A 57671-nucleotide genomic window follows, 5' to 3' on the forward strand; every position below is an offset into this window, starting at 1 on the left:
AGCCCACTGCATTGATAACGGCCCCATGGAGGGCTTCTGGGGAATACTGAAGCGCGAGATGTACTATGGCCGGAAATTCACCAGTAGAATGGAATTTATACATGCAATCCGCAGCTATATCCACTACTACAACTTTGACCGATTACAACGAAAGCTGGGCGTTATGACACCTTATGAATACCACGAACACTACAGCGCTGCATAAGAAAAACAGCTCATCCAAACGGATGAGCTGTAAAGGAACTCTTTATATTGTTTGATTGTCCTATTGACGGGGAGCACACCAAAGTGCGGTCCTTTATTGATTAGCTCTTTTAATACATCGGTTATTTAACTTTTTGCTTCGTATTCCTCCGGTGCGCCCTCAGGGCACTCCGGTTCTCTTGTTCATTCCTTCTTTTCGGTTCACCTTAACAAGGGCAGGCTGCCGGTCAGTTTGTTCACCTTTTTCTTGGGGCCATACATGCAGACGCCCAAGTAAAACAGCTCTTCCGCCGATAACTGGGACAAACTCCGCATATATTGGTCATAATTGAGACAGCGTTGCGCCGCTTCGCTAAAATCAATTGCCGCTACTTCTGCAAAAGCCGGTTCAAACATAGTTTCGCGAATTTCTTTTACCTGCTCCCGGCTTGCACTCAGGATGGGAATGGTTTGCGCCGTAATGCCCAAATGCAAGTTTCCATCAGCATCGACAATGTCGCCGCCGACAATATCCTCCTGGTAGATTTTGCTGAGGCTGATACCCAGCACCGCCGCTGTATTGGCCACTAGGCCCAGGGGCAAATCTCGATTGATTACCATGACAAGTTTCACGTTATCGCTCCTCTTTTTTCTTTTATCCTAACGTGAAATCACCGCCTTGTATTGTAAAATATTGAGATCAAATGCCTTTTTGGTATTTTTCCGGCGTAATACCGGTATAGCTTTTAAAGGCTTTACTGAAATGACTCTGATCGTAAAATCCCGCCTCCTGAGCCACCTCCGCCGGTTCTTTGCGGTTACCCAATTCTCGTTTGGCAAAATTAATGCGCAGCACCATCTGATACATGTGCGGCGGGATCTTGAAAGCTTCTTTAAATAGCCGCAGCAAGTGAAACTTATTCAAGCCTGAAACCGCCCCCAGCTCTTCCAAGGTAACCTTTGCCGCAAAATGGCTTTGTAAATACTCTTTGGCTTGCTTCAAGCGCGGCCGTTCCTCGCCAGACCGTTCCAGCCAGATTTTTTTATCGCCTTGCTGGAATTCGTCAAATAAATCGATCAGCACTGCTTCTTTGGCCAGCGGCGTCTCCGTCCCCTGCAATCGCTGCAGCCGCCGTTCCAAACGTTGCACCGCTCTAGACGAAACCGGCTTCAATAGCGGCTGCGTCCATATAGTTCCTGGCCGTTCCGCCGCCAGCGCTTGTACCCAAGCTGCCGCTACAAACAACATGCGATAATTCCATGTTCCCGACTCCACAGGCTTACAAGCGTGCATGCACCCCGTAGGCAATAACAGCATCGTCTGCGGCGCAATAGTCTCATGACCGCCTTCACACCAAAAAGAACTTCCCCCGGCAACGACAAGGCCTAGCGAATATTCCTCATGGGCGTGCTTTTTGTAAGCAATACCGTATTCCTGGCACAACTTCAGCTCAAAAAAAGGCAGCGCCTCATCCCGATAGAATCCAATACCTGTCATGCTTTACGCCTCTTTCCGCAGCCTGCTCTTCCTTACACTAAGTCTTATTTACGTAAAATTCGGCAAATGTTGTCTCCCAACGCCAAATTCAGTACTTCCCGGCTAGGCGCTACCTGTTCTAGGATATGCCGTGCCACGGCCGGCGTAGAATAAGGGGCATCCGAAGCAAACAGCACGCGTTCTGGCAGTTCCCTCATAGCATACATCGGCGCCATTGTAGTGTATGATGCCGATAAATCCAGATATACCTGCGGCATATTCTTGACCGCTTGCAGTATTTCCAGCCAATTCAGCCCGCCTAAATGCCCCACAATCAAGGGAACTTCCGGAAATCCCGTCGCCATTGTCAGCAGCGTTTTGATGTCCTGGGCCTGCAAAGGAAAAAAAGCATGCACCCATAACGGCAAGCCGCCCGCTTCGCGGGAAGCTTGAAAAACCGGCTCCAACAACGCAACTTGCCCAGTTCCAGGCGTCAATTCCCCAATCCCGCAAAAACCGCGCCTGACAATCTGCGACTCCACCCACTCAAAACTCTCTCGCGCCCCCAGCCCCAAAGGCATGGAACCGAAGCCCCAATACCGATTGGGGTGGATCTTTACCACTTCTTCCAAGGCAAGCAACGATTGCTTCCTAGCTTCTTGTGAATCGCCTTGCCCCTCCAGCATCTGATAAAGAGTCTTTAGTTCCGCCTCCAGTTCTCTCAACGTCTCCGCCTTCTCCGGGTGCACCCGCGAAGTAAATAATACGGTCCGGTCTACGCCGGCCTCAAGCATCAGTTCATGCTGCCGCTCTTGGGGAAGCATGAGATGTGCGTGACTGTCAACAACCACTGCTACCACTCCTTATGCTTACCGAGCGCCAGCGAAGTTTTCGAACTGGCTGAGCCGCTCCTGCAAGCGAGAGCGCAGAGTTTGCAAGGTCTGTATCTGCCGCTCAATTTCAACCAATTTTCCCTGATACAGCTGGTAAGCTTCTTTACATAGAGGGCGGTTCGTTGCGGCTTCTTGGGGACATTCCAGCACCATCGCAATTTCTTCCGTAGAAAGTCCTAATCCCAGATACAGCTGAATCGTCTTCACTTTGCCGACATCTAACTCCGTATAATCTCGATAGCCATTTTCTAAGCGTTGCGGCGCCAGCAATCTCTTGCCCTCGTAATGACGCAAAGAGCGTATGCTTGCGCCAGTTCTGCGCGACAGTTCTCGAATTAACACAGAAGTCACGTCCCTTCCCTCAATAAAAGCTTACACCCTGACACTAGCGTGATAGTCAAGAAGGATTTTTCAGCACATGCAAAAGAGCTGCGGAAAACTTTTTATAAGTTTTCCGCAGCTTTTATCGTTTAATCTTGCGACATAGGAAGGGAACGATGGGCCAGCCCCACCGCAACCTCATTAAGATGCAGCACCCCGACGCCCAAATAGACAGCCACGCACACATGCTCCCCATAGCGGGCTACGCCGATTTTGCCGCCTACATTGAGTCCTACGGCCTTAGGCGTAATCTGCTCCAGCGCCGCATGCGTCGCCCCAGCTACCGCGCCTTCCCCCACATGACTGGCTTCAATCAAGCCCTGTCGCTGCGCCGCCACTACGGCGCGTTCGATCATCTTTTTTACGGAACTCAAGTACTCGCCGCCAAAATCGACGGCTACAGCCAGAATACCACGGTTTTGCAGCCGCTGCCGCATAGCCTGCTCTTCCTGCCGATCCGTACTAATAGCCATAGCTAAAGCAGCTCGGCCAACATCAAGACTGGTAAGTTCCATTCGATTCTTCCTCCTGCAGGACCACCGTCCGAATCGGCTGCTTGTCCACTATAGCCACAATAAAGAAGGTTACGAGGCAAACCAGCCACTCCATGTATATGGGATGCGCAAAAATCTGTACGGCAGGAAAGGCCTGCCAGACAAACAACGTCACAATGCCTGCCAAGGTCGTATAAAACGCCGAATTTTTCCGGCATAAGCCGGGAGCGAACATGGTGAAGAGAAAGATCAGCGTAAACGCCGTGGTCAGACTGAGGCCAATCAGCATCGTTTTAACGATGCCCACGGCATTAAAAGCAAACCAGAGGGTAACCGCCCCCAAGCCCAAAATAGCATAGCGATTTAAAAGGGTATATTTCTTATCGCTTACATTCGGATTGATAAAGCGTTTATAGATATCCTGAGAGAACAGCGTTCCCGCCGCCAGCAGAATATGACAAGCTGTTGCTACATCCGCAGCCCAAAGGGCCGCCAAAGTCAAGCCGGAAACCACTGGATCCAAGCTCATAATCATATAAGGCAGAGCCAAGGTCGCCTTCATTTCCGGATGCGCCGCCCGGGCGGCCACGCCCATGATCGCACAGGCAAAACCTATGGGGAACATTAGCAAAGCGCCCCAAAGAAAGCCCTTTTTCGCCGCTGCGCCGTCTTTGGCCGCACAGGCCACCTGCACCGGTCCTTGAGCGGTAATGGCCTGCGTCATCATCACCACGAACCAGCCAATCACCGTAGCCAAACCCAAACCGCCTACAGGACCGAACCAATCAACTCCCGGCGGCAGCGAAGCCGCAATAGCGCCAATGCCACCTTGATTATTAACAATGGTAATCGTACTGATTAAGACGCCGATATAAATCAGAGAAACACTGAGAATGTTGGACAAACCAGACGACCACAGCCCGCCCAGAATGGTCGTCCCGATAAAGACCGCCGCACTGGTAACCATGCCGCCTTGAAAGGAAAAAATATCCGGCAGCAGCGAAGACAAAATCGCGCCGCCCGCCAAATACTGCAGCGAAGTAATTACCAATTGAATGGTCAACATGCCCAACACCGCGATAACCCGGCCTTTTTTATCGTAATACCGCTCAAACAGTTCGGGAACCGTAGTGCAGTGAAGTTCCCGATATTTTTTAGCCGCTACAAACGCCATCATCACAGCGCCGGCCGCCCAGGCGCCATTGTACCAGCCAGCGGCAATGCCCGATTGGAACGCATTCTCCGCCACGCCGATGGTCGCCGCCGCGCCAATGGCCGTACCTGCAATATTCGCCGCCACCAAAGGCGTCGTCAGCTTGCGTCCGGCAAACAAAAAGCCGCTGCTGTTGCCAGCCCGCCGCTTTACGTAAATACTAATAGCAAATAAAACACAAATATACAGTACTATGATCCAAAATTGAATTGTCATCCTACCCATCCTACCTTTCTACACGTTCAACTACTTACTATTCTTGCTGAAGTTTCTCCGCAAGTTCCCTTAGTGAACTTGCCAGAACCTTCCCTACCGACGCTGCCGCACAGCGTCACTACACTACTCAATTATGATAGCAGTGCCGGGTTTGCTCTGTCAACCGCCAAACCCGGCACGAACACGACTTTACCTAGCTACTCCTGCTGTCCGGACAGCTTAGCGACTACGGCATCGCCCACTTCCTGGGTTTTGCCGCTGCCGCCCAAGTCCGGCGTTAAGCAAGCCTTCTCCTGGAGCACATTCTCAATCGCCTGCAGCACGCGCCGCCCCCACTTTTCATGACCAAAAAAGTCCAGCATCTGGCTGACAGACCAAATGGACGCCAGAGGATTGGCAATGCTGCGGCCGGCAATATCCGGCGCAGAGCCGTGAATAGGCTCGAACATAGACGGATAAGTCCGCTCCGGATTTAGATTGGCTCCTGCCGCCAGGCCCATGCCGCCGGTAATGGCAGCGCCCAGATCGGTCAAAATATCGCCGAACAAATTGGACGTCACAACGATCTGAAAACGGCCCGGGTCTTTGACAAAAAACATGCTGGCCGCATCAACCAAGTACGAATAGGTTTTTACCTCCGGATACTCTTTGCCCACTTCCGCGAAAACCTGATCCCAAAAAACCATGGAATAATTCAAGGCGTTGCCCTTACTGATACTGGTAAGGGTCTTGCCGGTCTTGCGAGCCAATTCATAAGCATAGCGAATCACGCGTTCCGTTCCTTTGCGTGAGAACACGCCGGTCTGCAGCACCACTTCCTCTGGTTTGCCCTTGAACAACCAGTCGCCAGCGCCAGCGTATTCGCCCTCGCTGTTTTCACGCACCACCAGCATATCGATTTCGCCAGCCTTGACCCCGGCCAGCGGACACGGCGCTCCTTGCAAAAGCTGTATGGGGCGCAAATTAATATACTGGTCAAAGCCCTTGCGAATTTTGAGCAGCAGATCCCAAAGCGAAATATGATCAGGAACGCCAGGAAAGCCCACAGCGCCAAGATAAATAGCGTCAAAACTTTTTAAGCGTTCCATCCCGTCTTCATCCATCATTTTTCCGTGCTTCAAGTAATATTCACAGCCCCAGGGGAAGGTTTCAAATTCAAAAGAAAAGGTCCCGTCCATCGCCGCCACGGCTTGGAGCACCTTAATTCCTTCCGCCAAAACCTCCGGTCCGACGCCATCTCCGGGAATCACCGCAATCTTATAAGTTGTCATACTGCTCACTCCTTCTTTACTTCCGGCGCAACTGTTATCTTAAACCGTGTTACAAGCCAAATAAATGTGCAACAAGTCCGGGCAGTTGCTTAAACGACTGCACCTCAAAACTACCGCACATTTCACTGCCATCACAGCCCCGTTTGAACTGTATCGTCTTCATACCCGCCCGCATAGCCGGAATAAGATTTTTCTGGCGGTCATCAATAAAAATGCTGTTTTCCGGTCGGCACTGCAGACGCCGCAATAGTAAATCATAAATAGCCTGATCCGGCTTACGCAGACCTACGTCTCCGCTGATGACGATTTCCTCAAAATATGGGTCTAAATCAAATTTTCTGCGTAAATAAGCCGACCATTCGCTGACATCGTTGGATAACAACGCCAAATGGTATTGCTGCTGCAGTTTCTGCGCCACCATCAAAAAATCCTCATCCAACGTCAACTGTTTTTCCAAATAGTCTTGCTCAATCTGCGGATAGTAATTTCCCAAACCTAATGTTTTCCAAAAATCACAAGAAGATATTTTCCCCAAGCTGGCTTCCAAATAGACCTGGTTAATTTCATTGCTACTAAGTGACGGGGCAAATTTCTGGATATATGGAACCAGCAACTCATTGGTATCGTCTCCAACAGTAAAGATGACTCCCATGACGTCAAAAACAAGCCATTCTCTCATTGCTTCCGCCTCCTTAGCTTATTCTATTACTCTTGCAGATGGAAAATTCCTTCCTATGCCGCCGAGAAAACTCTGCGAAAGTCAGAGAACGAAGATCGAATAAACGTCGCGCGGAAATCTTATCTCAAATATAGTTATGCCACCGTTTATACCATATAGTCTCTTCAAAACCCCTTTCGCGACTTTCGTGTGTTTCGCGGTTCGTTTTACAAATCCTAGTATATAAAAAAAGAAAACTGCCTCCCGAATTTTCGGGAGGCAGTTTGAACCCTACTCTATTTGCGCCAAGTAAGCTTGCGCGTCAATTTTACAACGACTACATAAAGCACGGGGATCAAGAATACCCCTAGCATGGTCGCCGCCAGCATGCCGCCGACAACGGCCGTACCCATGGCGTTTCTGGCGCCAGCGCCAGCTCCGGTTGCAATCATCAACGGTACGCAACCCAAGATGAACGCCAGCGACGTCATCAAGATTGGCCGCAAGCGCAGTTTCGCCGCTTCAATCGCCGCTTCTACCGGATCAACGCCCTTATCCACGCGCACCTTAGCAAATTCGACAATCAAAATCGCATTCTTAGCCGCCAAGCCAATCAGCATGACTAAACCGATCTGCATATAGATACTATTTTCCAGGCTGCGCGCCCACTGGAACAAGCCCGATCCAAAAATCGCCGTAGGCACCGAAAGCAGTACCGCAAAAGGAACGCTCCAGCTTTCGTACAACGCCGCCAAACACAGGAAGGCAAACAGGATGGCCGCTCCAAAGACATAGACAGCGCGTCCGCCGGACAGTTTTTCGTCGCGGCTTTGGTCCGCCCATTCATAACTGTACGTATTGGGCAAGGTCGCCGTAGCCACTTCCTCCAGCGCTGTCATTGCTTGACCGCTGCTGTAACCCGGCGCAGGACTAGCGCCAATTTGAATGGCCCGGTTGCCATTAAAACGCTTAATCGCCGTGGGACCGCTGATAGGCACCGGTTTGACCAAGGTAGCCAACGGCACCATAGCGTTCGTATTGCTACGCACAAAGAAATATCGAATATCATTGGCATCAGAACGATACTGCGGTTCCGCCTGCATAACTACTTTCCAAGTACGACCAAAACGAGTAAAGTCATTAACCTGCAAGCCGCCTAAGAAAGCTTGCAGCGTATTGAATACATCGTCTACCTTGACGCCCAGTTTCTCCGCTTTTTCCCGGTCGACTTCATAACGGAATGCCGGCGTATCGCTACGGAATGTAGAATATACGCCCGTCAATTCTGGACGTTTACGCGCCTCGCCAAGGAACTTTTTCGAAACATCCGCCATTTCCTCTACATTGCCGCCGCCACGATCCTGCAGCATAAAGGTCATGGCGCCAGTAGAACCGCCGCCCGGCAATGCCGGTGCATTGAACGCCATAACCGTCGCCTCTGGAATACGTGCGGTTTTCATGTACACCTGTCGAATGATGTTATCTACATATAATTCTTTACCAGGACGATCACCCCAGGTATCCAACGCTACAACCAACAAGCCAGCGTTCGGTTTCAAGGCTCCCGCCAAGATATCGTAACCGGTAATCACCAAAGTATCTCTTACGCCGGGGATTCCTTTTACAACATCCGCCACTTGGTTACCAACCTGCCGGGTTCGATTCATTGAAGCCGCTTCCGGCAAGCTTATAGTTGCTAGGAAATATCCCTGATCTTCATTCGGCACAAAAGTCGTCGGCAACATTTTAAAGAAAGTTACCGCCAAAACGACGATGACTAACAACCCTGCCAGACAAAGCTTGCTGCCTCGAATAAATTTACGTACCGTTTTCCCATAACGCCCAGTCATAGCGTCAAACTTTTCGTTGAACGCCTCAAAAAACCGCCCTAAACGCCCTTCGTGAGCATTGGGATCATGTGGCTTAAGGAGAAGCGAACACAAGGCTGGCGTCAACGTCAAAGCCACTAACGCCGAAAGCCCCATAGAAACCGCAATGGTCAAAGCAAACTGCTTATACAGTACGCCCGCCGTTCCTCCAAAGAAAGCAACCGGTATAAATACCGAAGCCAGCACAAAAGCAATAGCCACAACCGGACCTGATACCTCTTCCATCGCTCGATAGGCTGCGTCTTTCGGCGTCATACCGTTATAGCGCATATGATGCTCTACTGATTCCACCACAACGATGGCATCGTCAACAACCAGGCCAATCGCCAGTACCATAGCAAACATCGTTAGCGTATTAATATTAAAGCCAAGAAGAATAAACGCACCGAAGGTACCAATCAAGGATACCGGCACTGCCAACATCGGAATGAGAGTAGCTCGCCAGCTTTGCAAAAAGATAAACACGATCAGCAAAACAAGCAGCAATGCTTCTACAAAGGTCTTAACTACTTCGATCATTGATTCATCGATAAAACGAGTATTATCCGAAACGATATGATATTCCAAATCGGTCGGGAAGCGTTTGGAGTTGGTCTCCAAAACTTTCTTAACTTCAGTAACTGTATCCAGCGCATTCGCATCCGGAGTTAATTGAATCGCCAAGGTCACTGAATCCCGCTGATTCAAATCACTAGTAAAGTGATAATCTTTCGCCGCCAGCTCCACGCGAGCCACATCACTGACTCGCACAAAGGAGCCGTCTGGCTTAGCTCGGACAATAATATTAGAGAACTGGCTTTCTTCTTGTAATTGTCCCTGTACTCTTGCTGAATACTGGAATTCCTGCCCTTTCGGCGAAGGAAGCTGGCCAATCGTACCGGCTGGCGCCTGCACGTTTTGCTCCTTAATAGCATCGCCCACATCGTCAGCGGTAATGCCAAGGCGGGCCATCTTATCCGGCTGCAGCCAAACGCGCATGCCAAATTCAGGACCGTATTCATTAACATTGCCCACGCCTTTGACGCGTTTCAGGTCATCCACCAAGTAAATATTCGCGTAGTTTTTCAAAAACAAGGAATCATAAGTATTTTTGGGCGACCATAAGGACAGCCACATAACGGTGTCCGGCGATTGCTTTTGCACCGTAATACCAGAACTCTGCACCGCCGCAGGAATCTTGGCGTTTGCCTGAGATACCCTGTTTTGCACCTGAACTGTAGCCATGTCGGGGTTAACACCCAACTCAAATTTTACATTTAAAGAATATTGGCCGTTATCATCGCTGGTCGACCGCATGTCAACCATGTTTTCTACGCCATTGACCTGCTGCTCAATGGCTTGACCCACAGCCTGTTCCACTACTTCCGCATTCGCGCCGACATAACTGGCGCTAACATTAACGACTGGCGCCGTGATCTGCGGATACTGCGCGATCGGCAGCTGTGTAATGGAAACAAGTCCGGCAATCGTAATGAAAATCGATAGAACGATAGCAAATACCGGCCTATCAATAAAGAACTTGGCCATCAAGCCACCTCCTTATTTCTGATTCGCGTCAGCCAAGTCCGCTAGAGTAATGGTTTGCACGTCCACCGGCGTACCTGGTTGTGCTTTTTGGAATCCTTCAACAACCACGATGTCCTGCTCGGTCAAGCCTTCATCTACCATCCAAAGTTTCTGTCCGATACGCGCCCCCATCTTCACAGGGCGCATTTCTGCTTTACCCTCTGCGTTTACAACAGTCAAGAAGGTTTTCCCTAATATTTCCTGCACAGCCCGTTGCGGCACAAGTAAGGCTCCTGGACGTGTTTCCGCAACCGCAACTACCCGCGCAAACATACCAGGCACCAACATACGATCAGGGTTAGCGAACAAGGCTTTAATGGTTAGCGCTCCGGTATCCGAGCCCAAGGCGCGGTCAATTTGATCCACAGTTCCTTCCAGCGGATACTCGCCTCCATCGCTTAGGATCAGGCGCAGCTTGCGTTCCGTTGTTGCAGCGCCTCCGCCCATGCGGATAAATTTCAAGTAATCGTTTTCACTAACACTAAAGCGAACCCGCACCGGATCGGTAGAGGAAATCGTAGCCAGCACCGTTGAGCCAGCCGTAGCATAGTTGCCGATACTTAAATCCTTCGTATCAATACGTCCGTCGAAAGGGGCCACAATCGTTGTATCGTTCACATCGTTATTGGCTTTTTGCAAAAGAGCCCGCTGCGCATCCACTTGAGCCGCCGCTTGACGTTCTTCCGCTACTGCATTATCCAATACCTGCTGAGCAATCGCCTGTTGTTCAGCCAGTTGCTCGTACCGGGCAACATCACGCCGCGTCCGGCTCAAAGCAGCTTGCGCCTGAGCCAACTGCGCCTGTACATTCAGGGAGTTCGCCTCATACTGTCGCCGATCAATGACAAACAAGGGCTGGCCGCGATATACAGTGGTGCCGCCATCCACTAACTTCTCAATAATATTGCCGCTTACCTGCGCCTTAATCTGTACCTCTTGCTTGGCTTCCACTTCCCCTACGAACTCATAGGAAACCGGCGTATCTTGCTTAATAACCTTCATGGCCTTCACAGCCACAGCCTGCCCTGCTGGCGCCTGCTGCTTGCCGTTGCACCCTGCCAACAGCAAGCCGCTCAATAAAAGAGCCATAGCGCAAGCCAATCTTTTCTTTCCAGTGGAATTACCCCATGGTTTAAATAGCATAGATAAATGCCTCCGTTTCTTTACACTCAATATAGTTATGTAAACACAATATACTATTACTTTTCAGGGATTACATATTAATAAACTACTTATTCTTTACTTGCTAAAAAATACCTTTAAGAAAGCATTGTTTTTTTTGGACCAATTAGTCAGTTTAAGCATTATACAGTATATCTTCTTTTTAGCAAACAAACAATCTATTTTTTATAGAGAATAAAACTTTCATCATTCCCCTTATCCTAGCTTCCAGTTCTTATAATCAGCCAGATTATCGCCAATATTATTTTTTTGAAAATTCAACATTTTTTCGCTATCGCTGTGTTTTTCTGCAGGAAATATTCTCCAAGCAAGGAACTATTTAAATAATCTAGTCATTCCTACTATGCTTATTCGTCGCCTTATGTCCTATACTTACAGCAAACCCATCACAGACAGTTATGATAAATAAAAGCGAGGAGGTAATGAGCATGCTTGAAGGCTTATGGTCAGTTGAATTCGAAGCAGCTACAGGCTATGTCGGAGCAGGAGTCGTGGTCTTTGAAACAAGAAAGGTTTTCGGCGGCAGCGATAATTATTACTATCTCGGTAACTATAACGCTGCGAGAGACGGAAAAATAACAATTGAAACGGAAATCATCCATTACTCTGGAGACAAAACATCCCTCTTCGGAAATCTTGATCGCTATCATGCAATTTGGGAAGGTTATTTATCCGGAGAAACTTCCATTTTCAAAGGACACTTACAGAATGATCCTCTTGTTCAAGTTAATATTAGACTCATCAAACGAGCCGAACTTCCTTAATATGCCTGCTACCCTACTATGTTTTAAAGGAGGAATCGTTGATGGCATGGATTTATTTGGTTATTGCTGGATTGTTCGAGATCGGCTGGCCTCTCGGTTTAAAAATGGCGCAAACCATGGAAGGAAAACAATTTACAGGCATTGCCATCGCAGTAATCGCAATGGGCCTTAGCGGTTTTTTCCTATTTTCGGCGCAAAAGGACATTCCCATGGGCACAGCTTATGCCGTCTGGACCGGCATAGGGGCTGCAGGTACATTTATATTGGGGATTATATTATATAATGATCCCATCGGAATTTTACGGATCGCATCCGTACTTCTAATCATCGCCGGCGTCATCGGTTTGAAATTAGCACATTAAACCTTCGTTTCTTTATGACCGATACTGACACTCTCAAACTAGCGTACACTCGCCAATAATAAACAGGCTTGCAGCCTATTCGACTGCAAGCCTGTTCGATTTCCATTTTCCTATTAGCAGCGTCCGGCTATGCGAGGCGCTTCCAGTCTCGCTGCCACAGGGCAGTCTTTCCCCAAAAGCGGCCGTACATATTCCAGAAACGCGGGAGTAATGTCATTGCCGGCTTCATTAATAAAGGGATCCGGCATATAACGAGTCTTACCTGCCAACTCAACTAATGGAGTCAAGCGATACGCCGTTGCATAATCACCCACCCGGTGAATAGTCACGGAGCCATTCATTTCCTGCCCAAATGCAGCAAACTGAACCGCTTTCTCCCCGGCTTCCCGCGCTTCCGCTGCATCTACCGGCGAAACACACCCCAAGAAGGAGCGTTGCAAGTAACCGAAGGTGTCACAACGCACGCGCGAAATACCCAGTCCTTCTTTAAGCTTTTTCGACAAGCAGTCCCCTAGCGCACCAGTTCCGGACAGCGTAGCATTACCGTGAGCGTCACGTTCCACCTCGTCAACCAAGCTTAACAGCAGCGGTTGCCCGGATGCGTCACAAATCCCCTCCGATACAGCCACTACGCAAAACCCGTATTGCTCATGTACGCGCCGTACATCCGCTAAGAAAGACTCTAATGAAAACGAGCGTTCCGGCAGATATACCAAATGCGGACCATCACCTTCATAGCGCCGAGCCGCAGCCGCAGCCGCTGTCAAAAATCCAGCATGCCGCCCCATGACAATACCGACATATACGCCGCCCAATGCTCTCATGTCCAGCGTCAAGCCCGCGAAGGCCTGTGCTACAAAGCGAGCTGCCGAGGCATAACCAGGAGTATGATCGGTAACAAGCAAATCGTTGTCAATCGTCTTGGGCACGTGAATGGCTTTGAGCGGATACTTTTCTCGCGCCGCCTCTTCACTAATAATTAACAGCGCGTCCGAAGAATCATTGCCCCCTATATAGAAGAAATAACGAATGTCATGGGCTTTCATAACAGCAAACATCTTCTTGCAAAAATCAGCTTTGGGCTTTACCCGAGTAGAACCCAATGCAGCAGAAGGAGTTGCCGCCACCGCTTCCAAATTGGCCTCCGTTACCTGTGTCAGATCGACAAATTCTTCTTTTGCCACACCTTCCACTCCATGGAGCGCTCCATAAATCCGGCTTCCCGGACTTAAGCGCCGCACTTCCCGAACAATACCGGCCAAACTTTGGTTGATTACCGCCGTCGGTCCGCCCCCCTGCGCAATCAACACATTGCCCTTCATCGTCATAACCTCACTCCTTTTACTCTATACTCTGAAGACTATACCAGCCTAGCCGCCGCAAGACAAGCGGCGGTTTCTCTCTTCTATCTTTCCAGACCATTTCAACAGTTTATTTGTCTCTCCTCAAAAACTCCCCTACGACGCAAGTAACATTTTTCACGGTCAACTCTTGCTAAAACATCATTTTTGTACTACATTGATGAAGTCAGGTTTTCACTTGTTCTTTTTGTTCAAAATTTAAAATAAAAGGAGAGAAACAATATGGATACACGCAATGGTATGTTCGGTGAATTTGGAGGCCAATACGTACCCGAGTTTTTGCTGCCCGCGTTAGAAGAAGTAGCTGTCGCCTATGAAAAGATCCGCCAAACGGAGTCGTTCCAAGCGGAATTTGCCAAATATCTGCGCCAATATGTCGGCCGCCCCTCTTTATTGTATGCTGCAGAAAACCTTTCGCGCCATCTCGGCGGCGCCACGATCTATCTCAAACGCGAAGACCTGAACCATACAGGTTCTCACAAAATTAACAACGCCATTGGCCAGGCTCTCCTGGCCCGGAGCATGGGCAAAAAACATGTAATCGCCGAAACCGGCGCCGGGCAACACGGCGTCGCTACCGCTACCGTTGCCGCCTTATTCGGCTTGAAATGCACCGTGTTCATGGGCGAAGAAGATGTATCCCGGCAGGAATTAAACGTGTTTCGCATGCGCGCCCTCGGCGCGGAAGTCGTTTCCGTCACTCGTGGCACGCGCACCCTTAAGGACGCTGTCGATGCGGCACTGGAATACTGGGTGGAACATCTAACAGACACTTTCTATCTTTTAGGCTCCGCCGTCGGTCCGCATCCATATCCCTTGATGGTTCGCGACTTTCAGGAAATCATCGGCCGCGAAGCTCGCCAGCAAATGCTGGAAACCGCAGGGCGCCTGCCAGACAGCATCGTCGCCTGCGTCGGCGGCGGCAGCAACGCCATCGGTCTTTTTGCCGCTTTCTTAGAAGACCCATCCGTAAAAATCTATGGCGCTGAAGCCGCAGGCAAAGGCGTAAACACGCCCGACCACGCCGCCACGCTCACCCTAGGCCGCCCCGGCGTCCTGCACGGTTTCCGCAGCTATGTCCTGCAAGACGAAAAAGACGAAGTTCTGCCGGTCTATTCCATTTCCGCCGGCCTAGATTATCCCGGCGTCGGACCCGAACACGCCCATCTTAAAGATATCGGCCGCGTCAACTACCAGGCTGTCACCGACCAGGAAGCGCTGGACGCTTTCTTCCTCCTGAGCCGCACCGAAGGCATCATTCCCGCCCTGGAAAGTTCTCATGCCCTGGCTTTAGCCTGCAAGCTCGCTAAAGAATACGGCCCCGAGCACCTGCTCCTCGTCAATCTCTCCGGCCGCGGCGACAAAGACGCCGCCCAGGTAGCCGCCATCACAGGGATGTAAGATATAAAAGCCAACAGGAGTAAAGGGAGTAGAGTGAGGGTGCAACTGAGGATTACGAGTTTTGAAAAGAAAATATAATTTAAACCAATAGGAGGAGCTGCTGATTTACTGAGCACTCTGCCACACTGAGCAATTTTTTTGTTTGGCCAGAAAAGGGGACCGAGGGAATAGCGGCGCTATTTCGAGGTTTCCTTTTCACAGTCAGGCGGAAAAAGAGCCAGCGTGGCATGGGCTCATAAGTCAGCAGTTCCTTAGCGAAGGAAGCGCCAGGCCGTCTCGGAAACGATGATGTCCTGGCGCGATATTTTTTTCAGGTCAAAAAGGTTAACAAGCTCCTGCGGCTGCGCTTCTTCCAACGTAGGCAACAAACCGGCCAGCCACGCCAATAGTCCAATAATCTTCTCCGCTCTTACGCCGCGTTCTCGCAAGACGGCCACAGCCAAAGCGCCATGTCGTTTAGACAGCCGCACTCCCTTTTCATCCACTAAAAGAGGCACATGCGAGAACAAGGGCGCAGCATAGCCCAACAGGCGATATAAATACAGCTGTCTCGGCGTAGAAGCCAGCAAATCCGCGCCGCGCAGTACATGGGTAATACCCATTAGCGCATCATCTACCACGACTGCTAACTGATAAGCATGAACGCCATCAGAACGGCGAACGACAAAGTCGCCGCACTCTTGTCGTAAATTTTGCCGCACTAAGCCATATACGCCATCTTCAAAAACAATCTCTTCTTCTGGTACTTTCAGCCGTAATGAAGGCTTCCTGGTAAGCTTGCTTCCCGCAACACCACCCGCACAAGTTCCTTGATAAATTCGCTCGCCGTCTTCGCCGTGCGGGGCGGACGCCGCCAGCTCCGCTCGGGTACAATAACAAGGATAAATCAATTCCTGCCGCCGCAGCCTCTGCAGCGCTTCCTCGTACAAACCACGCCGTTTATCCTGCTCATAAGGTCCATAGGCGCCGCCCAAATCGCCGCCTTCCTCCCAATCAAGTCCCAGCCAACGCAAATCCTTCTCTAAGCCCTCCACATACTCTGCTCTGGAACGATCAGGGTCCAAATCTTCCATACGCAGCACCAATTGGCCTTTTCCGGCTCGCACTTGCAGCCAAGCCAGCAGCGCCGTCCAGGCATTGCCCAAATGCATCTGACCTGTAGGACTTGGGGCAAAACGCCCTCTCATTGTTTTTGACAAAACTACTTCTCTCCATCCCCTATCATTTATTGAAGAAAAAGATTCGCGCCAGCCTCATTGCAATCCTGCCGCTTGGCAAGAAAAACCGCTGCGCAAGCTTTGGACGCAGAAACCAAAGCAGCCTCAAGAAGTACATATTTCTTTTCGCAAGGAACAACAACGCGATTTAGCATCGACCACCGGACACTTTGTTGCGTTTTACCGCTTATTTTATGCATTTTTGTTTCAAAGCAGCCATTTTACTCTTGACGCGCAAATAAACCCATGGTATTCTCTTTATAAATTAAATAGTTGTTTTACCGCTTATCAAGAGAGGCTGAGGGACTGGCCCGATGACGCCCGGCAACCGGCAGAATTATGCAGTGGTGCCAATTCCAGCAGGCTAGCCGCCTGGGAGATAAGAGGAGGGCATTTGTTTGCACCCCTTTTCTCTCCAGAGAAGAGGATTTTTTATTTTGCGGAAGTTGACAGGAGGTGCCGTCATGGAACAAAAGGAATTTATTTTTTCACCCGAACAAGCCCATGGTCAGGAAGAGCAGGTGTTGGTGTTTTTAAGTGACGGCTCGGTTGTTACCTGCACTAGCCGCAGCGGCGACAGCTCGTTTCTTCCAACAAGCCGAACCTAATAGAAACCATACTTTTTAACTTCATATGTAAGTTCTCTTATCAAGAGAGGCTGAGGGACTGGCCCGATGACGCCCGGCAACCGGCAGGAAACTGCATTGGTGCCAATTCCAGCAGGCAGCTTGCCTGAAAGATGAGAGACGCACGGCAGGCCCGTTCGTCTCGGGGCCTGTTTTTTTTATTTTCCGGAGGTGACCTTCATGAATCCAAGTACGCCAAAGCCTCCTTGTGAGCCGACCTCGCAGGAAGAAGAAATTGTTATCGTCATCCGCGGCGGCAGTATTGTTAGTTTTACAAAGCGCTTAATCGAAAAAAAATAGTATAACAAGGAGTGACTACCATGCATATTTCTTCACAGCTTGTTCAAATCGGCTGCAAAGCCGATCCCCGTACCGGTGCGTTGAGCACCCCAATTTATCAAACCGCGTCTTTTCGCCACCCTGCTTTGGGAGAAAGCACTGGCTATGATTACACTCGCAGCGGCAACCCGACAAGGCAAGCTCTCGAAGAAGGACTAGCTCGCCTTGAAGGAGGCGCTGGCGCCTGTGCTTTCTCTTCCGGTTTGGCAGCAATTACCACGCTTTTAATGCTCTACAAAAATGGGGACCATTTGATTGTCGTCGAGGACTGTTACGGCGGCACTTACCGCCTTTTCGAGCAAGTACTGTCCCGCTTTGGCTTGACTGCCTCCTATGTTGACGCTACCACCCTAGACGCCATCAGGCAAGCCCTTCGCCCTGAAACCAAAGCCGTCTTCATTGAAACTCCTACCAACCCCCTCTTGCGCATTGTTGATTTGCGGGCCTTGGCTTCGTTTTGCCAAAATAACAGCCTTCAGCTTATTGTGGATAATACTTTTTTGACACCCTACTTCCAGCGTCCCTTGGAACTTGGCGCCGACCTTGTCGTACATAGCGGTACCAAATACCTTGCAGGACACAACGACTTACTGTGCGGCGTTATCGTCGCCAAAGAACCAGAGCTCGCCGAAAAAGTAAGATTTCTGCAAAATGCTACTGGCGCCATTCTCAGCCCCAGCGACAGCTGGCTCCTCATACGCAGTTTAAAAACGTTAGCGCTGCGCATGGAAAAACACAACGCCAACGCCCTTGCCATTTCCCGCTGGCTGCTGGAACACCCCAAAGTCAGCCGCGTGTTCTACCCCGGCCTGCCGCTGCACAACGGCCATACCATCCATGAAAGCCAGGCCAGCGGCTACGGCGGCATGGTGTCCTTTGAAGTAACTGACCCGACACTGGTACCCCAAATATTAGCCAATGTCCAGCTCATCCAATTTGCCGAAAGCCTGGGAGGCGTTGAAACGCTGATTACCTTCCCTGCCGTACAAACCCATGCAGACATTCCCGCCGCCGACCGCGAACGCTTAGGCATCTCTGACCGCCTGCTTCGCCTGTCCGTCGGCATCGAAGACGCTAACGATCTCATCGCCGACTTAGGTCATGCCTTAGGGGAGCGAACAAGAGAATCGGAGTAACTTGAGGGTACGATAGAGGACTACAAAGAACTATAAAACAAAGGCGCCGCTGCTTTCATGAGCACGCCGCTAAACCAAGGAGTTTTTTCGCCAGACGAGAAAGAAAACGCAGGCATAGCGGCGCTATACCGAGGCTTTCTGACAATGTCCGGCGGAAAAAGAACCGGTTTAGCGTGAGATGCGAGTAAAGCAACGTCGCTATAAGGAGGACTTCTTATGCATGATTTTTCCACCCGCTTGCTGGCCCCAGGTCTGCCAGCTAACGAACGTTTAGGGGCCAGCAGCGTCCCTGTATTTCAAACTTCCACCTTCGACCAGCGTTATGAAGAAAACGCCCCTTTTGAATACTCCCGCAGCGGCAATCCCACACGACAAGCGCTGGAAACCGTAGCCGCCGACCTAGAAGGAGGCAGCCGAGCTTTTGCTTTCGCTTCCGGCATCGCCGCCGTCAGCGCCTCGCTGCTACTCTTTTCTCAAGGCGACCACATCTTAGCAGCCAGAGATATCTACGGCGGCACGCACCGCGTGTTGACCCGTCTCTGCCCGCGTTGGGGTATTGAGCACTCCTTCATCGACCCTAATGACCATGCACAGTTGGAAGCGTCTTTGCGCCCCACTACCAAAGCTCTTTATTTAGAAACCCCTTCCAATCCGCTGCTGGCGATCACCGACCTGAAGGCCGCCTGCGCCTGGGCTAAAAAGCACGAGCTGCTGGTTATCGTCGACAACACCTTTATGACCCCATTCCTGCAGCGACCGTTAGAGCTGGGCGCCGATATTGTCGTCCACTCGGCTACTAAATTCATCGCCGGTCACAGCGATGTTATCGCAGGCCTGGTTATTGTCAAAGACAAGGCGCTGGCCAAAGACATCTACCTCTTACAAAATGGTCTCGGCGCCGTACTGGGACCGCAGGACAGTTGGCTGACTTTGCGCGGCCTGCGCACGCTGCAAGTTCGCCTGGAAGCCGCGCAAAAATCAGCCGCCTATATCGCTGCTGAGCTGCAGCAATGGTCGGAAGTAAAAGCCGTCTATTATCCCGGCTTACTCAATCATCCCGGCCGCAGCATTCACGAAGGACAATCCGCTGGCCCTGGCGCTGTGCTTTCTTTTGATTTAGTGAACTTCAAATTGACTCAGCGCCTCTTAGGGCAAGTAACGCTCCCCGCCGTTGCCGTCAGTCTTGGCGGCGTAGAGAGCATCCTCTCCCATCCGGCTACCATGTCCCACGCTGCCATTCCCGCAGCAGAACGGCAAAAGTTGGGCATTGCTGATTCTCTTGTACGCCTGTCCGTAGGCTTGGAAAACCCGGATGATCTACTGCAAGATTTACGCCAGGCCCTCCAAGCACGCTAGCCAAACCATTATACATTCAGTTCAACACGCTGCAGCAGTTGCTGCAAAAATAGATTTACATGTCAATTCTCCCTTTTCCACTAGAGAAACAAATAAAAAGGCCGGCAACCAGGCGTCTTACGCTCTGATTGCCGGCCTTCCTCTTTCGGATCCGCTTTTTAGCATCTCACCATACTATCTAGTTTAACACTAACATCATTCTAAGGGTTTCAGGCTTCCACTCCGCCCCGGCTCCCCCAAGTTCCTTGCAAGCCATGAATAGCAACCAATCCTAACTCCGGTTCCCGATCCAAATCCAGATAAACGCCCGCCGGTAGTTCAATCAACGGGCGCGGGCTCAAGGAATGGGGGAATTGACGAATCACGCCTTCCCTTCCATCATTCAACACGACCGTTGCTCCTAAAAGCAAATCTTTAAGACGATCTGCCATTTTCATGCAAACAGCCGGATTAAAACGTTCAAACATGCCTTGCAGCAATTCTTCCAACGCCTCCAGCGGTGAATGGGCTTCACGGTAAGGTCGAGGCGAAACCATAGCGTCATATACATCCGCCACCGCAACCAACTGAGCCAAAGGCGAAATTTCATCGCCCTTCAGCCCTTCCGGATAACCAGTGCCGTCAAGACGTTCATGATGATGCAACGCCGCCCGACAAACCCGATCCGGCACGCTAATTCCTAATAATAATTGGTAGCTGTGAAACGGATGGCAATGCATGACATGCTTTTCATGCGCCAAAAGCACATCATGCTTCTCTAAAATGTGCTCCGGCACTCGGCTTTTCCCCATATCGTGAAGCAATCCAGCCATTACGGCGTCACGCACCATCGTTTCGTCCAAGTTTTGCCACAACGCCAATAAACCGCATAAGAGTCCTACATTTAAACTATGATGCAAAAAAGACTCCCGCCCCTGTCCAGACATACTTAAAAGTGAAAAAATGTCGGGTTGGTGCAAAACCACCATCGTCTCTTCCGCCAACACGTTCAACTGCTCTTTTTCCACCAACCCGCCATAGCGCAACTGCTGAAATACGCCTTCCATCCTCCCCAGCAAGCTTTGGTAGGTTTCACGGAACAACGTTTGCATGGCGAAATTCGGGTCATTTGCAGCTGGAACATAAACCACCAGCGCCACTTCTCCTCGCAAGCGCAATAGTTCTAAAATCCGCTCCGTTACGATCGCCCCTTCGGCCAAAAAAGCGGTTTTCTCACCTTCTAGGCAGATTGGCTCCGCCACAGCCATTCCCGGCTGCACTTCTTGCAAAGAAAGTCGGATTTTTTTCCTTTCCGCCATACTATTCCCTCCAAATTATGGTTTCTTTCAAAGATAATTCCAAGCTATCATAGCCACACAAAGGCGTCAATACGGATTTTAGCCTCAATTTTGAACCATTTCCTCACCATGTTCACTTTATCAAAAAAAGTGTCTTTTTATCAAAATTCGACATTGCAATTTTAAGGTTAACTGCTAAAATGAAATTAAAAGAAACAAAACCAGGAGGGTTCTATGACTACTTCCATCGGTTCTCAAATTAAAGAACTTCGCCGCCGCCGCGGCCTCACCCTGCGAGAGGTAGCCCAAAAAACAGGCCTGTCTACAGGTTTCCTCTCCCAACTAGAGCGAGATCTCACCGACATCGCCGTAGACTCTCTGCGCAAAATCGCTATAGCTCTCGATGTAGAACCCAGCCTTTTTTTCAGCAGCCCCCCTCTTGGAAAAAAACGCTTGTTGCGCAGCTACGAGCGACAAACTGCACAAATCGAACCAGGCCGCTTCATCCATTACCATCTCACAAATCAAGCCGAGCCAAAATCCATGCTGCCTCGCCTTGTAGAACTTCTTCCATTGAACAAGGAAGAAAGTCTTCTTCCCTACAGCCACGACGGAGAAGAGTTCATTTATGTCTTAGAAGGCGTGCTGACTCTTATTCTTGACGGTGAACGCCAAGAGCTTTGCCCCGGCGATTCCGCCCACTACCCTTCCTCCTTGTCCCACAACTGGGGCAACCTCACCAACAAATGCGTCCGCTTCCTCGTTGTCAGCCACCCGAATCCACATTAGGATCCTCGGCAGAACCCTGCTATTCCTGCATTTTCTTCCGCGTCTGATAAAAAAACCCTCGCTTTGTCGGAGCGTTCATTAAATCGGTATCTCCTTAATTAAAAGCGACCAACAACCGGAGGTTTCTATGCTGCTATTTCAAATTCAACGCTTCTGCATCCACGACGGTCCGGGTATTCGGACAACCTTCTTTTTCAAAGGCTGTCCGTTACGCTGTCTGTGGTGCCACAATCCTGAAAGCCAAGCATTTCAGCCGCAGCTGCTGCATGATGCGGAAAAATGCATCTCCTGCGGTTATTGCGAAAGCGTTTGTCCCAACCACGCGACACCGCGCGGGCAACTGCTGCGAGACAATTGCCAAGCCTGCGCTCTTTGCTGCGAAGAATGTTTGGGAGACGCCCGCCACTTGGCAGGCCGCCAGTATACTTTAGAAGAAGCATTGCAGCTAGCACTGCGTGACGAAGCATTTTACAACTCCTCCGGCGGCGGCATCACCTTATCCGGCGGCGAACCACTGGCGCAGCCGGAAGCCGCTCTCTCCTTGGCGAAAGCCGCCAACGCACGCGGCCTTTCCGTCGCCGTCGACACTTGCGGCCATGTGCCCTTTGAACATCTTGCAGCCATTCTCCCCTATACGCAACTCTTTCTTTACGATTTGAAACATCCAGACGATGCCGAACACCAACGTCTTACAGGCGTCGGCAACAAACTCATCTTGGAAAATCTGCACAAACTGTCAAAAGCAGGCGCCTCCCTTGCGCTGCGTCTGCCTCTTGTAGCCGGCCTCAACGATCGTCCCCAAGAACTTGCTGCATGGCTGCCGCTGTTTAAAGCGATTAAGCCGCAGCGCATTCATCTGCTTCCTTATCACAGCATCGGCGGCTCCAAAGCCGCCCGCCTGGACTATCCCGTTTTTCAGGGGCAGCCGCCCACAGCTTCTACCTTAGAGCATTGGTTTACTACCATTCAAAACGCCGGTCACCCGGTGCAACAAGGAGGATAAGATTATGAAACAAGAACGAGGCATGAATGAACGCATCCGCTTCTTGCGGAAAGAAAGCACCACCGCCGAACCTCGCCTATCCCTGGAACGCAGCCGTTTGGTCACCGAAGCTTATGAAAAATACGAAGGACGTGTTCCAGTCCCCATGCTGCGCGCACTGACGCTGCAACACATTATGCTGCATAAAGCTCTCTACCTAGGCCCCGGCGAACTGTTAGTCGGCGAGAAAGCCGAAGCCCCGCAGCAATCCCCTTCTTTTCCCGAGCTTTGCTGCCACACGGAAGAAGATCTCACCGTCATGGATCAACGAGAAATTGTGTATTTCCGCGTCGGCGAGGACGAAAAAAAGCTGCAAAAAGAACGAATCATTCCATTTTGGGAAAATCGCGCTCTCCGCGGCAAGCTCTTGAGTTCTCTGCCCCAGGAATGGCATGATTGCTACGAAGCCGGCCTCTTTACAGAGTTCATGGAGCAGCGCGGTCCCGGGCACACGGTTGCCGACGGCAAAATGTACCAAAGCGGCCTCTTGGATGTTCAAAAGCGAATTGACGACTCTTTAGCGGCACTAGACCCGCTGACCGATTCTTCCTACCTAGATAAAAAAGCGCAGCTCACAGGCATGCGTATCGCTTGCGACGCTATGATGCTCTATGCCTCCCGCTACGCCGCCTTGGCGCAAGACATGGCGGAAAAAGAAACCAATCCGCAGCGAAAGAGCGAACTGCAAACGATTGCCGCAAATTGCCTCACCGTCCCGGCGCATGCGCCGCAAACATTCCATCAGGCGCTGCAGATGTATTGGTTTATGCATATCGGCGTCACAACGGAAATCAATCCTTGGGACGCCTACAGCCCCGGCCGCTTGGATCAACACCTAATCCCTTTCTACCGCAAAGACCTGGCCGAAGGGCGTCTGACGCGCGAGCAAGCCAAGGAGCTGCTACAATGCTTCTGGGTTAAGTTCAACAACCAACCAGCCCCTCCCAAAGTAGGCATTACTCTCAAAGAAAGCGGCACCTACACGGATTTCGCCAACCTCAATACCGGCGGCATCACGCCCGACGGCAACGACGGCGTTAACGAAGTATCCTATCTGATTTTGGAAACCATGGACGAAATGCGCCTGCTGCAGCCCAGCTCCAACGTGCAGATCAGCCGCCGCACTCCACAGGATTTTCTCAAAAAAGCCTGCGCTATTTCTCGCCAGGGTTGGGGGCAGCCTGCTTTTTACAATACCGAAAGCATCGTGCAAGAACTGCTTAATGCCGGCAAGTCCCTGGAGGATGCGCGCCAAGGCGGCGCCAGCGGTTGTGTAGAGACAGGCGCTTTCGGCAAGGAAGCCTATATTCTGACAGGATACCTCAACCTCCCAAAAATTTTGGAACTCACGCTCTTCAACGGCATAGATCCCATGACCGGCAAGCGCCTGGGACCGGCAACCGGGGAAGCGGCTTCCTTCAACGACTTTGACTCGTTCTATCGGGCCTATGAAAAACAGCTGCACTACATGACAGATATCAAAGTAAAAGGCAATCAAATTATCGAAGGTCTATACGCCCGTTATATGCCCGTTCCTCTTCTGTCTTGCCTTGTAGACGACTGCATCACAAACGGCCAAGACTACAATGCAGGCGGCGCCCGCTATAATACCAGCTATATCCAAGGCGTCGGCATCGGCACACTTACCGACAGTCTTGCCGCCATCGAAACTCTGGTCTACAAAGAAAACAAATTCACCCTCCCCGAACTAGTTACAGCCCTCAGAGATAATTTTGAAGGCCACATGCGCCTACACCACTTAGTACGAGAAAAAGCGCCCCGCTACGGCAACGACGATGATGCCGCCGACGAATTGATGCAGCGAGCTTTTCGTTCGTTCCACGATGAAGTTACCGGCCGTCCCAATGGCCGCGGCGGCAGCTACCGCGTCAATATGCTTCCCACCACTTGCCATGTGTACTTCGGCTCCGTCCTCGGCGCCAGCCCTAACGGCCGCTTAGCTCACAAGCCGGTATCCGAAGGCATCTCTCCCGAAAAAAGCGCTGACCGCCTGGGCCCCACCGCCGTCATCCGTTCTGCGGCCAAAATGGATCAGCTTCTTACCGGCGGTACACTGCTTAATCAAAAATTCAATCCCGCCGCTGTTGCAGGCGAAGCAGGCCTTGAGCACATGGCCGCTCTTGTACGAGCCTACTTCTCCTTGGACGGCCATCACATTCAATTCAACGTCATTGACCGTTCAACGCTCTTAGCCGCCCAAGAACACCCCGAAGATTACAAGGATCTTATCGTCCGCGTCGCCGGCTATAGCGACCACTTCCACAATCTCAGCCGAGAGCTACAGGATGAAATCATCGAACGCACAGAACAAACGATTGGTTAAAAATAAATCAGACCGCCAAATCCGTAGATTAGCGGTCTGATTTTATTTTGTTTTCATTTATTCTTCTGTTTATCCAGCCAGTCTCCAAAGAGCGCTTGCAATTGTTCCTGATGTCCTTGAGCGCCATGAGCAAAGCGAGTCACAGCCAATTCTTTGGGGCCGTTATAAGCCTCGTACAATTCCTGTGAGCCCGCAAGCGGCACAACCACGTCTTCTGTGCCATGCACAATCAGAAGCGGCGTATCCAATGCGGCTGTTGTTTGAATGGGTTGATACTGGTTTTTCACTAAATCCTGCACAAATTGCGGCCCTAACGAAAAGGCTTTTTCAAAAAAATTAGCTATTATTTCGCCTTGCAGCGCTTTGCTCCACAATTCCGGTCCTAAAATCACATCTCGGAAATTTTCGACCGCCTTGGTCACCGGCGCAAAGAGCATGCGTCCGGCAATTCGCGCGTCTGCGGGATGCAAGAGAGTCACCAATCCCCCAAGACTGTGCCCGTAAAGAATTATCGGCGAATCTTTCCATTGTGTCTGCTCTTTGGCCCAGGCTACTACATTGGCTAAGTCCTCCCGCCAACCGCTGACAAAGGTGTCGGCCGCAAAAGTGCCGTCGCTGTCTCCGGATCCCAGAAAATCAAAGCGCACTACGGCATAGCCCTGTTTTTCAAAATACGAAGCCAAATGGACCGTCAGATGATTATAACCTACTTTATTGCCTGTAAAACCGTGGCTGCACACAACCACAGGCGTCCCGATCCGAAACAAGTCCGGCTGATGCACCATAGTTGAAAGGCGTCCGCCGCGACTAGTAATCCACACATGATCCTTCATTGCAATTCCCCCTTAGGAACTTTTTCTGCAAATAAAGAAAAGACTAAGAAACCTTAGCCTTTCGTTTTCGAATCAACTAATACGTCTTCGCTTTATTTTTTACTATGGTATCACGATGCAAAGATTGCGTCAATCGATTTTCCCTTGAAGATTCTCTGCCAACAGCCACTGTCTGGCAAAGGCGATCGCCTGGGTCGTCAACGCTTCGCAAGCATGCGCTGGTCCGTCTTGAGGAAAACCCTGCGGCCGCAGTTCCCTACACAGCAAACTGCCAAAACGAGCTTCAAAGGCAGCCGCAAACTTCCGGCAGCGTGCCGATATTTCTTCTGCCGACTCCTTCGACAAAGCGCCTTGCAAACCAAGAAATAATAACATGCCTTCCACCAAGCCGCACTGCGCCCCATAGCCGCCTGCCCCATGAAGTCCCGCCATCGCTTCCGCCCATAGAGGCGGCAATGGCATTTGCGCCGCTTCACATTGCAGAACCAATTGTGTCCGAGCACAATTCCAGTCGTCCTGCCAATAGCACTGGTGTACGCGTTCACTAGCCCATTGTTGCACCGCATCCGCCATTTTAAATCCCTCCCAGTCGCAACAGGCCCATGACTCCCAGTCCTGCGGCCATCGTCCATACGGCTTGACTGGTACGCCAAGCTACCCAAGCGGCGGCTGCGCCCGCGACTAAATAGCTGTTATGCCAGGAAACATCGAGCTGCCCTTGGGGCAAAAGCAGCGCCGGCACTACAAGCGCCGCCAAAATACCTGTAGGCACCTGCGCCGTCCAACGCTCCAAGCCTTTGGGCAAACCAGTCAAACGCAGCAACAGAAAGCTGCCCACTCGCGTAGCATACGTAGCGCCAGCCATCACCAAAATGATCAGCCAATATTCTTCACGCATTTTGCTTCTCTCCTTCCAGACAGCCGCCCACAAAAGCGGCGGCAACCGTCGCCAGCAGCAAATACCATTTCCCCGGCAGATATAACGAGCCAATCACAGAAATCACCGCTCCCGTCAGTGCTGCCGCCAACCCCGACTTATGACGCAAACGCGGCATCAGCATAGCTAAAAATGTAGCCGGCATAACAATATCCAGCCCCCACGCCAGCGGATCTCCTAATTGGCTGCCTACCGCTACGCCCAAAGCGGTAGAGACAGCCCAAGTACAGTAACCGGCGGTATTGCTGCCCCATTGATACGCCGCATTATAGCCATGCGCGGCAATACGGCTTACAGTCACTGCATAGGTTTCATCCGCCATGCCGAATGCCAGCAGCGCCTGCTGCCAAAAAGGAAGCTTCAGCACGTGAGGCGCAAGCGACGCTCCCATTAACAAATGACGCAAGTTAACCAAAAGCGTCGTTAAGCCTAAGACGCTCCAAGATACCACACCCTGGCCCAGCAGCAAAATAGCAAAAAACTGCGCTGCTCCGGCAAAGACCAGCAGCGACATACCCATAGTTTCTGTCGGAGTTAAACCCGCCCCCAACGCCAGCATGCCAAAAGTAAGGCCAAACGGAAATACACCCAGCATCAAGGGCGCTGTATCTTTCATACCCAGACAAAATTCTTTTCGCCAGGCACCATCAACACATTCCAACATTGTTCTTCCTCCTGATTTTATATTTTCTTGTATTTGCATCTTACCAAGGAGGATTTAAATTGGAAATAGCCAATTTAAGATATTTAAAGAAACCCATGGCTTTTTTCGGGAGGAACAGAAAATGGACTTAACCAATTTTTTGCAAACTCAATTACAATCCCCTTCTTCACTGCCACTTTATAAACAGTTGTCCCTGGCGCTGACAAAAGCCATTGAGACCGGCCAGCTTCGCAACGGCCAGCGCCTGCCGCCGGAACGGCGTCTAGCGGAAGACCTCCGTCTCAGCCGAACTACCATCGTTAACGCGTACCGGCTTCTGGAGCAAAACGGCAGCGTATCCTCGCGCATCGGCAGCGGCACCTATATTGGCGAAGACGCCGTTGCCGCACCATTGCCGCCGATGCCCTGGAACCAGCTCTTGCTACCGCATTTGAGCAGTCCGCTTTCCTCAATTTTGCGCAGTCTTTTGGCCATTCCCGCTGCTGCTGACAGTATTTCCTTAGCCGCCGGCATGCCGGATCCTGCGCTATATCCCTTAGACATGCTGCAGCAATTGCAGCAACCGATCCCCTCCTCCGATCTTGGTTATCTGCCGATTGAAGGCTATGCGCCTTTACGCAGAGAATTAGCGTCTTGGCTGAAAAACCGCCAGCTACATTTAGACGCGGAAGACATTATGATTCTCAGCGGCTCTCAGCAAGGTCTTTATCTGTTGTGCAAATGTTTTATCTCCCCCGGCGACAGCATTGTCGTCGAATCACCCACGTACTTAGGGGCCATCCAGGTCTTCCAGGCGGCTGGCGCACGCCTGCTCACCCTTCCCGGCCCTTTGAACAGCCAGTCGCTGCCTTTCCTAGAAGACTACCTTGTCCGCTATCGTCCCAAGCTATTTTATCTGGGTTCATCCTTCCAAAACCCCTCAGGTCGCAGCCCCGACGCCTCAATGTGTCAAAAATTCCTCGATCTGGCCGCTAAGTATCACCTGGTCATTGTAGAAGACGACGCTTATGGACATCTACACTATGAAACCCCCGCCCCGCAGCCCTTAAAAAGCCGCGACCACTACGGCGGCGTTCTGTACCTTGGCTCAGCTTCTAAAATATTTTTCCCCGGTTTACGTACTGGCTGGCTGGCAGCGCCTCGAGAAGTACTAAATCGCTTAGCCGAAGAAAAACAATACGCTGATCTGCACAGCAATAATTTGGCGCAGTTGTGTCTGGCGGAATATATGCGTTCCGGTCAGGCAGACGCTCATTTACGCCACATCCGCGTCCACTACCAGCGCCGCCGCGATGCGTTAGAGCAAGCCCTGAAGCGCCATTGCAGCGCAGACCTTGCTTTTGAATTACCCCTCGGCGGCTTCTACCTTTGGTGCCGTCTCAAAGGCGAAGGTTCCGCCCAGGCTCTTTTATACGAAGCCGCCCGCCAAGGGGTATCCTTTGTTCCTGGCGAAGCCTTCTACGCCGACCGCGCCGGTTCGGATTATTTCCGGCTATGCTTTGCTACCCATGACGAAGCTGCCATGGAAATTGCCGCCCAACGTCTGGGCCAAGCCTTGCGCAATCTGCGCAAGCACCCGCGCCGACACACCATCCCTGCCTTCCGCTCCGGCCAGCCAATCCTCTAACTAGGGAGCGAACTAACAAGAGAACCGGAGAATCGGAGGGTGCGACAGAGGGTTCGTAATTTGAAATTAAAAGAAAGAGCTGTGGCTAGACTTGCAATCAAGTCAGCCACAGCTCTTTCTTTTTCGTTTATACAGCAGAACCGCTTCTCGCAGCCCTCCTGCACACCCTCCGGTCACTCCCGCGACTCTTGTTCAAATCCCCTGACCACGTATCTTTTCACGCCAAAAGAAGCCGTTTCTTGCCCGACTCCTGCCAGCTATAGACCTTCATCCGTCCCGATACGCCCTGCGTCGTAAATACGCCTTGAAAGGCCTTAATATCATCCACAGATGCGCTGACAGATCCCACTGCCACTACCAATTGGCCGTCCTGCAGCGTAGCCGTCAAGGGACTTTTGCGGGAAACCGCCGACACAGGCACTCGCCACAGCGTCTGCTGACGATGGGGAAGCCAAGCCTCTACATAACCGCTGTCAAAACGAAGCTGCAGCCAAACCGGCCCCCGCTCCGTATCCAGATACATCGTCAAAACCGAGCCGCTTTCCACACTACGCAAATCATACAATTCCAATTTTCCAGAAGCAGGCGCTTCCAAAAAAGAATAATCCAATGGCTCCATGGTAGTAGCAGCAGCCACACTCATCTCCTGCTCCTCCTGGAGCACCGCTTGCGCAGAAGCTGCCGGCAAAAACAATAAGCTCGCCGCCAACGCCACACAAAGCCCTAACGTCTTTCTCATGTATACTTCCTTCCTTATTAACCAACCAATTCCTACGCGCTAAAACCCAGTTCACGCCTTGCCATCTTTACCATTTTATGCGTCAGGATTGGTCGGCGTCAAGGAAAATACGCTGCTCGATCTCTACGTTATTTTACTTCAACCACTTGACCGCCGGTAAGTTCTTGCAACTGCTGGCTTGTTACGCGAAATACCGCAAAAGGCGAGCCTGCCGCCGCCCACAGTTCGGCATATTGAAATAAATCTTCATCCAACAAGCACGGAATATCTTCCAAATGCCCTACCGGCGGAATACCTCCAATGGCAAAGCCCGTATGCTCCAATACATAGTCTGCATCCGGTTTGCGCACGGCTTCGCCAAAATACTTGGCTACTTTGCGTTCATTAATGCGATTGGCGCCGCTGGCTACTACCAAAAATGGCGTCCCGCTCTTCTTGCCTTGAAAAACAATGGATTTGGCAATCTGTCCTACCTCGCAGCCAATCGCTGCAGCGGCCTCTGCCGCGGTCCGCGTCGTCTCTTCCATATTTCGCACTTGCAGTGGCAGCCCGGATGCTTCCAATACTTGCCGTACTCTGCCCACGCTTGTCGTCTTCTCTTCCAAAAGTCAACCCTCCCCATCTCTTTTTGCACACAAAAAGTTACAATGTAAATATTATATCACAAATTAAACTTCTTTTTTGTCATTTAATTTGTGTTCATTGCGTATCCTTCCTTGTTTCTTTCAAAAATTATTCACTTCCCAAAGGTGATATGTTACAATGACCAAATAAACTTATTGTAGATGGGAATCCGCTGTTTTGCGGTTTCTTAAAAAAGGAGCTTTAGTATGGAACTGCTAAAAGAACGCATCCGCCGCGAAGGCCTGGTTCTGGAAAATCGCATCTTAAAAGTTGATTCGTTTCTCAATCAACAAATTGATCCTGTTTTAATGATGGCGCTGGGCGAAGAATTCGCCAGCCGTTTTGCCGCCGAAGGCGTGCAACGCATCTTTACCATAGAGGCCTCCGGCATTGCCATTGCTCTGCCCACAGCGTTGCGCATGGGCGTACCGCTGGTATTCGCCCGCAAAATACGCTCTACTACCATGAACGATCAAGTATACGCTACCCAAGTACATTCTTACACTAGAAATCTCACCAGCGACGTCATTGTATCCAAGCGCTTCCTGCCACCTGGTGAAAAGGTATTGATTATCGACGATTTTCTGGCGAACGGCGAAGCCGCTTTAGGATTGGCCGAGCTGGTCCGCCAATCAGGCAGCAAAGTAGTCGGCATTGGCATTGCCATTGAAAAATCCTTCCAACCCGGCGCCGCTAAAATCAAAAATGCAGGCTACCGTTTAGAATCACTGGCTCGTATTGCCGACTTCAAATCCGGCCAGGTTCGCTTTGTAGGCGAAGAGCCGTCGCCGGATGTCTCAATTTAAACAAGAGAAACAGACAAGGAACGAACACAGAGTAACTGAGTAACAGAGGGTACGCAGAGGGATACGATATCATCAGTCAAAAACGAGGAGTTTTGCTGCAAACAGCAAAACTCCTCGTTTTATGTCTGTATCACTTTTCTCTGCTTCCTCTGTGTACCATGCCTCGTTGCTAAGCAATTATTTTATAAATACTTGTTTTTACCGGCTTCCATATCTTTTTCTTCTGCCGAAACGCCGTTGAGAAGCAAGTTGAGCAGAATAGCGGCGATGCTGCCGGCAGTAATGCCACTGTGCAAAATAACTTGAGCCCAAGCTGGAAAGTTATGATAGAAATTAGGCACTGCCAACGTAATCATACCCACGCCCAGACTAACCGCAACAACCATGATGTTCTGCGTCCCGTCAAAATCAACGCGCGACAAGGTTTTCAAGCCGCTGGCCGCAACCATACCGAACATAGCAATGCCCGCCCCGCCCAAAACCGGTAAAGGAATGGCGGCAATCACCGCAGCCAGTTTGGGCAAAAGCCCCAACAGAATCAGAATGACGCCGGCCGCAGTAACCACAAAGCGACTTTTAACCCTCGTCAACGCTACTAAGCCTACATTCTGCGCGAAAGCCGTATAGGGAAACGAGTTGAAAATGCCGCCCAGAATCGTAGAGAAACCATCCGCCCGCAAACAGCGGCTTAAATCGTCTTTCGTAATCTTCTTATCAACAATTTCGCCTACGGCAATACAGTCGCCAGTGGTCTCCGTCATCACTACCAGCATAACCAAGACCATCGCGGCAATGGACGCCGCATCAAACGTAGGATAGCCAAAGGCAAAGGGCGTAGTAACTCCCAGCCAGGCCGCACCGCCCACCTTGGAAAAATTGACCATATCAAAAAAACTAGCCAAGACCGTACCGCACAACAAGCCTAAGAGCACTGCAATGTTGCTGATAAAGCCTTTGAAAAAACGGTAAAAGAAAAGAACCAAGGCTAAGGTCACCAGCGCCAGCAAGATATAAGCCGCGCTGGCAAAGTCCTTGGCCGCCGGATTGCCGCCGCCAGCCCAGCGCACAGCCACCGGCATCAAGGTCACGCCGATGATGGTAATAATCGTCCCTGTCACTACCGGAGGGAAAAAGCGCAAAAGCGAGCTAAAATAAGGACTGACCAAGTATGTTATAATCCCGGCCACAATAATTGAACCGTAAATACCAGTCAGTCCGTGCGCTTGGCCGATTAAAATCATGGGAGTTACGGCGGCAAAAGTCACCCCTTGGATCATGGGAATTTTTACGCCCATATTGCCAAAACCGACAGTCTGGATAATCGTAGCAATGCCGCAAGTAAACAGATCGGCGTTAATCAGATAAATTAATTGCTCGCTGCTCAATCCCAAAGCATTTGCCACAATAAGGGGAACCGCCACCGCCCCGGCGTACATAGCCAGTACATGCTGCAAACCGTACACAAACAGTTTGCTCAACGGCAGCATCTCGTTAACAGGATGATTTTTTTCCATGGGTCAACCTCGTTTCTTGGTTAGTAACGCGTTCAATACTTTTTCCGGCGTCAACGGCAGCTGCGCTAGCTGCACGCCAGTAGCATTGAAGACAGCATGGGCAATCGCCGGCGCTGGCGTGTTAATGACCGCCTCGCCGATGGACTTGGCGCCGAAAGGACCGGTCGGTTCGTAGCTGGGCTCAAAAGCCACTCGCACCTGGCCCACATCCTTGCGGCAAGGAATCTTATATTGCATAAAATTGCAAGTTTCTAAACGCCCTTGCCCAGTATAACGCACTTCTTCATAGAGCGCCATGCCAATCCCCTGAACAATGCCGCCTTCGGTCTGCACCCGGGCCAATGCCGGGTTGATCACCGTACCGCAGTCCACAACAGCCACAAAATCGATGGGGGTCACCTTGCCGGTAGCCTTGTCAATTTCCACTTCTGCAAAGCCCGCTACAAAAGGCGGCGGCGAGGTGGGACTGCCATACGTCCCCTGCCCGATAAGCTGCTGTTTGCCAATTCCCAAAGCCAGTCGTTCCGCTAGTTTCACTCTGGATAAAGAGGCTTGGTTTTTCTCAACGTAAAAACTATCACCGTCGAACGACACTTCGTTCGATGACACTTCCAGCGCCTTAGCCGCCTGTTCCAACATCTTGCCGCGCAATTCCTCCGCCGCCAGCTTAACCGCCATGCCGGTCACATAGGTAGTACTGGAGGCGTAAGAACCGGGATCAAAAGGAGATACATCCGTATCGGCGGCATGAACGATAAAATGCTCCAGATCGGTTTCCAGCACCTCCGCCGCCATTTGCGCCAAAATAGTATCGCTTCCCGTTCCCATATCGGTAGAGCCAATAAGCAGCGTGTAATTTCCGTCGTCATTAAGCCGTACTTCCGCAGACGCCGTATCAATACCGGCAATCCCGGAGCCTTGCATGGTTACCGCCATCCCTACAGCTCGCAAAGAGTCCCCTAAGTCGCGCACAGGATATTTTTCTTCCCATCCAATCAGCTTCTTACCGGTAGCAATACATTGATCCAATGTCGAACTAGCCAGCACTTTCCCCTTATAGACAGGCGAGTAATCTCCTTGGCGAATCAGATTTTTTTGCCGCAGCTCCACCGGGTCCATCTTGAGTCTGGCAGCCAGCAAATTGACCGCCGACTCTTGAGCGAAGGTTCCCTGCGTCGCCCCATAGCCGCGCAAAGCGCCTCCCGGCAGTTTGTTGGTATACACAACCTGTCCCATAAACCGAACCGCCTTGGCTTTGTGGTACAGCGGCAGCGTTTTCTCGCCTACCACGGAAAACGTGGTAGGCGCATGCTCGCCATAAGCACCGCCGTCGGAAAGCCCTTGAATATCTACCGCCCGAATGGTACCATCCTCATCAGCCCCCATACGCACCCTTAGACGCATAGCATGACGGCTGTTGGTGCAGCTGAAGGTTTCCGTACGACTGTAAACAATCAGCGCCGCTTTACCGGTGCGCTTGGTCACCGCCGCTACGAACATCTCCACGGCTCCGGTCTGTTTGCCGCCAAAGCCGCCTCCTATACGGGGCTTGATAACGCGAATGCGGCTAGCCGGCATTTCCAGCGCTCTCGCCATTTGCCGCCGTACGTGAAAAGGAATCTGCGTCGAACTGACAATCGTCAGCCTACCAGTATGGTCCAGATAGCTATAGGCGCGATACGTCTCCATCATGCCATGCGCCTGCGCCTGGGTATAATAGGTTCCCTCCACCACTACCGGGCATTGGGCTAATTCGGCTTCGACATCGCCATACTCGTTCTTATGCGCACAAATAATATTTTTCTCTTTTTCCATCCCGATGGGGAAGTTACAATGCACGTTGCCTTCCGGATGCACTACGCTGGCATGCCCGGCTGCAGCCTCAAAGTCCAGCACCGGATCCAGCACTTCATAGTCCACGCGGATAAGCTGCAGCGCCTTTTCTGCTGTTTTTTCGTCCGCCGCCGCCACAATGGCTACGGCATCTCCCACATAACGCACATACTCATCCAAAATGCGCCGATCATAGGGAGATGGCTCCGGATAGGACTGGCCAGCCAGAGTAAACCGTTCCTGCGATACGTCCTGGTGCGTCAAAATACAAGCTACGCCCGGAACCTTCAGGGCCAGGGAGACATCTACCTGACGCAAACGCGCAAAAGCATGCGGGCTGTGCAACACCTTGACTATCAGCGCCTGAGACGGCGCCAGATCTTCCGTATATACCGGCTGCCCTGTCGCAATAGGCAGCGCATCGATCTTAGGCAGGCTTTGTCCGACTACTTTCATCGCGTTTCACCTCCCAGATACGTTTTAATCGCTCGCAACTGCCCCATATAACCGGTGCATCGACACAAATTCCCTGTCAAATAATGAAGGATTTCTTCTTCTGACGGCTGCGAAAGCTCTCTCTTCATAGCCAAAACGGTCATAATAAAGCCGGGACTGCAAAAACCGCATTGTTCAGCGCCCTCTGCCGCTAATACTTTCGCAAAAGCCTCCGCTTCTTCTTGCACGCCTTCTAAGGTAGTAATGTCCTTCCCCGCCGCTCGAAAAGCAGGCACAGTGCAAGAAAGAACCGGCTTGCCATCAAGCCAAACCGTACAAAGACCGCAGCAGGACGTATCACAGCCCTTGCGCACGCTCAAATAGCCTTCATGACGCAGCACGTCCGCCAACGACACATCCGCCTCAATCTGCCAAATGGTTTTAATTCCATTAAGGCTCGTCTCTAGTTGCATGCCAGCACCTCCTTGACCGCCCGCGCCGTTAATGCTTCACAAAGCTGACGCCGATATTCTTCGCTGGCACGATTGTTGCCGGAAAAAGATAATTCCGCCGCCGCTAAACGCGCCGACTCTTCCGGCGCTGAACCAGCCTCCAAGCAGGCTGCCGCCTGCATCGCCAGCGCCGCACGTCCCGGTCGGGCGCCAACGGCAATTTTCCAGACGCCGTCCGTTTCGGATGCCGCCACATTGAGCAGAGGAAAATCACTGCACGAAGTACGCATCTGCTGGTAAGAAGCGCGACAGCTTGCTTTGGGAATCACCACTTGGATAAGAATATCCTTTTGCGGCGGCTGTTCCATAAACTGCGCCAGCGGCATACTACCGCCTTTGTACAAATGAACTGACGCCCCCAACACCAAAAGCGCCGGCAGCAAATCAGAAAAGCCAAACCGCCCAAATACCGAACCGCCTACCGTAACGCTTTGTCGAAACTGCACGCCAATAATATGGCTCACTGCCTGCGGCGCCACGCCGCAGCCTAGACGCCGCAAAACCGGACTAACCTCCAAGTCGCGCAAGGTAGCCATAGCCCCCAAGCGCACCTCCGACTCTGTTTCTTCTATATACGATAAATTGCACGCAGACAAGTCCACCGCCGTGCTTCTCCGCGCCGAACCAAGACGCAAAAAAGCTCCGCCGCCCAGAAGGAAATTGTTTTTCTGCGCCGTCAGTATTTCGTAAGCTTCCGCCAACGACTGCGGCTGCGCTAACTTTTGGAACGTAAGCATCCTATCCCTCCTGTTCATTACTCTAACAAATCAGTTCTTTTCTAGGAAAATTGTACCACAAGGCCGCCCCTGAGAAAACAGACAGCAGCCCTACAATTCTTCTTTGCAACAAATAACTACTGTTTATTTTGCAACAAGGTATTTCTCCTGCTATACTTTAAGAATAAGAATTACAGAAACGAGCGTGTCCAAATGGAGCTTTTCATTGCTAGACAGCCTATTTTTGACACTCACAAAAATGTTGTCGCTTACGAACTGCTTTTTCGCAGTCCCGGAGCCGTAACGGCCACCCACACGGATGATACTGCGGCAACACGCGCCGTCCTCTCGAATGCCTTTTTAATGATGGGCATTGATTCCCTCACCGACGGCAAGAAAGCCTTTGTCAACTTTGACGCCGCAACCATCCTTGATCAAGTCCCTAAACTTCTTCCTGCGGCAATTCTCATCGTGGAAATTTTGGAAACAGTCGAACCAACGCAAGAAGTACTCAATGCCTGTGCATTATTAAAAAAAGCCGGCTATACCTTAGCCTTAGATGATTTTGAACCCGCCGACGCACAGGTTCCCCTCATTCTCATGGCGGACATTATCAAAGTCGACTTTCGCAACCCCAAAAGCCTGCAAGGCCGACGCTTCGCTGAACGTATCGCTCCCGGGCGCATTCGCTATTTAGCGGAAAAGGTTGAAACCGAAGCTGAATTCCGCCAAGCCTTAGAGGCCGGATACACTTTGTTTCAAGGCTACTTTTTCAGTCGCCCCGCCATTCTCTCGCAAAAAAACATTCCTGTCAATCATATGCATTATTTGCAGCTTTTAAATCATCTCTATACCGCTGATTTTGATGTAGAACGTTTTGAGCAGCTTATTAAGCGAGATGTATCCCTCTCGTTGCAGTTTCTTAAGTATATCAATTCGGCCTTCTTCGGGTTTCGCGTACCGGTCCATTCCATACGCCATGCCGCCGCCCTTTTGGGACAACAAGGTTTGGCCAAATGGATTTCCCTTGTGGCTTTGCGCAATTTAGCGCAAGAGCAGCCTCCCGAACTACTTCGCACAGCGGTAGTTCGTGCTCGTTTCAGTGAGCTTTTGATTCAGCGCCGCCCTCATCCGGGCATCCCTCAGGATCATTTTTTTCTAGTGGGTCTGTTTTCTCTGCTGGAAGCGTTTTTACAAAAGCCTTTAGCCGATGTCCTAGAGCAATTGCCGTTGGCTCGTTCTGTTAAAGACGCCTTGGCCGGCCGCCCCAACCCGCTGCGCCAAGTTCTCGACTTAGTTATTGCCTATGAGCAAGGTGATTGGGATCAAGTTCTCTCCGTAAGCGAAGCGTTGCAATTTCCTCATGAGGCTATTGTTAATGCTTACTTTGACGCCTTGCTTTGGGAAAAAGAATTTATTTCCATGTCGAATGTGTGAGGATAGTATATGGAGATTCGCCATTTAGAATGTTTCCTGGAAATTGTTCGCCTTGGCAGCTTCAGCAAAGCCGCCAAGGCGCTGCATATCAGCCAGCCTGCGGCTAGCAAAATGATTCACTCTATGGAGCAGGAACTAGGCCTACCTGTTCTCTACCGCCAGAACCGCAACCTAACGCTCACCGATATCGGCCAAGCTGTTTTTGAACGCGCTCAGCCGATTGTCGCCTTGTTTCACGGGTTGCATGCCGAACTGGAGGATGTGGCGCAAGCCCGCAAAGGCCGCTTGCGCATCGGCCTGCCGCCGATTGCCAGCTCCAGCGTCTTTCCCCAAGTACTAGGCGCGTTCAGCCGCCTTTATCCGGACATTTCCGTCAATCTTTACGAGTTCGGTTCTAAAACCATCGAAAAAGAAGTCTATGACGGTATGCTTGATCTCGGAGTTATCTGCTCTCCCTCCGATAACTCGGAGTTTTCTACGTTATCCTTCATTAAAGACCCCTTGCAGGTCATCGTAGCTCCCGGCCATCCCTTGAGCGAACGCAGCTTGCTTTCTTTCGCCGATCTGGCGCAAGAGCAGTTCATCATGTATCGTGAGGATTTCAGTCTCCACGACGCCATTGCCAATCGTTGCCTCCAAGCTGGCTTCGAGGTTCGCTGCGCCTATGAAACCTCGCAGAGAGAATTTATGACCCAACTGGTCGCTTCCGGTCTGGGCATTGCCCTGCTGCCTCAAGCCATTTGCGCCACGTTGCCTCCTCAACAGTTACGAGCCATCCCCATGACCGACCCAGTGTATCTGGAATTAGGCGCCATCTGGCGACGCAACCGCTATTTGTCTTTCGCCGCCCGCTCTTGGCTAGACTTCGCCAAAGAAAAACTCACTCCGAACAAACCCGCCTAACAAAAGCTTCAATTTTTCAGCAAAAAAACGAGCTCGCCTCAAAGCAAGCTCGTTTTTTTATTACTATATTTTCGTAACCCTCTGTGTTGCCCTCTGTTACTCTTGTTCGTCTCTTATCGTTTCTCTGTCGGACGCACCCGGCTGGTAGGAGTAGCTGTCAACGGATCTTCCGGCCAGTAATGCTTCGGATACCGCCCAGCCAATTCCTTACGCACCGCAAAATAGCCATCCCGCCAAAAGCTGGTTAAATCGCGCGTCACCTGCACTGGCCGCTGCGCCGGGGATAAAAGCTGCAGAGTCAATGGCACTCTCCCTTCTGCCAAACGCGGTGTTTCCTGCCAACCGAAGACTTCCTGGAGCTTAACGGCGACAAAAGGAGCCGCCGCATCTTGATAATTAATCATCACACTTCGCCCCGACGGCATTTTTACCGTCGCCGGCGCCCATTCGTCTAAAGAACGTTGCAACTCCCAAGGAACTAGCGCCATTAACGCCTGACACACGTCCAGACGCCGCAGAGCGCTGCCATCCGGTTCCAGTCCCCAAAAAGGCTCCAGCCACTCTTCAGTCCGCGCCAAAAGAGCTTCTTCACTTACATCCGGCCATTTTTGCGCATCCCAGTGGTGAACAAACGCGAGACGCTGCCGCAATTGCTGCGTCCCTGGCGTCCAATTCAGGAGCTTCGTCAGGCCTTCGCTTTGCAACGCCTCTTTTAAAACTTGACGCACCTGCATCGGCGTCGGCTTCACAGGCGTTTCTTTTAGCACTAACGCCCCTAGGCATTCTTTTTCCCTAGCGCTAATTTTCCGCGTTGCCCCTTCCCAAAAAGCCTGCGATTCATTGCGTATTTGTCCGGCCATTACGCGCCTCACATCGTTGATCTCCACCGCCACAGACTGCAAAACACGCCCCTCGCCGCCGGCGTCATCCACTTCTACCGCCACTATGTAGGCCTCCTGCGTCAAAGGATGCCCTTTTGATAGATAAGCGCCCCGGCCATTTCCTAACAGAAACTTGCCGCCGCCTCGATTTTGCCCGATACGCTCCGGAAAAGCCAGGGCTAAGAGCAGGCCGCATTGCTCTGGTTTTACACTTTCACCGTGAGGTACGCCAGCAACTCTTGCATACCGAGCCGCCGCCCGCCAGACAAGACGCAGCCCCGCCGGAGGCTGCCCCCCTTGCTTGGCTGCTTCCGCCACCAGCGCCGCAACATCCGCTTGCCCGGTTTCTCCTTCCGTCAAAAGAGCCGCCAGAAGACTTGCGGTTGCGCCTAACGCCAGCTCTGTTCCCTGGAACACCATGTGCGCAAGACGCGGCGGCAGACCTAACAGATTCAACTTCCAGCCATACGCGGTCACTACGCCAGCGGCATCGATCGCCCCCAGTCCTTCCAGCACTTGCCGCCCCTGCAAAAAGGCTTCCCTCGGCGGCTCGTCAAGCCAAGCTAATTCCTGCGGCTCCTTTACGCCCCAAACAGCCAGTTCCAGAGCCAGCGCCGCCAAATCGCTTTCCAAAATTTCCGGCGTCCGCTCGGCTATAAACAAGGCTTCTTCGCGCTCACTCCACAGACAATAACAACTTCCCGGAGCCAACCGCCCCGCTCGGCCCCGGCGCTGCAACGCCGCATCAGCCGTTACCTGCACTGTCTCCAAACGCGACAAGCCGCTGCGCAGCGAAAACCGCGGCACCCGCATCCGACCGCTGTCAATAACTACCCGGACGCCTTCCACAGTCAAGCTGGTTTCAGCCAAAGACGTAGCCAGTACGACTTTACGAATCCCCTGGGGGGCCGGCAGCAAGGCTTCATCCTGCGCCGCCCCGGACAGGCGGCCGTATAATGGCAGCACCTTAACCTCTTCCGCCAGCCCCGCAAGCAGCGAGGCCGTCCGCCGGATCTCAGGAGCTCCCGGTAAAAACACCAGCACATCCCCCGCTTCTTCAACCAGCGCCTTGCGGACAGCTGCAGCCACATTTTCTTCTAAGGACAGGTTATCCCGGCGTCCTAAACGATGCACAGCAACAGGAAACAGTTGTCCCTCGCTGACAATAACCGGCGCCTGCCCCAAAAGGGACGCTACCTTTTGCGCCGCCAGGGTCGCCGACATCACCACCAAGCGCATGTCTTCCCTTAAAATCGCTTGACTTTGCAAACAAAAAGCCAAACCTACATCTGCCTGCAAGCTTCGTTCATGAAATTCATCAAATAAAACAGCGCCAACTCCTGGAAGGGAAGCATCCTCCTGAAGCATCCGTGTCAAGACGCCTTCGGTAATCACCTCCAGCCTGGTTTTAGCGCTAATCCGGCTGTCATGGCGCATGCGCCAGCCCACCGTTTCCCCAGGCTCCTCCCCCAAAAGCCGCGCCATCTGCCTGGCTGCCGCCCTCGCAGCTAAACGCCGCGGCTCCAGCAGCAGCACGCGTTGCCCTTGCAGCCAAGGTTCTTCAATCAAGGCCAAGGGCACTCGGGTTGTCTTACCAGCGCCAGGCGGCGCTACCAACACAACCCGAGTCTGTCGCCGCAGCACTTCCTGCAGTTGCGGCAGCACTTTGTCAATTGGCAAGGTGTCCCTCTTCCCCTTCATTGGCCAGTTATCCTCTCCTCTTACGTTCTTTCCCGCAACGCTTTAACGCGCATCCAGGTTTCTCTATTGCTTATCTCAGGCGGCTTACGTTCCAGTTCAGCCAGCACATCCGCCACATAGGCTGTCCGGCGCATGCCCACCAAAATGACGGTCACTCCTTGCGCCGACCGCAAGGCGCGCAGCGCCAAATGTCGCAAATGGGGCGCCTCTCCCCAGGACGAATTAAGTTTCGCCGCGTCTTCGTAAAAACGCCGCGCCGCCGATCGCCCTTCTGCGTCGTATACCTCTTCATCCAAGCGGATCAAATCGCCTTCTTGGATCGCGTTTAAGGGCCGATTGATCAACACACCCAAATCCAAGGCGGCTGCATACTCCAGCAGAGTCTGCTCCTGAGGCCACGCTGGCAGCATCGCCGCGGCCGGTTCCAAAAGATTGCACGGAAATTGAACAAACGCAAAATGATGCTCTGCACCGCCGACCAAACAAGCCGCTTGCCATACTTTGTCCAACGGCGTCCGCTGCGGGTCGCCTGCAGGCCGCGGGAAGGTGTTGGAGCTGATTCCATACCAAGCAATACGCCCTTGCTGCACCGCCTTTTCCAGCCAGGAAAAAGCTTGCTTGAGGCGGCGCACATACTCCGCCCGCGCCGCTGCAACATCACCGCCTTGCTGCAAAGCCCACAAAAGATAATATTCCGGATTGTGCAGCAAAAATCCATCCAAACAGGTTAGCTGCAACCGCCGCAAACTGCGTTCCAGCTGCTCTTCCAGAAAGTCGGGGTGAATACAATGCTCCAACGTCGGCGCATAGGAAACCACCTCTGGAAAATCCTTACCTGCCTGCAGCCGTTCTTGGCGCAGCCGCAGATTGCTGTTTTGCAAATAACCGGCTTTAGAAACAAGTACTACTTCGTCTCGGCGCACATCGCCAGCCTGAACTAACTCTGTCAGCACTTCGCCAATGAGCCGTTCCGAGCCGCCATCCGCATAGTTAGAGCTGGTATCAATGAGATTAATACCGCGTTGCAAAGCCGCACGCAAGGCATCTTTATGGGCGGCTATCGCCGCATCTACCCGATAGCTGCCAAAGCCGGCCTGGCTAACCAGCAAGCCGCTGCGTCCCAAGCGGCGATACCGCTCGACCCCGTATCGCTCAGCCAAGGCACGAGTTCCTTCCTCAGTCGCTTTACCACTCAAACAGCTTTTTTTCATACTAAGCCGCGCTCCTGCAATAACTGCACCAACGCCGCTAAATACGCCGGCAAATCCGGAGGCCGACGACTGGACACCAAGTTTTGATCTACCACTACCGCCTCATCCAACCAAAGAGCGCCAGCGTTCTCCATATCGTCTCGAATCCCCGGCGTACTAGTCACCTTGCGTCCTTGCAGAATTTTAGCAGAGATCAATACCCACCCGGCATGACAAATTTGGCCGATGGGTTTTTGCGCCGCATCAAAATCCCGCACCAACTGCAATACTTCCGGATAACGGCGCAGCTTGTCCGGCGCCCAACCTCCAGGAACCAGCAATACGTCATACTCCTCAGCAGTCAGTTCTTTAAAGGATACATCCGCCACCGCCGGCACGCCGTATTTCCCATGATACGTTTTCCCAGCCGTTTCGCCTGCTAAATCCACTTTCAGCCCCGCTTCTCGCAGACGCAATACCGGATACCAAAGTTCCAGATCCTCAAAGTCTTCCGATAAAAGTTGCAACGCCTTCATCCTATTTCCCCCTCATTTTGAATTACCTAAAAAACCGGCGAAAAATACAAAAGCCAAGAAAATACAACCAGGCTATACACCAGATGCAAATAGGCGAAAAAGGAAAGCCTTCGTTACCATGCAAAGGCTTTCCTTTTCAAAATTTCGGCTACGCGTTTTTAGAAACGCCCTCTTCTTCCTCCGAAATTGGCGGCAAGCAGCGCACCAACACCCTGGTAATCCGAGAGCCATCGCATTCTTCCACTTTAAAGATATATCCGTCTTCCTGTACCGTCTGCCCTACCCGCGGCGGAATTTCCACGCGCGAGTACAGCCAGCCGCCCAAGGTATCAACGTCTTCTGATTCCAGATGCGCCCCCAGGGCATCGTTAACTTCATCCAAAATCAACCGCCCATCGACAGAAAATAAGTCTTCGCCGCGCATTTCAATAGCTGGGCGTTCCTCATCAAACTCGTCTTGAATTTCACCCACGATTTCTTCCAAAATGTCTTCAACCGTCACAAGACCGGCAGTACCGCCGTATTCGTCCACTACAATCGCCAACTGCAATTTCTTCCGCTGCAGCAACCGCAACAAGTCGCTTAACGGCATGGACTCCGGCACTGACAAGACCTGCCGCATCATATCTCGCAGCGCAGGCTGTTCTTGCCGCGCCACCGCCTGGAGCATATCCTTGATGTGTACAAACCCCACGATATGATCCTTGTCCGGATCGCATACCGGATACCTTGTCAGCTTTTCTTCCACCGCCGTATCCAAACTGACCGCGAAATCATCCTGCAAATACAAGCACACCATATCTGTACGAGGTACCATGACATCGCGTACATTGCGTTCGGCAAAATCAAAAATATTGTCAACAAAGGTTAGCTCGGTACGATCGATATACCCCTGACGATGGCTTTCTTCCATCAAAATACGAATTTCTTCTTCCGTATGAGCTGCATCCTGCTCGTTCGCCAGAGAAATGCCGCCCAGGCGCAAGAGAGAATTAGCCATAGAATTCAAAGCCCAAATAAACGGATACATTAAGCGATAAAACGCGCGCAAAGGCCAAGCCACCAGCAAGGTTACGCTTTCCGCCTTTTGGATGGCCAGCGATTTAGGCGCCAGCTCGCCAATAATAATGTGGAGCGCCGTAATAAAAGAAAAAGCTAAACCAAAAGAGATAGTATGAATGGCGGCTGTCGGCAAACCGAACTCCGTCAACACCGGCGAGATCATCGAAGCCACCGCCGGTTCCCCTACCCAGCCAAGTCCCAGCGAAGCCAAGGTAATTCCTAACTGACACGCCGACAAATAGGCATCCAAATGATCCACCAGTTGCCTGGCCATCTTCGCCTGCCCATTGCCCTCCTGCAGCAGCGTGTCAAGACGCGTACTGCGCACCTTGACCATAGCAAATTCCGCGGCCACAAAAAAACCATTCAAAAACACCAAAAACAAGACTAACAGCAAATTCCCGATAAACGACGCAGGGTCCAACCCTTCCCCAGCCCTCGCCGGTTTACACCAGCGACGGCATAGGTTCACCTCCTTGATATTCCATATTTTTTATTACCAAATATTATACCATGCCTAACAGAAATAAGAAATAGACATAACAGCTGCAAAGAAGCCAGCTTGCAGCGTCTTACGCTACAAGCCGGCTTGCACTCTTCCTATCATGCTGTTAACAAAGGAGACTCACGCTGAATTCCATTTTCAGGCTGACTTGCTAAACGCTGCCGGCACAAGACCACTGCGCCGCAACACAGGCATTACTTTGATGGAAGTCACCGCGATCAGAACGCTTAAAATCAAATCGGCTGTGATGTACGGCAGAAAACCGGCCGCCAAAGCGCCCTGCATAGACATGGATTTGCCCAGATAAAAATTGACAATCCCGTACAAATACAATACTCCTGCTGCATACAAGACCGTCAAACCAGCCAAAAGCGCCAGCATCGTAGGAAGTAAGCGCAGCTTTTCCTGACGCTCCGTCAGCAAGCCTACCACATACGCGCAAGCAATAAAGCCAAGCAGATATCCAAAGGTCGGCTGCAGCATATACGAAGGCCCGCCGCCTTTCGTGAAAATAGGAATACCAATCAAGCCGATCCCTACATATAGAAGCTGTGCATACAAACCTTTTTTCGCACCTAGCATCACGCCGGAATACGCGCAAAACAGATATTGCAGCGTAAAAGGAACCAAGGGCGTAGGAATTTGGATAAAAGCGCCAATGGCCGTCAATGCCGCAAACAAGGCAATCAAGATTTGTTCCCGCAAAGCTAATTTCATACTAATCCCCCCGGATATGCATACTTTTTCTTGTATCATAGCACACCCGGAAAGTTTCGTAAACACCGACTCTATAATTGGTTAACGTTGTTTCCGTCCATATTGCTCGCATAATTCCGCCAACCAGACCGCCTGACGTTCGCCAAGCGCTCCCGGAGACAATCGCCAGCGCCAATTTTCCTTCGCCACGCCAGGCACATTCATGCGTCCTTCACGACCCAAGCCTAATACATCTTGCACAGGCAAAATGGCTACATCTCCGTCGCAAGCATACGCGTAGCGAATAAGAGCCCTCACAACCGCTTCTACGCCTCCGCCCCGCACCTGCAGTAAGCGAGCAATGTCCGAAGCCAGTCCCGGATCTTGGCGGGCCAGCGTTTCAAACCAGGAACGACTTGTATCATTATCATGAGTCCCTGTATAGACAATCGTATTGCGCGACACCAACGGATATTTTACTCCATCTTCCGTCTGGCGAAAAGCAAACTGCAACACGGCCATGCCTGGCAGGGAAAACGCCTCTTTTAAAGCATCCACTTCGGGCGTAATAATCCCTAAATCTTCCGCAACAAGAGGAAGCACGCCTTCTTCTTGACGCAATGCCGCTAGTAAAGCAGCGCCCGGTCCCGGCTGCCAACATCCTTCCACCGCCGTTTCAGCTGCTGCAGGCACTTCCCAGTAGGCTTCAATGCCCCTAAAATGATCCAGTCGCACCCAGTCTGTCACTTCCAGCACCACTTCCAAGCGCCGACGCCACCAACGGTAGTTTTGCTGCCCCATGGCTTTCCAGTCATACAGGGGGTTCCCCCACAACTGTCCGTCTTTGCTGAAATAATCCGGCGGCACACCAGCTACGCCGCTAGGCTCTCCCTCGCTATCCAACAAAAAATACTGCTGCCGGCTCCACACATCACTGCTGTCGTGAGCGACATACAACGGCAAATCGCCCAAAAGCTTTACGCCTTGTTGGTTAGCATAATCCCTCAAACGTCGAGCCTGTTTGAAAAAAAGAAACTGCTCAAATTGGTACAGTTCAACGGCCGCCCCTTCCTGCCGTCGCAATTCATCCAACGCCACCGGACGTCTCTCGCGCAAGCCCTGCGGCCATTGCGTCCATGGCAGCCCCTTGTAGCGGTTTTTAGCGGCTCGAAACAACGCGTAATCTTTCAGCCAATCTCCATGACACTGGCAAAACAGCGTATAGTCCGGCGCAGCCGCCCATTCCGGCTGCAACCGCTCAAAAGCCCGCCGCACCAATTGTTCCTTATATGCGGTAACACTCTCCCAATCATAAACGCCATTAATTCCTTTAGAAAGAGGCTCCAAGTCCGCCACGCTCAGCCAACCGTCCGTCACCAAATCATCCGGCGACAACAATGCGACGTTGCCTGCAAAAGCGGACAACGCTTGATACGGCGAACCACAGCTAGCCGGCCCAGGCTGATTGAGCGGCAGCATCTGCCACCAAGATTGTCCAGCGCGCGCCAAAAAATCAACAAACTTTCTCGCTTCCGGTCCCAAATCACCGCCGCCGTAAGGCCCCGGCAAAGAAGTGGGGTGCAGAAGCAGGCCAGCGCTGCGTGGCAGCACTGAAGCCTCTTCACGTTTCAGCACCACGCCGGACAAGGGCGGCAGGCGCAAAGTCACCACGCCGTCTCGCGCAGCTACCGGCTGCTGCGTTTCATCCACTAAAGAGACAAAGCGCCCCTTGAAGCGAACTTCATCGGTCACCGTCAGCCAGCGTTCCTCCGTCTCATGTCGGTTGACGGCTATTAACAGCACTTCCTCTTCCCCTTGACCGTCCAAGGCATCCTGGCCGTTCTCAATCGTGCGCAAAAACGCTAACACATCTTCCTGGCCGCTTTCCAAGGGCAGCCAAAAGCCACGCCGCAGCGCAGTCTGGTTCCGTCGCAGATGAATCAATGCGCGATGCCAAGCCAGTAATTCCTCATCCTCACGGCCCCAGGGAAAAGTCCCTCGGTTGAAAGGGTCTCGATACCCTTCCACGCCCGCCTCATCGCCATAATACACGCTAGGCACGCCCGGGAAGGTCATTTGCCACAAGACTAAAAGGCGATAGCGCTGCAACGCCAAAAGGCGCTGTTCTTCAGGCAAGCGATAAAAAGCTCGCTCTTTTTCGCTCAGTGTTTCCCCTGGCGGCGCTTCACCCAATTCCGTCAAAATACGCGGCACATCATGGCTACCGACTAAATTCATGGCACCATAAAAATGGGGCGCCGGATAGTTTTCCTGCAAAGATCGCAGCACCCGCAAGGTGCGCTGGGCTGTCATCCGCCCTAAGAAAAATTCCAGCAACGCTTTGCGAAAGGGGTAATTCATCGTAGAGTCCAGTTCGTCTCCCAGCAAATACCGGCGCATCTGCCCGTAGCTTTCCTTGCGCGAGGCGTCTTCCCACACTTCGCCGATCAGCACCGCTTCCGGGTCTTCTTCCTTTAGTACCCGATAAAACTCTTCCAAAAAAGCATCCGGCAATTCATCCACTACATCCAGCCGCCAGCCTTTGACACCACAACGAAGCCAATGCCGCAACACGCTGTTTGGGCCTCGGATAATAAAATCCAGATAGCTTTCGTTCACCTCGTCCACATTGGGCATGGTACCAATGCCCCACCAAGCTTCATAGTCTTCCGGATACTCCTTAAAGCGATACCAGGAATAATAGGGAGACTCTTTGGACTGATACGCTCCGACGCCGGGAAAACGTCCTTCTTTATTGAAATAGATGCTGTCGCTGCCGGTGTGACTGAATACACCGTCTAAAATCACGTGCATGCCCAATTCTTTCGCTTTCTTGCAAAGCCGCACCAAATCCTTGGTTTCCCCCAGCATTGGATCAATTTGATGATAGTCCGCTACGTCATAACGATGATTGCTCACCGATAAAAAAATTGGGTTTAGATATAGAATGGTTACGCCTAAGTCCGCCAGATAGGATAATTTACTGCAAATACCTTCCAAATTGCCCCCGAAGAAATCATACGCCACCATATGGCCGGTATCTACATCCCGCACATAAAAAGGAACATCCTCCCAATGGGCGTGCAAAAGACTTCCCGGCTGCGCGCCGCGAATCTCTCCTTTTTCTTGTCCATTGCAAAAACGATCCGGGAAAATTTGATAGATGACGCCATCGGTCAGCCACTTAGGCGCAGCTTGCTGTTGATGCACGGTAATCTGCCAGGAACGCGGCCCTGGCTGTGAGCGGCGATAACCAAGCCCGCCCAGGCCGTCTTCACTAGCGCCATAATACCAAACCGTTCCATTCATTTCTTCGGCAATAAAATGATACCAAAGCCAGCCAGGCTCCTCCGGCGCTTCGTAGTCCACCTGCCAACAGCCCTCGCCTGCATCCTCCAACAGCACCAGCCGTTCTCCCTGTCCTTGCAGCCACAACCGCAGAGTGACTTTGCGCAGCGTCTCCGCCGGCGGCGTCCGAAAAGCCAGACGCACGTTAGCGCCGCAGCAAACCGCTCCAAAAGGCTGACGAAATTCACTTCGCCAGCTATGATGATACACCCAGGCGGTCGTCGTTTGTTCATGACCAGCCATCATCTCAGCCTCGTTTCTCCTGCTTATTTTTAAGAAACCACTGATTTAGGCAATACTCGCGCTAAAGCCAAAGCAGCCAGCGGAGCATTTTCAAAATCAGTGGTTCCCTATACATAATTTGTATGTTTTTAGCAGCCCTAGCGCAGCAAACCGCGATACACTTCAACATATTTTTTAGCCGATGCACCCCAGCTATAATCGCAATTCATCGCATTACGCACAATCTTTTCCCAAACAGGCTTATCGTAAAAATAATTCAAAGCCCGCTTAATTGTATACAACATGTCATGGGCGTTGTAATTGGCAAAGGTAAAGCCATTACCCCGTCCGGTGTATTTATTAAAGGAAAAAACGGTATCCTTCAGGCCGCCCGTTTCGCGCGCAATCGGGATAGCGCCATAACGCAAGGCGATCATCTGCCCAATGCCGCAAGGCTCAAACTGAGACGGCATCAAAAACAGATCCGCCGCCGCATAGATCTGTCTGGCCAAGGTTTCGTCAAAGAAGATATTCACAGACACTTTATTCGGGTGATCCCAGGCCATTTGCTGGAACATCTTTTCATATTGCGCATCGCCGGTTCCCAATACCACCACCTGCAAGTCTTCGCCAGCAACCAGCTCTCCGAGAATATGTCCAATCAAATCCAAGCCTTTAGGCGCTACCAGTCTGGAGACAATCGCGACAATCGGCACATCCCGCCGCACAGGCAACCCCAGCCGATCCTGCAATCGCGCCTTGTTCTCACGTCTTGCCAACAAATGGTCCGCATCGTAATTCACAAATATATGAGCGTCTTTTTTCGGATCATAACTGGCATAATCAATGCCGTTCACTATCCCTTCCAATTGCCCATGACGCTGCCTCAGCAATCCATCCAGCCCTTCGCCGTAATACGCCTGCTGAATTTCCTCGGCGTAGCTGCAGCTGACCGTAGAGATACGATCCGCATAAACGATGGCGCCTTTCATCAAATTGACAGTCTGATTAAATTCCAAGGCTTCATCATACACATCTTCTCCCAAGCCCAAGACATCGCCCAGAATTTCACGACCAAATACGCCTTGGTAGCGCAGGTTATGAATCGTAAAGAGCGTCTTAATCCCTTGGTAAAAAGCCTCATTCCGATAGAGACTGCGCAAATAGACCACCGCTAACGAAGCATGCCAGTCATGGCAATGCAACACGTCCGGCTGGAAATCTAAAACCGGCAGCATTTCCAGCACCGCCCGTGAAAACCAGGCAAAGCGCTCTGCATCATCAAAATAGCCATACAGCCCTGGCCGCTTGAAATAGTATTCATTATCTAAAAAATAGAAGGTAACGCCTTGATATACTAGCTTCTTTACGCCGCAATACTGCTGCCTCCAGGACACCGGCACGCTCAACTCCGCTACCGATTCCATTTGCGAAGTAAATTCTTTAGGAATATCCTCATACAACGGCAGTACCACCCGCACATCCACCTTATGTTTGTGCAGTTCCTGGGGCAATGAACCAATGACATCGGCCAGTCCCCCTGTTTTGATAAACGGAACCGCCTCAGAAGCAACGCAAAGCACTTTCATCATCGTTTACACCTTCCTTCCCTTGCGAATGACAACGGGATGATTTTCCTCTCCCTTGAGCCTTTTCCCTGCAGAAACATTTACATTTTTATCACACACGACATAATCCAAGCAAGAATTCTCGCCAACCACGCCTTTTTGCATAATGATGCTATTGCGCACAACCGCGCCTTTGGCTACGGAAACGCCGCGAAAAAGAATCGAGTTTTCTACAACGCCGTCAATATAGCAGCCATTAGCCACCATGGAATTGGTAACCTGAGCGGCCTCTGTATACTGGGCTGGCGGCTCATCTTTAACCTTAGTATAAATATTTCCGCAACGCCCGAATAAATCCTGCCAAATAGGCGGCTTCAACAGCTCCATAGAATGTTGAAAATAAGTGGCCACCGAATTAACCCGAGCCACATATCCATCATACATCCACCCGAACATATCCAGCTCGTTGAGATTACTAATCAAACAATGCTTGATAAAATCGTAGCCCCCACGAGCCGAAGTCGCTTCAATCAATTCGATCAAAAGCTCCCGCTCCAACAAAAACATACCCAACGCCATGCGTTCTTCCGAAGCCGCACCGCCGGATACATGCATATCCCAAATACGCCCGCAATGATCCATTTCCAGCATCAGCGCCCCGTTGCAGTCATTCTCCTTGCAGTTGCGTTTGCTGTATACCACGGTGACATCCGCATGGCAGCTTTGATGATATTCCAAGACGGGCCGGAAATCAATATTGCAAACCGCCTCCGACCCGGCGATAACCACGTATTTTTGCCGACTGAAACGCAAATATTCCAGATTAGCGTGGAAATTTTCCACATCCCCCCGATACGCCATATAGCGCGGGTAGGTGGCATAGGCTGGCGGCAAAAGCGCCAATCCTTCTCGCTTACGAGCTAAATCCCACTCCTTGCCGGAGCGAAGATGATCCACTACGGAACGGTATTTATGCCCCAGCAAGACTCCGACGTTGCCGACGCCGGAATTTACTACATTGGAAAGGACAAAGTCAATCAAACGATACCGTCCGGCAAAGGGAATGGCCCCTAACGGCCGGTTGTGAGTCAGCTCGCTGACCAAGTCGTCCAGCTCATTCAGGTTGATGATTGCCATTAAGTCCATCATTTCCCCTCCCTTCCGGCCAGCGCGCAAGCCAACTCCGTATAGCAAGAAAGCGTCTTATCTACTACGGTTTCCGCCGGCAGTTTGAGCTTCTCCGCAATGACGACGATCTCTCGCCGCCCTTGCGCATTTACAGGGGTGCCAATACGGCAGTTTTCTCCCAGGCGAACCTGACGACCGACTACCGCTTTCTCCACGCGGCAGCCAGCGCCAATATACACGCCAGGCATGAGGATGGAGTCTCGTACTATAGCGCCTTTTTCGACTACTACATTGGGGAAAACTACCGAGTGTTCCACTTCGCCGAAAATTTGGCAGCCTTCATTAATGCAAGAACGCTTCACCTTTGCTTTCGGGCCGAGATAGTGCGGCGGGCGCGCCGGATTGACCGAGTAAATACGCCAAGACGCGTCAAACAAATCCAGAGACGGCTTCTCCTCCAGCAAATCCATATTCGCCTGCCAGTAACTCTCTACTGTACCGACGTCTTTCCAGTATCCTTCAAAAGCATACGCCATGAGCCGCTTGCGTTCTTTGAGCATAGCCGGAATAACATTTTTACCAAAATCATGGCACGAGTCGGCCAGTTCCGCATCTTCTTGCAGATAACGTCGCAAAACCGCCCAAGAGAAAATATAGATACCCATGGAAGCCAAATTACTTTTTGGCTCTTTAGGCTTTTCTGCAAATTCAACAATGCGTGCATTTTCATCGGTCGACATAATGCCAAAACGACTGGCATCTTCCCAAGGAACGGGAATTACCGCAATGGTCACATCTGCCTGCTCCTCTTTATGAAAAGCCAGCATTTTTGCGTAATTCATCTTATAAATATGGTCGCCCGATAAAATCAGTACATACTCTGGATTCATCTGCTCCAGAAAATTCAAGTTCTGATAAATGGCGTCTGCGGTTCCCTTGTACCACTGACCGCCTTCTTCACTCATATACGGAGGCAAAACGAAAACGCCTCCATCGCGTCGGTCCAAGTCCCAGTCGCTGCCTATGCCGATATAGGCATTTAGCGCTAACGGCTTGTATTGGGTCAATACGCCCACCGTATCAATGCCGGAATTATGGCAGTTGCTGAGAGTAAAATCGATGATCCGATATTTCCCTCCAAAGGGTACTGCTGGTTTGGCAATCTGCTTCGTCAAATTCCCCAGACGCGTGCCCTGGCCCCCTGCCAGGAGCATGGCGACACACTCTCTTCTAGACATAGCCATTCCCCCTCGTATCCTTGGTCATTTCTTGCTCTTCTTTAACTGCATGAAGCCGTAAATACACCGTCGCCAACGGCGGTAATCGCAATACAACAGAACATTCCTGACTATGCCAGGGTATCGGCTCCGATTGCACTACGCCATTGCCTTGACCGGAGCCTCCGAAACATCCGGCATCGGTATTGAATACTTCCTGATATTCACCCGGCGCGGGAACGCCGATGCGATAGCCATCGCGCACCACCGGGGTAAAATTGCAAACCACCAGAACCGCCTCTCCTTGACGGTCACGCCTCAAAAAGGAAATTACGCTGTGTTCGTAATCCTGGCAATCCAGCCAAGAAAATCCGTCCCAATCATCATCGTTTTCCCAAAAAGCAGCATGCTGGCGATAAAAGCGGTTCAATTCCCGTACGCAATGATGCATTGCCTGGTGCTGAGGGTAATCAAGTAAATGCCAGTCTAAGCTGTCGTCATGCTTCCACTCGATAAACTGGCCAAATTCTCCGCCCATGAAAAGCAGCTTTTTCCCAGGATGCGCCAGCCAATAGGCATAGAAGGCGCGAAGATTAGCGAATTTTTGCCAATAATCTCCAGGCATTTTGTTCAGGAGCGATTTTTTCCCATGCACTACTTCGTCATGAGACAAGGGTAGCACAAAATTCTCCGTAAAAGCGTACATCAAGGAAAAGGTCAATAAATTATGGTACCACTTGCGGTGAATCGGATCGATCTCCATATAGCGGAGCATGTCGTTCATCCAGCCCATGTTCCATTTGAAGTTGAACCCCAAACCGCCGCAATCCGTAGGCCAGGAAACCATAGGCCAAGACGTTGATTCCTCGGCCATCATCATCGCTTGAGGATATTCCCGAAACACCGTCTCATTGATCTGCCGCAAAAGCGCCATGCCCTCCAGATTGCCGTTGCCGCCATAGCGATTCGGACGCCATTGCCCTTTTTTCCGCCCGTAATCCAGATACAAAATATTGGCTACCGCATCCGCCCGCAGGCCGTCGATATGATAGATATCCAGCCAAAAAAGAGCGTTGGAGATTAAAAAGCTTTTGACCTCCGGCCGTCCATAATCAAAATTGCAGGTACCCCAGCCTTCATTTTCTCCCTGCAACGGATCAGGATGCTCATAAAGAGGCGTGCCGTCAAAACGACGCAAGCCATGACCGTCACGGCAAAAATGCCCCGGTACCCAATCCATGATGACCCCAAGACCTTGCTGATGGCAGCAGTCTACAAAATACATGAAATCTTGCGGCGTCCCATAGCGGCTGGTCACTGCAAAAAAGCCGGTAATCTGATAGCCCCAAGAGCCGTCAAAGGGATGCTCCGCCAATGGCAGCAGCTCAATATGGGTATAGCCCATTTCCGCTGCATACGGCACAAGCTGCTCCGCCAGTTCTCGGTATGTCAATGATCGCCCGCCAGGCGCGCGTCGCCAAGATCCCATATGGACTTCATAAATGAGCACAGGCGATTCATAAATACTTTGCTGCTTTTTCCGTTCCTGCCACAAGGCATCCTGCCACTCATAGCCGCCAAGCTCCCATACTACTGAGGCCGATTTGGGAGGCGTCTCCGCATGCACGGCATATGGATCGCTCTTTTCCAACACTTCGCCGTTAGCAGTATGGATAACATACTTATAAGCCATGCCCGCACTAGCTTGCGGTACAAAGAGCTGCCATATTCCAGAGCGGGAATGGAGCTTCATTGCATGATGCTGTCCTTCCCAAGCGTTAAAATCCCCCACAAGCTGGACCAGTTTGGCATGCGGCGCCCATAAAGCAAAGCGCACTCCATCCACGCCGTCCTGTTTCATGCAATGCGCCCCCAATATTTGATAGGCGCGATACTGCGTTCCTTCATTAAATAGATAGAGATTATCTTTGGATAAAGGCGAAGGTGTCATTCACACCCTCCTTTCCCATTCTTCTCTTGCTACGATTCTTGCAGTATTTCCACAGGGCGAATTTTCCAAATCGCTTTAGCATATTCATCAATGGTGCGATCGCTGGAAAACACGCCAGACATGGCAATGTTCACCAAGCTGCGCCGCAGCCATCCCTCGCGATCACGATAAGCAGCGTCCAGACGCTGCTGCGCTGTCGCATAAGCGTCGAAGTCGCGCAATACAAAGAACTGGTCATTATGCCCCAAAAGCAAATCCATCAACAGCTTGTACGAATCCCCGCCGTCATAAACGCCTCTCATAATCTGATCAATAACTTGTCGAACCCGAGTATCGCTGTTGTAAATATCCCAGGCGTTATAGCCTCCTTGCGCGTAGTATTGGAAGACCTCTTCCGCTTTCAGGCCAAAAATAAATATATTTTCGTCGCCTACTTCCTCGGCGATTTCTACGTTAGCTCCGTCCAGCGTACCGATGGTGACCGCTCCGTTCATCATAAACTTCATATTTCCGGTACCGGACGCTTCCTTACTGGCGGTGGAAATTTGCTCGCTCACGTCGGCAGCCGGAAATACCTTCTCACCCAAGGAAACGGAATAGTTTTCTAAGAAAACAATCTTCAACTTTCCATCAATTCGCTGATCACTGTTGACTTTGTCCGCCACTTCGTTAATCAGCTTAATTACCTGTTTTGCCGTATTATAGCTCGGCGCCGCCTTGCCGCCAAAGAAAAAGGTCCGCGGAACCATGTCCAAATCCGGATTTTCTTGCAGTTGGTTATAAAGATGGATTACGTGAAGAATATTCAGAGTCTGCCGTTTATACGCGTGAATCCGTTTAATATGCACATCGTAAATAGATTCCGGATCGATGGATACGCCGTACTGACGCTTCACAAAATCAGCCAGATCCAGCTTATTGGCCTTTTTCACCCGGTCCAATTCCGCCAACAGCCCTGCGTCATGCCGCTTATGCGCCAGCCTCCCCAAATCCGTAGGATGATAGATCCAGGAGTCGCCAATGGTTTCCGTAAGCAAGTTAGAAAGACGCGGATTGGCTTTGAGCAGCCAGCGGCGATGCGTGATCCCGTTAGTTTTATTGTTGAATTTGTGCGGTGTTTCCTTCCAGAAGTCATGAAAAAGATGCTGCTTTAAAATATCCGTATGAATGGCCGCCACGCCGTTAACGCTATAGCTTCCTAACACCGCAAGCCGCGCCATATGGACCATGCCGTCGGCAATAATGGCCATACGCCTAATTTTTTCATCATCATTCGGAAAGCGGTCTAACAGCCGCGCACAGTAGCGACGGTTGATTTCCTCCACAATCTGATACACCCGAGGCAGCAACGTAGCAAACATATCTACCGGCCAGCTTTCCAAAGCTTCCGGTAAAATCGTATGGTTGGTATAGGACACCGTACGGATCGTCATATCCCAAGCCTCATTCCATCCCAAACCTTCTTCATCCATCAAAAGACGCATCAGCTCGGGGATGGCTACGGCAGGATGAGTATCATTGATATGCACCGCTACTTTGTCGGGCAACAGATGCATATCCGAGTATTTGCGCTTAAATCGCCGCAAAATGCTCTGCAGTCCCGCGCAAACAAAAAAGTACTGCTGTTTTAAGCGTAAAAGACGCCCCTCGTAAAAGGTATCTTCCGGATACAAAATCTTGGAGATCGCCTCTACCTGCTGCTGATATTGTACTGCTTGCAGATAGTCGCCGCGGTTAAAGCTAGTCAAATCAAACTCGCTTTGCAACGGCTCCGCGTTCCACAAGCGCAGGGTATTAACCGTATTATTGTCATAACCGATAACAGGCACGTCATAAGGAACCGCCAAGACAGCCTGAGCATCCTGGTGTACCACCCGCATATGCCCGTCTTGCTCGATCATTTCAATGTGACCGCCAAAACGCACCGTCACCGCTTTGTCCGCCTTGCGGTACTCCCATACATAGCGGTCCTTAAGCCAATGATCCGGCAGTTCTACCTGATAATTATCGACAATTTTTTGTTCAAACAAGCCATAGCGGTAGCGAATGCCATTGCCATGCCCCGGCAGCCCCATGGCCGCCAGAGAATCCAAAAAGCACGCTGCTAAGCGACCCAGACCGCCGTTGCCCAAACCAGCGTCCCGTTCCACTTCCAATAATTCTTGAAGATCGGTTCCTACTTCCTTCAAGGCCGCTTCACACACATCACGAATGCCCAAATTAATAAGGTTGAGCTCCATAAGGCGTCCCAGCAGGAATTCAATAGAAAAATAGTAAACCTGTTTTTCGCCGCGATCCGAATATTGCTGATTTGTCTGGATCCAGTTCGAGCTAATGTAATCCCGGACCACCATGCCTAAAGCCATATATTTTTCGCTTGGCAAGGCCTCGTCAATACTTTTCCCGTACAAAGACTGTACACGGGTTACAAAATTCTTGCGGAATATTTCTTTGGAGCTTTGTTGTTCAAGATCAGATTTCATATTCACGCTTCTCTCCCTTCCTGACTGTCAGTCCTATCGTCTCACTACCACCTGCTGCTTTCTTATTGTTTCAGTACCGCCGCAACGCCTCTAAGTATCGTTCCATCAGTTCTTCCTGAGAAACCCCGTAGGCGGCGGCATCACTTTCTGCGATTGTCATAATGCG

49 protein-coding genes and 2 riboswitches (1 of these 51 running past the window's edge) are annotated in these 57671 nt (G+C 51.3%); of the genes, 14 read left to right on the forward strand and 35 right to left on the reverse strand.

All coding sequences use genetic code 11. The annotated features are described in order from the left end of the window. On the forward strand, positions 1–205 hold a 205-nt coding region (locus C508_RS0112765), incomplete at its 5' end, for an IS3 family transposase (protein ID WP_018703956.1). Positions 206–405: 200 nt separating this feature from the next. Here the strand turns inward: C508_RS0112765 and C508_RS0112770 are convergent. The 10 genes from C508_RS0112770 to C508_RS0112815 all read right to left on the reverse strand — a co-directional run bounded on the left by C508_RS0112770 (position 406) and on the right by C508_RS0112815 (position 11384). Further along, positions 406–816: a DUF2000 domain-containing protein gene (locus C508_RS0112770; RefSeq protein WP_018703957.1), complete on the reverse strand. Its 411-nt coding sequence runs from the start codon at positions 814–816 to the stop codon at positions 406–408. Positions 817–883: 67 nt separating this feature from the next. After that, positions 884–1681: an AraC family transcriptional regulator gene (locus tag C508_RS0112775; RefSeq protein WP_018703958.1), complete on the reverse strand. Its 798-nt coding sequence runs from the start codon at positions 1679–1681 to the stop codon at positions 884–886. A gap of 44 nt (positions 1682–1725) precedes the next feature. After that, a complete protein-coding gene (locus tag C508_RS0112780) occupies positions 1726–2511 on the reverse strand; it encodes an amidohydrolase family protein (protein WP_018703959.1) in 786 nt (261 codons plus the stop codon). 18 nt (positions 2512–2529) lie between these two features. Then, complete coding sequence (locus C508_RS0112785) at positions 2530–2904, reverse strand: MerR family transcriptional regulator (protein WP_245553737.1); 375 nt, start codon at positions 2902–2904, stop codon at positions 2530–2532. A 119-nt stretch (positions 2905–3023) separates the two neighbouring features. Continuing rightward, complete coding sequence (locus tag C508_RS0112790; RefSeq protein ID WP_018703961.1) at positions 3024–3449, reverse strand: HutP family protein; 426 nt, start codon at positions 3447–3449, stop codon at positions 3024–3026. Then, a complete protein-coding gene (locus tag C508_RS0112795; protein WP_018703962.1) occupies positions 3430–4857 on the reverse strand; it encodes a sodium:solute symporter family protein in 1428 nt (475 codons plus the stop codon). The genes C508_RS0112790 and C508_RS0112795 overlap by 20 nt, the downstream gene beginning before the upstream one ends. 197 nt (positions 4858–5054) lie before the next feature. Next, positions 5055–6128 (reverse strand): tartrate dehydrogenase, encoded by a 1074-nt coding sequence (locus tag C508_RS0112800; protein ID WP_018703963.1) that lies wholly within the window; start codon positions 6126–6128, stop codon positions 5055–5057. 49 nt (positions 6129–6177) lie between these two features. Then, positions 6178–6807, reverse strand: coding sequence for an HAD family hydrolase (locus C508_RS19565; RefSeq protein ID WP_018703964.1), 630 nt, complete (start codon positions 6805–6807; stop codon positions 6178–6180). A 275-nt stretch (positions 6808–7082) separates the two neighbouring features. Beyond that, entirely contained in the window at positions 7083–10202 is a 3120-nt protein-coding gene (locus C508_RS0112810) for an efflux RND transporter permease subunit (protein ID WP_018703965.1), read from the reverse strand. A gap of 12 nt (positions 10203–10214) precedes the next feature. Continuing rightward, positions 10215–11384 (reverse strand): efflux RND transporter periplasmic adaptor subunit, encoded by a 1170-nt coding sequence (locus tag C508_RS0112815; RefSeq protein WP_018703966.1) that lies wholly within the window; start codon positions 11382–11384, stop codon positions 10215–10217. Between the two features lie 467 nt (positions 11385–11851). Between C508_RS0112815 and C508_RS0112820 the strand changes: the two genes are divergently transcribed. Next, positions 11852–12187: a GrlR family regulatory protein gene (locus C508_RS0112820; RefSeq protein WP_018703967.1), complete on the forward strand. Its 336-nt coding sequence runs from the start codon at positions 11852–11854 to the stop codon at positions 12185–12187. A 41-nt stretch (positions 12188–12228) separates the two neighbouring features. Then, positions 12229–12549 carry a DMT family transporter gene (locus C508_RS0112825; protein ID WP_018703968.1) on the forward strand — a complete coding sequence of 107 codons (321 nt, stop codon included), beginning with the start codon at positions 12229–12231 and terminating at the stop codon, positions 12547–12549. Positions 12550–12662: 113 nt separating this feature from the next. Here the strand turns inward: C508_RS0112825 and C508_RS0112830 are convergent, their stop codons facing one another. After that, positions 12663–13877 carry a 6-phosphofructokinase gene (locus tag C508_RS0112830; protein ID WP_018703969.1) on the reverse strand — a complete coding sequence of 405 codons (1215 nt, stop codon included), beginning with the start codon at positions 13875–13877 and terminating at the stop codon, positions 12663–12665. A gap of 255 nt (positions 13878–14132) precedes the next feature. On the opposite strand from C508_RS0112830, the gene trpB reads away from it, so the two are divergent. Beyond that, on the forward strand, positions 14133–15311 hold the full coding sequence (gene trpB, locus C508_RS0112835; RefSeq protein WP_018703970.1) for a tryptophan synthase subunit beta: 1179 nt from the start codon (positions 14133–14135) through the stop codon (positions 15309–15311). A gap of 251 nt (positions 15312–15562) precedes the next feature. Here trpB and gluQRS read toward each other — a convergent pair whose 3' ends face one another. After that, complete coding sequence (gene gluQRS, locus C508_RS0112840; RefSeq protein ID WP_245553738.1) at positions 15563–16510, reverse strand: tRNA glutamyl-Q(34) synthetase GluQRS; 948 nt, start codon at positions 16508–16510, stop codon at positions 15563–15565. A gap of 300 nt (positions 16511–16810) precedes the next feature. Next, a riboswitch (SAM riboswitch) is annotated at positions 16811–16914 on the forward strand. A gap of 78 nt (positions 16915–16992) precedes the next feature. On the opposite strand from gluQRS, the gene C508_RS20390 reads away from it, so the two are divergent. From C508_RS20390 to C508_RS0112870, 3 genes are all read left to right on the forward strand, one after another. Continuing rightward, positions 16993–17136, forward strand: coding sequence for a hypothetical protein (locus C508_RS20390; RefSeq protein WP_018703973.1), 144 nt, complete (start codon positions 16993–16995; stop codon positions 17134–17136). Between the two features lie 34 nt (positions 17137–17170). Beyond that, a riboswitch (SAM riboswitch) is annotated at positions 17171–17274 on the forward strand. A gap of 200 nt (positions 17275–17474) precedes the next feature. Next, a complete protein-coding gene (locus C508_RS0112860) occupies positions 17475–18629 on the forward strand; it encodes a trans-sulfuration enzyme family protein (RefSeq protein ID WP_018703975.1) in 1155 nt (384 codons plus the stop codon). A 216-nt stretch (positions 18630–18845) separates the two neighbouring features. Then, positions 18846–19985: a trans-sulfuration enzyme family protein gene (locus C508_RS0112870; RefSeq protein WP_018703977.1), complete on the forward strand. Its 1140-nt coding sequence runs from the start codon at positions 18846–18848 to the stop codon at positions 19983–19985. A gap of 209 nt (positions 19986–20194) precedes the next feature. Here the strand turns inward: C508_RS0112870 and C508_RS0112875 are convergent, their stop codons facing one another. Continuing rightward, the gene (locus C508_RS0112875) at positions 20195–21283 is read right to left on the reverse strand and encodes an HD-GYP domain-containing protein (protein ID WP_018703978.1); all 1089 of its coding nucleotides are present in this window, start codon (positions 21281–21283) and stop codon (positions 20195–20197) included. A 213-nt stretch (positions 21284–21496) separates the two neighbouring features. On the opposite strand from C508_RS0112875, the gene C508_RS19885 reads away from it, so the two are divergent. The 3 genes from C508_RS19885 (at position 21497) to hypD (ending at position 25437) form a co-directional block, all read left to right on the forward strand. Continuing rightward, positions 21497–22051 (forward strand): helix-turn-helix domain-containing protein, encoded by a 555-nt coding sequence (locus C508_RS19885; protein WP_018703979.1) that lies wholly within the window; start codon positions 21497–21499, stop codon positions 22049–22051. A gap of 127 nt (positions 22052–22178) precedes the next feature. Further along, positions 22179–23054 (forward strand): glycyl-radical enzyme activating protein, encoded by an 876-nt coding sequence (locus C508_RS0112890; RefSeq protein WP_018703980.1) that lies wholly within the window; start codon positions 22179–22181, stop codon positions 23052–23054. A 4-nt stretch (positions 23055–23058) separates the two neighbouring features. Further along, complete coding sequence (gene hypD, locus C508_RS0112895) at positions 23059–25437, forward strand: trans-4-hydroxy-L-proline dehydratase (protein ID WP_018703981.1); 2379 nt, start codon at positions 23059–23061, stop codon at positions 25435–25437. A 53-nt stretch (positions 25438–25490) separates the two neighbouring features. Here the strand turns inward: hypD and C508_RS0112900 are convergent, their stop codons facing one another. The 4 genes from C508_RS0112900 to C508_RS0112915 all read right to left on the reverse strand — a co-directional run bounded on the left by C508_RS0112900 (position 25491) and on the right by C508_RS0112915 (position 27871). After that, positions 25491–26270: an alpha/beta hydrolase gene (locus C508_RS0112900; protein ID WP_018703982.1), complete on the reverse strand. Its 780-nt coding sequence runs from the start codon at positions 26268–26270 to the stop codon at positions 25491–25493. A gap of 129 nt (positions 26271–26399) precedes the next feature. Continuing rightward, positions 26400–26843, reverse strand: a complete 444-nt coding sequence (locus tag C508_RS0112905; RefSeq protein ID WP_018703983.1) for a C-GCAxxG-C-C family protein — start codon at positions 26841–26843, stop codon at positions 26400–26402. Position 26844: 1 nt separating this feature from the next. Then, complete coding sequence (locus C508_RS0112910; protein ID WP_018703984.1) at positions 26845–27168, reverse strand: AzlD domain-containing protein; 324 nt, start codon at positions 27166–27168, stop codon at positions 26845–26847. Continuing rightward, a complete protein-coding gene (locus C508_RS0112915) occupies positions 27161–27871 on the reverse strand; it encodes an AzlC family ABC transporter permease (protein ID WP_018703985.1) in 711 nt (236 codons plus the stop codon). Before C508_RS0112915 ends, C508_RS0112910 begins: the two co-directional genes overlap by 8 nt. A 121-nt stretch (positions 27872–27992) precedes the next feature. Between C508_RS0112915 and C508_RS0112920 the strand changes: the two genes are divergently transcribed. Beyond that, positions 27993–29498: an aminotransferase-like domain-containing protein gene (locus C508_RS0112920; protein WP_018703986.1), complete on the forward strand. Its 1506-nt coding sequence runs from the start codon at positions 27993–27995 to the stop codon at positions 29496–29498. A gap of 217 nt (positions 29499–29715) precedes the next feature. On the opposite strand, the gene C508_RS0112925 is transcribed toward C508_RS0112920, so the two are convergent. Both C508_RS0112925 and C508_RS0112930 read right to left on the reverse strand, forming a co-directional pair. After that, positions 29716–30237: a hypothetical protein gene (locus C508_RS0112925; protein ID WP_018703987.1), complete on the reverse strand. Its 522-nt coding sequence runs from the start codon at positions 30235–30237 to the stop codon at positions 29716–29718. 128 nt (positions 30238–30365) lie between these two features. Continuing rightward, positions 30366–30842 (reverse strand): YbaK/EbsC family protein, encoded by a 477-nt coding sequence (locus C508_RS0112930; RefSeq protein WP_018703988.1) that lies wholly within the window; start codon positions 30840–30842, stop codon positions 30366–30368. Positions 30843–31067: 225 nt separating this feature from the next. Between C508_RS0112930 and C508_RS0112935 the strand changes: the two genes are divergently transcribed. Then, positions 31068–31667 (forward strand): xanthine phosphoribosyltransferase, encoded by a 600-nt coding sequence (locus tag C508_RS0112935; protein ID WP_018703989.1) that lies wholly within the window; start codon positions 31068–31070, stop codon positions 31665–31667. A gap of 182 nt (positions 31668–31849) precedes the next feature. Here the strand turns inward: C508_RS0112935 and C508_RS0112940 are convergent, their stop codons facing one another. The 4 genes from C508_RS0112940 to C508_RS0112955 are packed head-to-tail and all read right to left on the reverse strand — an operon-like array spanning position 31850 to position 36698. After that, positions 31850–33181: a nucleobase:cation symporter-2 family protein gene (locus C508_RS0112940; protein WP_018703990.1), complete on the reverse strand. Its 1332-nt coding sequence runs from the start codon at positions 33179–33181 to the stop codon at positions 31850–31852. A 3-nt stretch (positions 33182–33184) separates the two neighbouring features. Beyond that, a complete protein-coding gene (locus tag C508_RS0112945; protein WP_018703991.1) occupies positions 33185–35470 on the reverse strand; it encodes a xanthine dehydrogenase family protein molybdopterin-binding subunit in 2286 nt (761 codons plus the stop codon). After that, complete coding sequence (locus C508_RS0112950) at positions 35467–35922, reverse strand: (2Fe-2S)-binding protein (protein ID WP_018703992.1); 456 nt, start codon at positions 35920–35922, stop codon at positions 35467–35469. Before C508_RS0112950 ends, C508_RS0112945 begins: the two co-directional genes overlap by 4 nt. Then, positions 35913–36698 (reverse strand): FAD binding domain-containing protein, encoded by a 786-nt coding sequence (locus C508_RS0112955; RefSeq protein ID WP_018703993.1) that lies wholly within the window; start codon positions 36696–36698, stop codon positions 35913–35915. Before C508_RS0112955 ends, C508_RS0112950 begins: the two co-directional genes overlap by 10 nt. 192 nt (positions 36699–36890) lie before the next feature. Here C508_RS0112955 and C508_RS0112960 point away from each other — a divergent pair, with 192 nt between their 5' ends. Next, complete coding sequence (locus tag C508_RS0112960) at positions 36891–38114, forward strand: EAL and HDOD domain-containing protein (protein WP_018703994.1); 1224 nt, start codon at positions 36891–36893, stop codon at positions 38112–38114. A 9-nt stretch (positions 38115–38123) separates the two neighbouring features. Beyond that, a complete protein-coding gene (locus C508_RS0112965; protein WP_018703995.1) occupies positions 38124–39017 on the forward strand; it encodes a LysR family transcriptional regulator in 894 nt (297 codons plus the stop codon). 113 nt (positions 39018–39130) lie between these two features. Here C508_RS0112965 and hrpB read toward each other — a convergent pair whose 3' ends face one another. The 12 genes from hrpB to C508_RS18585 all read right to left on the reverse strand — a co-directional run. After that, on the reverse strand, positions 39131–41578 hold the full coding sequence (hrpB, locus tag C508_RS0112970; protein WP_018703996.1) for an ATP-dependent helicase HrpB: 2448 nt from the start codon (positions 41576–41578) through the stop codon (positions 39131–39133). A gap of 41 nt (positions 41579–41619) precedes the next feature. After that, on the reverse strand, positions 41620–42810 hold the full coding sequence (locus tag C508_RS18580) for an aldo/keto reductase (protein ID WP_018703997.1): 1191 nt from the start codon (positions 42808–42810) through the stop codon (positions 41620–41622). Beyond that, positions 42807–43325 (reverse strand): type 1 glutamine amidotransferase domain-containing protein, encoded by a 519-nt coding sequence (locus C508_RS0112980; RefSeq protein ID WP_018703998.1) that lies wholly within the window; start codon positions 43323–43325, stop codon positions 42807–42809. The genes C508_RS18580 and C508_RS0112980 overlap by 4 nt, the downstream gene beginning before the upstream one ends. Before the next feature lie 148 nt (positions 43326–43473). Continuing rightward, positions 43474–44811, reverse strand: a complete 1338-nt coding sequence (locus C508_RS0112985) for a hemolysin family protein (RefSeq protein WP_018703999.1) — start codon at positions 44809–44811, stop codon at positions 43474–43476. A 219-nt stretch (positions 44812–45030) separates the two neighbouring features. Continuing rightward, a complete protein-coding gene (locus C508_RS0112990) occupies positions 45031–45609 on the reverse strand; it encodes a biotin transporter BioY (protein ID WP_018704000.1) in 579 nt (192 codons plus the stop codon). Between the two features lie 81 nt (positions 45610–45690). After that, positions 45691–49179, reverse strand: coding sequence for a 4-alpha-glucanotransferase (gene malQ / locus C508_RS0112995; RefSeq protein ID WP_039797451.1), 3489 nt, complete (start codon positions 49177–49179; stop codon positions 45691–45693). A gap of 137 nt (positions 49180–49316) precedes the next feature. Then, complete coding sequence (gene glgA / locus C508_RS0113000) at positions 49317–50750, reverse strand: glycogen synthase GlgA (RefSeq protein ID WP_018704002.1); 1434 nt, start codon at positions 50748–50750, stop codon at positions 49317–49319. 3 nt (positions 50751–50753) lie between these two features. Then, a complete protein-coding gene (glgD, locus tag C508_RS0113005) occupies positions 50754–51872 on the reverse strand; it encodes a glucose-1-phosphate adenylyltransferase subunit GlgD (protein WP_018704003.1) in 1119 nt (372 codons plus the stop codon). Continuing rightward, a complete protein-coding gene (locus tag C508_RS0113010) occupies positions 51872–53092 on the reverse strand; it encodes a glucose-1-phosphate adenylyltransferase (protein WP_026319524.1) in 1221 nt (406 codons plus the stop codon). Before C508_RS0113010 ends, glgD begins: the two co-directional genes overlap by 1 nt. After that, positions 53085–55022 (reverse strand): 1,4-alpha-glucan branching protein GlgB, encoded by a 1938-nt coding sequence (glgB, locus tag C508_RS0113015; RefSeq protein ID WP_018704005.1) that lies wholly within the window; start codon positions 55020–55022, stop codon positions 53085–53087. Before glgB ends, C508_RS0113010 begins: the two co-directional genes overlap by 8 nt. A gap of 29 nt (positions 55023–55051) precedes the next feature. Then, entirely contained in the window at positions 55052–57505 is a 2454-nt protein-coding gene (locus C508_RS0113020) for a glycogen/starch/alpha-glucan phosphorylase (RefSeq protein ID WP_026319525.1), read from the reverse strand. A gap of 70 nt (positions 57506–57575) precedes the next feature. Beyond that, on the reverse strand, positions 57576–57671 hold the end of the coding sequence (locus tag C508_RS18585; RefSeq protein ID WP_018704007.1) for a M48 family metallopeptidase. It continues 924 nt past the right edge of the window; 96 of the gene's 1020 nt are visible here — the last part of the coding sequence; its start codon lies beyond the right edge, outside the window; it ends in the stop codon at positions 57576–57578.

The organism is Anaeromusa acidaminophila DSM 3853, assembly GCF_000374545.1.
Lineage (GTDB): Bacteria > Bacillota > Negativicutes > Anaeromusales > Anaeromusaceae > Anaeromusa > Anaeromusa acidaminophila.

What these genes read in the sequence shown, in the direction of transcription:
- C508_RS0112775 (WP_018703958.1), bottom strand. Translation starts at nt 1,681, where the DNA reads ATGACAGGTATTGGATTCTATCGGGATGAGGCGCTGCCTTTTTTTGAG.
- C508_RS0112870 (WP_018703977.1), top strand. Translation starts at nt 18,846, where the DNA reads ATGCATGATTTTTCCACCCGCTTGCTGGCCCCAGGTCTGCCAGCTAAC.
- C508_RS0112790 (WP_018703961.1), bottom strand. Translation starts at nt 3,449, where the DNA reads ATGGAACTTACCAGTCTTGATGTTGGCCGAGCTGCTTTAGCTATGGCT.
- malQ (WP_039797451.1), bottom strand. Translation starts at nt 49,179, where the DNA reads ATGGCTGGTCATGAACAAACGACGACCGCCTGGGTGTATCATCATAGC.
- C508_RS20390 (WP_018703973.1), top strand. Translation starts at nt 16,993, where the DNA reads ATGGAACAAAAGGAATTTATTTTTTCACCCGAACAAGCCCATGGTCAG.
- C508_RS0113010 (WP_026319524.1), bottom strand. Translation starts at nt 53,092, where the DNA reads ATGTCTAGAAGAGAGTGTGTCGCCATGCTCCTGGCAGGGGGCCAGGGC.
- C508_RS0112830 (WP_018703969.1), bottom strand. Translation starts at nt 13,877, where the DNA reads ATGACGATGAAGGGCAATGTGTTGATTGCGCAGGGGGGCGGACCGACG.
- glgD (WP_018704003.1), bottom strand. Translation starts at nt 51,872, where the DNA reads ATGGACTTAATGGCAATCATCAACCTGAATGAGCTGGACGACTTGGTC.
- C508_RS0112925 (WP_018703987.1), bottom strand. Translation starts at nt 30,237, where the DNA reads ATGAGAAAGACGTTAGGGCTTTGTGTGGCGTTGGCGGCGAGCTTATTG.
- C508_RS0112810 (WP_018703965.1), bottom strand. Translation starts at nt 10,202, where the DNA reads ATGGCCAAGTTCTTTATTGATAGGCCGGTATTTGCTATCGTTCTATCG.
- C508_RS0112820 (WP_018703967.1), top strand. Translation starts at nt 11,852, where the DNA reads ATGCTTGAAGGCTTATGGTCAGTTGAATTCGAAGCAGCTACAGGCTAT.
- C508_RS0112800 (WP_018703963.1), bottom strand. Translation starts at nt 6,128, where the DNA reads ATGACAACTTATAAGATTGCGGTGATTCCCGGAGATGGCGTCGGACCG.
- C508_RS0112920 (WP_018703986.1), top strand. Translation starts at nt 27,993, where the DNA reads ATGGACTTAACCAATTTTTTGCAAACTCAATTACAATCCCCTTCTTCA.
- C508_RS0112990 (WP_018704000.1), bottom strand. Translation starts at nt 45,609, where the DNA reads ATGAAATTAGCTTTGCGGGAACAAATCTTGATTGCCTTGTTTGCGGCA.
- hypD (WP_018703981.1), top strand. Translation starts at nt 23,059, where the DNA reads ATGAAACAAGAACGAGGCATGAATGAACGCATCCGCTTCTTGCGGAAA.
- C508_RS0112860 (WP_018703975.1), top strand. Translation starts at nt 17,475, where the DNA reads ATGCATATTTCTTCACAGCTTGTTCAAATCGGCTGCAAAGCCGATCCC.
- C508_RS0112905 (WP_018703983.1), bottom strand. Translation starts at nt 26,843, where the DNA reads ATGGCGGATGCGGTGCAACAATGGGCTAGTGAACGCGTACACCAGTGC.
- C508_RS0112875 (WP_018703978.1), bottom strand. Translation starts at nt 21,283, where the DNA reads ATGGCGGAAAGGAAAAAAATCCGACTTTCTTTGCAAGAAGTGCAGCCG.
- C508_RS0112890 (WP_018703980.1), top strand. Translation starts at nt 22,179, where the DNA reads ATGCTGCTATTTCAAATTCAACGCTTCTGCATCCACGACGGTCCGGGT.
- C508_RS0112980 (WP_018703998.1), bottom strand. Translation starts at nt 43,325, where the DNA reads ATGAAGGCGTTGCAACTTTTATCGGAAGACTTTGAGGATCTGGAACTT.
- C508_RS0112815 (WP_018703966.1), bottom strand. Translation starts at nt 11,384, where the DNA reads ATGCTATTTAAACCATGGGGTAATTCCACTGGAAAGAAAAGATTGGCT.
- glgA (WP_018704002.1), bottom strand. Translation starts at nt 50,750, where the DNA reads ATGATGAAAGTGCTTTGCGTTGCTTCTGAGGCGGTTCCGTTTATCAAA.
- C508_RS0112935 (WP_018703989.1), top strand. Translation starts at nt 31,068, where the DNA reads ATGGAACTGCTAAAAGAACGCATCCGCCGCGAAGGCCTGGTTCTGGAA.
- C508_RS0112965 (WP_018703995.1), top strand. Translation starts at nt 38,124, where the DNA reads ATGGAGATTCGCCATTTAGAATGTTTCCTGGAAATTGTTCGCCTTGGC.
- glgB (WP_018704005.1), bottom strand. Translation starts at nt 55,022, where the DNA reads ATGACACCTTCGCCTTTATCCAAAGATAATCTCTATCTATTTAATGAA.
- C508_RS19565 (WP_018703964.1), bottom strand. Translation starts at nt 6,807, where the DNA reads ATGAGAGAATGGCTTGTTTTTGACGTCATGGGAGTCATCTTTACTGTT.
- C508_RS18580 (WP_018703997.1), bottom strand. Translation starts at nt 42,810, where the DNA reads ATGAAAAAAAGCTGTTTGAGTGGTAAAGCGACTGAGGAAGGAACTCGT.
- C508_RS0112960 (WP_018703994.1), top strand. Translation starts at nt 36,891, where the DNA reads ATGGAGCTTTTCATTGCTAGACAGCCTATTTTTGACACTCACAAAAAT.
- C508_RS0112945 (WP_018703991.1), bottom strand. Translation starts at nt 35,470, where the DNA reads ATGAAAGTAGTCGGACAAAGCCTGCCTAAGATCGATGCGCTGCCTATT.
- C508_RS0112795 (WP_018703962.1), bottom strand. Translation starts at nt 4,857, where the DNA reads ATGACAATTCAATTTTGGATCATAGTACTGTATATTTGTGTTTTATTT.
- C508_RS0112940 (WP_018703990.1), bottom strand. Translation starts at nt 33,181, where the DNA reads ATGGAAAAAAATCATCCTGTTAACGAGATGCTGCCGTTGAGCAAACTG.
- C508_RS0113020 (WP_026319525.1), bottom strand. Translation starts at nt 57,505, where the DNA reads ATGAAATCTGATCTTGAACAACAAAGCTCCAAAGAAATATTCCGCAAG.
- C508_RS0112950 (WP_018703992.1), bottom strand. Translation starts at nt 35,922, where the DNA reads ATGCAACTAGAGACGAGCCTTAATGGAATTAAAACCATTTGGCAGATT.
- C508_RS0112825 (WP_018703968.1), top strand. Translation starts at nt 12,229, where the DNA reads ATGGCATGGATTTATTTGGTTATTGCTGGATTGTTCGAGATCGGCTGG.
- C508_RS0112955 (WP_018703993.1), bottom strand. Translation starts at nt 36,698, where the DNA reads ATGCTTACGTTCCAAAAGTTAGCGCAGCCGCAGTCGTTGGCGGAAGCT.
- C508_RS0112915 (WP_018703985.1), bottom strand. Translation starts at nt 27,871, where the DNA reads ATGTTGGAATGTGTTGATGGTGCCTGGCGAAAAGAATTTTGTCTGGGT.
- C508_RS0112910 (WP_018703984.1), bottom strand. Translation starts at nt 27,168, where the DNA reads ATGCGTGAAGAATATTGGCTGATCATTTTGGTGATGGCTGGCGCTACG.
- C508_RS19885 (WP_018703979.1), top strand. Translation starts at nt 21,497, where the DNA reads ATGACTACTTCCATCGGTTCTCAAATTAAAGAACTTCGCCGCCGCCGC.
- trpB (WP_018703970.1), top strand. Translation starts at nt 14,133, where the DNA reads ATGGATACACGCAATGGTATGTTCGGTGAATTTGGAGGCCAATACGTA.
- C508_RS0112900 (WP_018703982.1), bottom strand. Translation starts at nt 26,270, where the DNA reads ATGAAGGATCATGTGTGGATTACTAGTCGCGGCGGACGCCTTTCAACT.